This is a genomic window from Mesorhizobium sp. M8A.F.Ca.ET.207.01.1.1 (assembly GCF_004794715.1).
Lineage (GTDB): Bacteria > Pseudomonadota > Alphaproteobacteria > Rhizobiales > Rhizobiaceae > Mesorhizobium.
Window position 1 is genome coordinate 55,082 of record NZ_SRUS01000013.1, and the last position, 57,671, is coordinate 112,752.

The 57,671-nt window shown below is 62.0% G+C and carries 47 protein-coding genes and 2 pseudogenes (2 of these 49 running past the window's edge); 36 read left to right on the forward strand and 13 right to left on the reverse strand.

Annotation, left to right across the window (positions count from 1 at the left end; genetic code table 11):
• From trxC to EN850_RS29220, 4 genes are all read left to right on the forward strand, one after another.
• Positions 1 to 205: the end of a thioredoxin TrxC gene (gene trxC / locus EN850_RS29205; protein ID WP_136092777.1), read on the forward strand. Its footprint begins 245 nt before the window's first position; 205 of the gene's 450 nt are visible here — the last part of the coding sequence; its start codon lies beyond the left edge, outside the window; its stop codon occupies positions 203 to 205.
• 13 nt (positions 206 to 218) lie between these two features.
• Positions 219 to 1,472, forward strand: coding sequence for an MgtC/SapB family protein (locus EN850_RS29210; protein WP_136092760.1), 1,254 nt, complete (start codon positions 219 to 221; stop codon positions 1,470 to 1,472).
• Positions 1,473 to 1,557: 85 nt separating this feature from the next.
• Entirely contained in the window at positions 1,558 to 1,944 is a 387-nt protein-coding gene (locus EN850_RS29215) for a hypothetical protein (protein WP_127871016.1), read from the forward strand.
• A gap of 32 nt (positions 1,945 to 1,976) precedes the next feature.
• The gene (locus tag EN850_RS29220; RefSeq protein ID WP_135861776.1) at positions 1,977 to 2,567 is read left to right on the forward strand and encodes an NAD(P)H-dependent oxidoreductase; all 591 of its coding nucleotides are present in this window, start codon (positions 1,977 to 1,979) and stop codon (positions 2,565 to 2,567) included.
• A gap of 30 nt (positions 2,568 to 2,597) precedes the next feature.
• Here the strand turns inward: EN850_RS29220 and EN850_RS29225 are convergent, their stop codons facing one another.
• Together EN850_RS29225 and EN850_RS29230 are read right to left on the reverse strand one after the other, a co-directional pair.
• Positions 2,598 to 3,581: a zinc-dependent alcohol dehydrogenase family protein gene (locus EN850_RS29225; protein ID WP_136092761.1), complete on the reverse strand. Its 984-nt coding sequence runs from the start codon at positions 3,579 to 3,581 to the stop codon at positions 2,598 to 2,600.
• Positions 3,582 to 3,732: 151 nt separating this feature from the next.
• Entirely contained in the window at positions 3,733 to 4,179 is a 447-nt protein-coding gene (locus EN850_RS29230) for a sulfocyanin-like copper-binding protein (RefSeq protein ID WP_245520798.1), read from the reverse strand.
• Between the two features lie 306 nt (positions 4,180 to 4,485).
• On the opposite strand from EN850_RS29230, the gene EN850_RS29235 reads away from it, so the two are divergent.
• Positions 4,486 to 4,764: a PepSY domain-containing protein gene (locus tag EN850_RS29235; RefSeq protein ID WP_189343527.1), complete on the forward strand. Its 279-nt coding sequence runs from the start codon at positions 4,486 to 4,488 to the stop codon at positions 4,762 to 4,764.
• 43 nt (positions 4,765 to 4,807) lie between these two features.
• Complete coding sequence (locus tag EN850_RS29240) at positions 4,808 to 5,338, forward strand: cytochrome b/b6 domain-containing protein (protein ID WP_127277208.1); 531 nt, start codon at positions 4,808 to 4,810, stop codon at positions 5,336 to 5,338.
• A 123-nt stretch (positions 5,339 to 5,461) separates the two neighbouring features.
• Here the strand turns inward: EN850_RS29240 and EN850_RS29245 are convergent, their stop codons facing one another.
• Positions 5,462 to 5,890, reverse strand: coding sequence for a plastocyanin/azurin family copper-binding protein (locus EN850_RS29245; RefSeq protein ID WP_245464307.1), 429 nt, complete (start codon positions 5,888 to 5,890; stop codon positions 5,462 to 5,464).
• 331 nt (positions 5,891 to 6,221) lie between these two features.
• Here EN850_RS29245 and EN850_RS29250 point away from each other — a divergent pair, with 331 nt between their 5' ends.
• Positions 6,222 to 6,869: a helix-turn-helix domain-containing protein gene (locus EN850_RS29250; protein WP_136092778.1), complete on the forward strand. Its 648-nt coding sequence runs from the start codon at positions 6,222 to 6,224 to the stop codon at positions 6,867 to 6,869.
• 52 nt (positions 6,870 to 6,921) lie between these two features.
• The gene (locus tag EN850_RS29255) at positions 6,922 to 7,437 is read left to right on the forward strand and encodes a GNAT family N-acetyltransferase (RefSeq protein WP_136092762.1); all 516 of its coding nucleotides are present in this window, start codon (positions 6,922 to 6,924) and stop codon (positions 7,435 to 7,437) included.
• A gap of 39 nt (positions 7,438 to 7,476) precedes the next feature.
• Here EN850_RS29255 and EN850_RS29260 read toward each other — a convergent pair whose 3' ends face one another.
• Positions 7,477 to 8,643: an acetate/propionate family kinase gene (locus tag EN850_RS29260; protein ID WP_136092763.1), complete on the reverse strand. Its 1,167-nt coding sequence runs from the start codon at positions 8,641 to 8,643 to the stop codon at positions 7,477 to 7,479.
• A gap of 51 nt (positions 8,644 to 8,694) precedes the next feature.
• Positions 8,695 to 11,118, reverse strand: a complete 2,424-nt coding sequence (locus EN850_RS29265) for a phosphoketolase family protein (protein WP_136092764.1) — start codon at positions 11,116 to 11,118, stop codon at positions 8,695 to 8,697.
• Between the two features lie 427 nt (positions 11,119 to 11,545).
• Between EN850_RS29265 and EN850_RS29270 the strand changes: the two are divergent.
• Positions 11,546 to 11,659, forward strand: a pseudogene (locus EN850_RS29270) (aldehyde dehydrogenase family protein); the annotation flags it as partial.
• Positions 11,660 to 11,848: 189 nt separating this feature from the next.
• Here EN850_RS29270 and EN850_RS29275 read toward each other — a convergent pair.
• The 4 genes and pseudogenes from EN850_RS29275 to EN850_RS29290 all read right to left on the reverse strand — a co-directional run.
• Positions 11,849 to 12,157, reverse strand: a pseudogene (locus EN850_RS29275) (conjugal transfer protein TraG); the annotation flags it as partial.
• A gap of 521 nt (positions 12,158 to 12,678) precedes the next feature.
• The gene (locus EN850_RS29280) at positions 12,679 to 14,163 is read right to left on the reverse strand and encodes an amidohydrolase family protein (RefSeq protein WP_136092765.1); all 1,485 of its coding nucleotides are present in this window, start codon (positions 14,161 to 14,163) and stop codon (positions 12,679 to 12,681) included.
• Between the two features lie 22 nt (positions 14,164 to 14,185).
• The gene (locus EN850_RS29285) at positions 14,186 to 14,842 is read right to left on the reverse strand and encodes a flavin reductase family protein (RefSeq protein ID WP_136092766.1); all 657 of its coding nucleotides are present in this window, start codon (positions 14,840 to 14,842) and stop codon (positions 14,186 to 14,188) included.
• Between the two features lie 99 nt (positions 14,843 to 14,941).
• Complete coding sequence (locus EN850_RS29290; RefSeq protein WP_136092767.1) at positions 14,942 to 15,667, reverse strand: GntR family transcriptional regulator; 726 nt, start codon at positions 15,665 to 15,667, stop codon at positions 14,942 to 14,944.
• A gap of 254 nt (positions 15,668 to 15,921) precedes the next feature.
• Here EN850_RS29290 and EN850_RS29295 point away from each other — a divergent pair, with 254 nt between their 5' ends.
• The 7 genes from EN850_RS29295 (at position 15,922) to EN850_RS29325 (ending at position 23,609) form a co-directional block, all read left to right on the forward strand.
• Positions 15,922 to 17,502 (forward strand): ABC transporter substrate-binding protein, encoded by a 1,581-nt coding sequence (locus EN850_RS29295; protein ID WP_136092768.1) that lies wholly within the window; start codon positions 15,922 to 15,924, stop codon positions 17,500 to 17,502.
• A gap of 96 nt (positions 17,503 to 17,598) precedes the next feature.
• Positions 17,599 to 18,591: an ABC transporter permease gene (locus EN850_RS29300; protein ID WP_136092769.1), complete on the forward strand. Its 993-nt coding sequence runs from the start codon at positions 17,599 to 17,601 to the stop codon at positions 18,589 to 18,591.
• Positions 18,581 to 19,537 (forward strand): ABC transporter permease, encoded by a 957-nt coding sequence (locus EN850_RS29305; protein ID WP_136092770.1) that lies wholly within the window; start codon positions 18,581 to 18,583, stop codon positions 19,535 to 19,537. The genes EN850_RS29300 and EN850_RS29305 overlap by 11 nt, the downstream gene beginning before the upstream one ends.
• Positions 19,538 to 19,551: 14 nt before the next feature.
• Positions 19,552 to 20,745, forward strand: a complete 1,194-nt coding sequence (locus EN850_RS29310; protein ID WP_210237994.1) for an amidohydrolase family protein — start codon at positions 19,552 to 19,554, stop codon at positions 20,743 to 20,745.
• Positions 20,746 to 20,749: 4 nt separating this feature from the next.
• Positions 20,750 to 21,769, forward strand: coding sequence for an ABC transporter ATP-binding protein (locus tag EN850_RS29315; RefSeq protein ID WP_136092772.1), 1,020 nt, complete (start codon positions 20,750 to 20,752; stop codon positions 21,767 to 21,769).
• The gene (locus EN850_RS29320) at positions 21,766 to 22,737 is read left to right on the forward strand and encodes an oligopeptide/dipeptide ABC transporter ATP-binding protein (protein ID WP_136092773.1); all 972 of its coding nucleotides are present in this window, start codon (positions 21,766 to 21,768) and stop codon (positions 22,735 to 22,737) included. Before EN850_RS29315 ends, EN850_RS29320 begins: the two co-directional genes overlap by 4 nt.
• Before the next feature lie 65 nt (positions 22,738 to 22,802).
• Positions 22,803 to 23,609 (forward strand): aspartate/glutamate racemase family protein, encoded by an 807-nt coding sequence (locus tag EN850_RS29325; protein ID WP_136092774.1) that lies wholly within the window; start codon positions 22,803 to 22,805, stop codon positions 23,607 to 23,609.
• Between the two features lie 1,567 nt (positions 23,610 to 25,176).
• On the opposite strand, the gene tssH is transcribed toward EN850_RS29325, so the two are convergent.
• On the reverse strand, positions 25,177 to 27,981 hold the full coding sequence (gene tssH / locus EN850_RS29335) for a type VI secretion system ATPase TssH (RefSeq protein ID WP_135917246.1): 2,805 nt from the start codon (positions 27,979 to 27,981) through the stop codon (positions 25,177 to 25,179).
• Between the two features lie 320 nt (positions 27,982 to 28,301).
• Here tssH and tssA point away from each other — a divergent pair, with 320 nt between their 5' ends.
• The 17 genes from tssA to EN850_RS29420 are packed head-to-tail and all read left to right on the forward strand — an operon-like array spanning position 28,302 to position 48,442.
• Positions 28,302 to 29,474: a type VI secretion system protein TssA gene (tssA, locus tag EN850_RS29340; protein WP_135907066.1), complete on the forward strand. Its 1,173-nt coding sequence runs from the start codon at positions 28,302 to 28,304 to the stop codon at positions 29,472 to 29,474.
• Positions 29,475 to 29,480: 6 nt separating this feature from the next.
• Positions 29,481 to 30,020: a type VI secretion system contractile sheath small subunit gene (tssB, locus tag EN850_RS29345; protein WP_027033816.1), complete on the forward strand. Its 540-nt coding sequence runs from the start codon at positions 29,481 to 29,483 to the stop codon at positions 30,018 to 30,020.
• A gap of 3 nt (positions 30,021 to 30,023) precedes the next feature.
• Positions 30,024 to 31,529, forward strand: coding sequence for a type VI secretion system contractile sheath large subunit (gene tssC / locus EN850_RS29350; protein WP_027033815.1), 1,506 nt, complete (start codon positions 30,024 to 30,026; stop codon positions 31,527 to 31,529).
• 46 nt (positions 31,530 to 31,575) lie between these two features.
• Complete coding sequence (locus tag EN850_RS29355; protein ID WP_032926026.1) at positions 31,576 to 32,037, forward strand: Hcp family type VI secretion system effector; 462 nt, start codon at positions 31,576 to 31,578, stop codon at positions 32,035 to 32,037.
• Positions 32,024 to 32,779 carry a type VI secretion system baseplate subunit TssE gene (gene tssE, locus EN850_RS29360; RefSeq protein ID WP_135881127.1) on the forward strand — a complete coding sequence of 252 codons (756 nt, stop codon included), beginning with the start codon at positions 32,024 to 32,026 and terminating at the stop codon, positions 32,777 to 32,779. Before EN850_RS29355 ends, tssE begins: the two co-directional genes overlap by 14 nt.
• A 1-nt stretch (position 32,780) precedes the next feature.
• Positions 32,781 to 34,655: a type VI secretion system baseplate subunit TssF gene (tssF, locus tag EN850_RS29365; RefSeq protein WP_135917247.1), complete on the forward strand. Its 1,875-nt coding sequence runs from the start codon at positions 32,781 to 32,783 to the stop codon at positions 34,653 to 34,655.
• A complete protein-coding gene (gene tssG, locus EN850_RS29370; RefSeq protein WP_135880683.1) occupies positions 34,619 to 35,686 on the forward strand; it encodes a type VI secretion system baseplate subunit TssG in 1,068 nt (355 codons plus the stop codon). Before tssF ends, tssG begins: the two co-directional genes overlap by 37 nt.
• Positions 35,683 to 37,149 (forward strand): type VI secretion system-associated FHA domain protein TagH, encoded by a 1,467-nt coding sequence (gene tagH / locus EN850_RS29375; RefSeq protein ID WP_135933044.1) that lies wholly within the window; start codon positions 35,683 to 35,685, stop codon positions 37,147 to 37,149. Before tssG ends, tagH (EN850_RS29375) begins: the two co-directional genes overlap by 4 nt.
• Before the next feature lie 3 nt (positions 37,150 to 37,152).
• Positions 37,153 to 37,605 carry a type VI secretion system lipoprotein TssJ gene (tssJ, locus tag EN850_RS29380; protein ID WP_027059521.1) on the forward strand — a complete coding sequence of 151 codons (453 nt, stop codon included), beginning with the start codon at positions 37,153 to 37,155 and terminating at the stop codon, positions 37,603 to 37,605.
• Between the two features lie 39 nt (positions 37,606 to 37,644).
• The gene (gene tssK, locus EN850_RS29385; RefSeq protein ID WP_135880685.1) at positions 37,645 to 38,979 is read left to right on the forward strand and encodes a type VI secretion system baseplate subunit TssK; all 1,335 of its coding nucleotides are present in this window, start codon (positions 37,645 to 37,647) and stop codon (positions 38,977 to 38,979) included.
• Positions 38,980 to 38,983: 4 nt separating this feature from the next.
• Positions 38,984 to 40,306 carry a type IVB secretion system protein IcmH/DotU gene (gene icmH, locus EN850_RS29390; protein WP_135880686.1) on the forward strand — a complete coding sequence of 441 codons (1,323 nt, stop codon included), beginning with the start codon at positions 38,984 to 38,986 and terminating at the stop codon, positions 40,304 to 40,306.
• 1 nt (position 40,307) lies between these two features.
• A complete protein-coding gene (gene tssM, locus EN850_RS29395) occupies positions 40,308 to 43,844 on the forward strand; it encodes a type VI secretion system membrane subunit TssM (protein ID WP_135880687.1) in 3,537 nt (1,178 codons plus the stop codon).
• The gene (gene tagF, locus EN850_RS29400; RefSeq protein WP_135907063.1) at positions 43,841 to 44,368 is read left to right on the forward strand and encodes a type VI secretion system-associated protein TagF; all 528 of its coding nucleotides are present in this window, start codon (positions 43,841 to 43,843) and stop codon (positions 44,366 to 44,368) included. Before tssM (EN850_RS29395) ends, tagF begins: the two co-directional genes overlap by 4 nt.
• A complete protein-coding gene (locus EN850_RS29405; protein ID WP_135917249.1) occupies positions 44,368 to 45,471 on the forward strand; it encodes a DUF2169 domain-containing protein in 1,104 nt (367 codons plus the stop codon). Before tagF ends, EN850_RS29405 begins: the two co-directional genes overlap by 1 nt.
• Positions 45,468 to 46,493, forward strand: coding sequence for a beta-ketoacyl synthase N-terminal-like domain-containing protein (locus tag EN850_RS29410; RefSeq protein ID WP_135880690.1), 1,026 nt, complete (start codon positions 45,468 to 45,470; stop codon positions 46,491 to 46,493). Before EN850_RS29405 ends, EN850_RS29410 begins: the two co-directional genes overlap by 4 nt.
• Positions 46,494 to 47,468 (forward strand): DUF4150 domain-containing protein, encoded by a 975-nt coding sequence (locus EN850_RS29415; RefSeq protein ID WP_135880691.1) that lies wholly within the window; start codon positions 46,494 to 46,496, stop codon positions 47,466 to 47,468.
• 23 nt (positions 47,469 to 47,491) lie between these two features.
• Positions 47,492 to 48,442, forward strand: a complete 951-nt coding sequence (locus tag EN850_RS29420; RefSeq protein WP_135917250.1) for a hypothetical protein — start codon at positions 47,492 to 47,494, stop codon at positions 48,440 to 48,442.
• A gap of 34 nt (positions 48,443 to 48,476) precedes the next feature.
• On the opposite strand, the gene EN850_RS29425 is transcribed toward EN850_RS29420, so the two are convergent.
• From EN850_RS29425 to tssI, 3 genes are read right to left on the reverse strand one after another with little or no spacing between them, the layout of a single operon-like run.
• A complete protein-coding gene (locus tag EN850_RS29425) occupies positions 48,477 to 48,818 on the reverse strand; it encodes a hypothetical protein (RefSeq protein WP_135880693.1) in 342 nt (113 codons plus the stop codon).
• A complete protein-coding gene (locus EN850_RS29430; protein ID WP_135907062.1) occupies positions 48,818 to 49,243 on the reverse strand; it encodes a DUF6484 domain-containing protein in 426 nt (141 codons plus the stop codon). The genes EN850_RS29425 and EN850_RS29430 overlap by 1 nt, the downstream gene beginning before the upstream one ends.
• An 11-nt stretch (positions 49,244 to 49,254) precedes the next feature.
• Positions 49,255 to 51,579, reverse strand: coding sequence for a type VI secretion system tip protein TssI/VgrG (gene tssI / locus EN850_RS29435; RefSeq protein WP_135917251.1), 2,325 nt, complete (start codon positions 51,577 to 51,579; stop codon positions 49,255 to 49,257).
• 249 nt (positions 51,580 to 51,828) lie between these two features.
• Between tssI and tagH (EN850_RS29440) the strand changes: the two genes are divergently transcribed.
• The 3 genes from tagH (EN850_RS29440) to tssM (EN850_RS29450) form a co-directional block, all read left to right on the forward strand.
• Positions 51,829 to 52,881, forward strand: coding sequence for a type VI secretion system-associated FHA domain protein TagH (tagH, locus tag EN850_RS29440; RefSeq protein ID WP_135917252.1), 1,053 nt, complete (start codon positions 51,829 to 51,831; stop codon positions 52,879 to 52,881).
• 299 nt (positions 52,882 to 53,180) lie between these two features.
• Entirely contained in the window at positions 53,181 to 54,668 is a 1,488-nt protein-coding gene (tssL, locus tag EN850_RS29445; protein WP_135880697.1) for a type VI secretion system protein TssL, long form, read from the forward strand.
• Positions 54,669 to 54,690: 22 nt separating this feature from the next.
• Positions 54,691 to 57,671, forward strand: the 5' portion of a protein-coding gene (gene tssM / locus EN850_RS29450; RefSeq protein WP_135917253.1) for a type VI secretion system membrane subunit TssM. Its footprint extends 568 nt past the window's final position; only the first 2,981 of its 3,549 coding nucleotides appear in the window; it begins with the start codon at positions 54,691 to 54,693; its stop codon lies off the right edge, out of view.

A 57,671-nucleotide genomic window follows, 5' to 3' on the forward strand; every position in this document is an offset into this window, starting at 1 on the left:
GGCAAACGAACTGGAGCCACATGTTCGCCTGATCAAACTCAATTCCGAAAATGAGCAATCTGTCGCGGCAAGGCTCGGCATTCGCGGCATCCCGACCATGATTCTGTTCCATGGCGGACGCGAACTCGCGCGCACATCTGGCGCAATGACGGCAGGCCAGATCGTCAGGTGGGTTCGCGACCGCCTGCCGACGGTGACCGCCTGAAGTCGTCGCGCCAATGGATCCGCTCATCGCCCGGCTTGGACTGGCCCTCGCAATAGGTCTCCTTGTCGGCTTGGAGCGTGGTTGGCAAGAGCGGGATGCGCCCGACCGCAGTCGCACAGCTGGCATCCGGACATTCGGCATATCCGGGCTGCTTGGTGGCGTGCTCGCGGCGCTGGCCAGTGCACTAGGCTCCGTATCGGTGCTCGTCGGAGGCTTCATCGCCTTTGCGGCAATCTTTGCCTGGTACAAGGCGCGTGAGGCTGCCCATGACGAGGATTTCAGCGTCACGAGCGTGATCGCAGGCCTGGGCGTTTTCGCCCTTGGCGCGCTTTCCGTAGCCGGCGATTATCGGGCTGCTGCTGCGGGCGGGGCGGCACTGGCGGCAATCCTGGCCAGCCGAGAAGTCCTGCACGGTCTTTTGAAGCGACTGACCTGGGTCGAACTGCGTTCGGCGCTGATCCTGGCAGTGATGACGGCGATCGTCTTACCCCTGTTGCCAAACCGGACGATGGACCCGTGGGGCGGTTTCAATCCTTGGGAAGTTTGGTTCCTGACGGTGCTGATGGCCTCGATATCGTTCGCCGGCTACGTTGCTGTTCGCATTCTGGGAAATACGCGTGGGCTGCTGGTCAGTTCGCTCGTCGGTGCGATCGTCTCTTCCACAGCGGTGACCTTGGCGCTTGCCCGCAATGCCGCGTCGGGCGGCAATCCACTGCCGCTCGCCGGGGCGGCATCCCTGGCTGCAATGGTTTCGGTGCTCCGCGTCTGCGCCGTGATTCTGATCATAGAGCCAGGCGTGTTCGCTTCGGTCGCTATAGCGGCGATGGCAGCCGCGCTCGCCTTCGCTGTCTGCGGCGCATTGCTGATGACTCGCGACAGCGGGAATGAGGAACGCAGCGCTATTGCGCGCAATCCATTCGAGCTGGGTCCGCTGTTGCTGTTCGCGCTGCTCTTCGCGCTTGTCGCGACCGCAAGCGCTGGATTGGCAGCTCAATTCGGCAGCCGCGGCTTGCTGGTTACCTCAGCGCTGGCAGGCACGTTCGATGTCGACGTCTCGGTGCTCAGTGCCTTGCGGCTGGTCAAGTATTCGGTCCCCGTCGAGACTGTCGGTCAGGCTGTGCTGGCGGCACTGGAGGCAAATGCGATCGGCCGCCTGTCACTGGCGGTATTTGCCGGTCCGATCAGGTTCTGGGTGCCGCTGGCCGGCGCAACCCTGACCGCTGCGACCGCCGGCTATGGCGCCATGTTGTTGCCTGGCCCGGGATAGAAGCGCGGTTCTTGAGCCATCTTTGATGCGGATCAAGGGGCAGGCCCAGCTACGGCTCTATGGAACTCCTTAAAAGGAGTTCGCCATGACCAGTTTGAAGGACCTTACCCCGAAATTCCGCCATGTCCGGCTGCTGCTAGCCCGCGAGAAGGATCACCCGGAAGGAGATCGTGAAGAGGGTTACGACGTGCTGGCTCCGCTGAACGGCGAAGGGCGTATCGATGCCGAAGAATGGAAATCGCACAGGGCCTCATGTCGAGTTCGCCGGTTTCGGACTGGCGAGGAGGATCTGATCGGCCGGCTGAGACGCAAGCCCGGCGGGCAGTGGTATTTCGACTACGCCGAAGGCGACCGCGATGACGAAATCGGCTTTCATCTCGGCGACGAACGGTTCGTGACCGGTGAATATGTGTCGATCGAGCGCAACGGCACCATGCACACCTACCAGGTGGCAAGGGTCGAGCGGCCATGACGCGGCAACGCCTGGCTCCCTGGGAGTAGACCATGTCGCGACGCATCCTGATAGTGGTCGGCCATCCAGACCCGTCCCCGGATCGGCTCTGCCGCGGTCTTGCCGACGCCTATGGCGAGGGCGCGGGAAAGGCAGGGCATGGTGTCCGCCGGGTCGATCTGGGGGCAATCGATTTTCCGATGCTTCGGACGATGCAGGAGTTCGAGCATGGTGCGGTTCCCGATGAGTTGAAAGAAGCAGCCGAGGCGATCGTGTGGGCTGAGCATGTCGTCTTTGTCTTTCCGCTGTGGCTTGGAACCATGCCGGCCATACTCAAGGCATTTCTGGAACAGGTCATGCGGCCGGGAACGGCCTTTGCCTATCCGGACAAGGGCGGCGGCTTCACCAAGACATTGCTTCGTGGCCGCTCGGCGCGCGTCGTGGTGACGATGGGCATGCCTTCCGTCGTGTATCGGCTATGGTTCCTCGGACACGGCATCGCCGGCCTGAAGCGAAGCATTCTGCAATTTGTCGGCATCAGTCCGGTACGCGAGACCTTGTTCGGCATGGTCGCTGGAGCCAGCGATGCGACCCGTGCGAAGTGGATCCGGCATATGCGCGAACTGGGTGGACGGGCCAGATAACGCTCCCACATAACGCTCGTTGAATGCCGATCACGGCACCAGGACGGCGGCGCCGCTCAATCTGCCTTGCCTCACATCGTCCAATGCCTGATTGGCCTGTTCCAGCGGGTAGACCTTGGTGTACGTGTGCACCCGAGCGCGCCTGGCAATGGGAAAGAACTCTTCGGCGTCGCGGCGCGTCAGGTTTGCAACCGACACCAGTTCACGCTCTTCCCAGAGCAACTCGTAGGCCATCGCCGGAATGCCGCTCATGTGGATGCCGCCGCAAACCACCCGGCCGCCCTTGCGCACGGCACCAAGTGCGATCGGCACCAGGTCACCCACAGGAGCGAAGATGATCGCGGCATCGAGCTGCCTGGGTGGAAGCTCCTCCGACCCGCCCGCCCACGTCGCGCCGAGCGAGCGGGCGAATTCCTGTGCTTCACTGTCGCCGGGCCGGGTGAAAGCGAAGATGTCACGACCCTGCCAGATTGCGATCTGCGCAACGATATGTGCAGCGGCACCGAAGCCGTAGATCCCAAGCCGCTTGCCGTCACCGGCCTTCTTCAGGCATCGCCAGCCGATCAGGCCAGCGCAAAGCAACGGCGCCTGCGATACGGGGTCGGCATCCGTGTCCAGATCGAAGGCGAATTGCGCATCGGCAATGACATGGCTGGCGAAGCCGCCATCGCGTGTATAACCCGTGAAATCTGGCTGATCGCAGAGATTTTCATTCTCCGCGACACAGTAGGGACAATGCCCGCAAGTGTGCCCAAGCCAAGGCACGCCAACCCTGCGCCCGATCCTGGAACGCGCCACGCCTTTGCCGACGGAATCGATAGTGCCGACGATTTCGTGACCCGGAATGAGCGGCAGTTTTGGATGACGCAGATCGCCATCAATGACATGCAGATCGGTCCGGCAGACAGCGCATGCCTCGATCCTCAACCTGATCTCACCGGGTCTCGCTATGGGATCAGGCCTGTCGACCAGCTTCAATGGCACGCCGATGTTTTCGAGCACCATCGCTCTCATGACGTGCTCCATGTTGCCCCGGAAAAACAAATGCCGTGACTGCCCAGCCTCCGCCGTGGCGCGGCCAAACCGACAAGGCCGGCGATCCCGGCAGGCTTTCGAAAACTGCGGCAGTCACAGGTTCCGGCCAGGCGGCTGCCTGCTTCATTATCTATGGCTCGACGGTGAATTCGGCCCACATGCCGGCTCCATAGTGACCTGGCACGTTGCAGATAAGCAGGTATTTTCCAGCCTTCAGCTCGACGGTCAACGTGCCTGATTTTCCCGGATCAAGCTCCGAAACTTCGCCCTTGTCGCCAGCCTTGTCTTCGTCGACGCGGTTCTCGGCTTCAAGGTAAGGAAGCGGCTTGCCGGGATCGGCAAGGTGCATCACGATCATTTCGTGGACGGTGTCCTTGGAGTCATTCTTCACATTGAATGTGACCTCTCCGGCCTTTGCCACACTTGGCGAAGCCTTGATGCCCATGGTCGCCTTGGCGAGATCGAGGCCCGGCGCTGCATACGCAAGACCCATCGGCATCTCCGTGCTCGCGCCCTTGTCCCAGAGCGAAACCTGGACGAGCGCGTCAGCCTGGGCGGCGCCGGCGTGGCTAGCCATGAGCATTGCAGCAGCAAGCCCAAATGTTGCTTTCCTCAATACGGTTTTCATGGCGATCCTCTTTCCGGGTGGGCAGCAGAAGTGCTCTACATCCGGCCGTCATCCTGCTCACGACGTCACCCGCCGTCCTTGCGCCAGATCAAATTGATCGGCGCGGCCCCGATCGGTACCGATGATACAATTGTCAGCCAGTTGTCAGCTTGAATTGATTATTTCGCTCCAATGGCGGTGAGAATCGCCGTCTGGACGATCGAAGATTCACCTGCGGGCGCAACATCGGCGCCCAACCTTCCGAATGGAGTCATCATGTATCGCACACTCGTTTTCGCCGCTTTGGCAGGCATGATCGCGGGACCGGCGCTCGCCGCCGGCGGCAGCTGCAGCACCGCCCCAAAATCGCAATTCAAGCCCAAGGCAACACTGGAAGCACAATTGACTGGCGAAGGCCTCACCGTGCGGCAGATCAAGGTCGAGAAGGGCTGCTATGAGGTCTACGCGGTCGACAAGGCGGGCAAAAAGGTCAATCTGGCCTACAATGCCGAGACCCTTGAAAAGCTCGACAATGCCGAAGCCGGCGAAAATTGATCAGAACGTTCCGGCAGCAGCAGGCGCGCACCCATCGCCGCCGATGGTGCGCGTCTGGGATCGGGCCGTGCGGAGTTTCCATTGGGCATTGGTGCTCAGCTTCGTCACGGCCTGGCTCACCTCCCATTCCTCGGAGGGTATCCACCACTGGGCCGGATACGCCGCCGCCGCCCTCATCGGCATAAGGCTTCTGTGGGGTGTTCTTGGTACCCGCTATGCGCGGTTCTCCCAATTCGTGCGTGATCCGGCGACTGTCGCGCGTTATCTCTCGGCAATACTGAGCGGCCGCGAGGCCCGATATATCGGCCACAATCCGGCTGGCGGCGCGATGGTGATCGTCTTGATCGCGGCGATGGCTTCAACCGCTCTTACCGGCTGGCTGATGACGACCGACGCCTATTTCGGTGTGCCCTGGGTCGAAGCCGCACATAGCCTGGCGGCGCACGGCCTGTTGCTCCTCGTCTTGCTTCATATTGGCGGTGTCGCCCTGGCAAGCTTTCGCCACCGCGAAAACCTGGTCCGAGCCATGATCACCGGACGAAAACGCAGCGCCGAACCGGCGGACATCGCTTGACGATCGGCCAATCATCAACCCGGCGCCGTATCGGGCGCAAGCGGTAGCGGTCTCGATCGGGGAAGCAATGAACAGCAACCCGCCGCGCCTTTTGGCGGGCGGGTTGCAGCGTTGGATCACCGTCTACTTGACCAGGATCGTTGCCCACATTCCATTCATGAAATGACCGGGGATATTGCAAAAAACGGCATAGCTGCCCGGCTTGAGGTCCAGGGTCAGCGATCCGGTTTTGCCTGGATCGAGTTCGGAAACCTCGCCGAGATGGCCGGCCGCATCCTCGTTGACGCGATTTTCATTTTTCACATACGGCAATGCGGTCTTTTTCGCATCCGCGGCCGGCACGACGATCATTTCGTGAACCGTGTCCTTGGACGTATTGCTGACTTTGAAGGTAACCTCGCCCGCGGGTACGACGGTCTTGTCCAGCTTGATGGCCATCGTCGCCATGCTCATGTTTGCCGGCATGCCCATCCCCATCTTGGCGTCCGGGTTCACGGCACCGTCCTTGTCCCAAAGCTTTACGTTGACGGTCGTGTTGGCGAAGGCTGGCACCGACGCCGTCAAGAGGACCAAGACCAGTCCGGACTTGAAAAACTGCATGTTAGAATTGCTCCTGATCGCGTGCGGCGACCCCGCAGCCGATGGTTTTGAAGAATCATTTCCGGTCGCAGCGCCGGGCTAGCGCGGCCAAGCTGACAACAGGCTGACAATGGAGACAGGGCCGGAAGAGGCGACACCCTCGCGCCAAGCCGGCGCATCGAATCTGCTCTGGACATGAGCGGGCCGGCGCGTGCCTAGGTAGTTACCCGTAGGGACAAAACCGAATTTCGCGACCCGCGGATTCGCGCGATTGCTGTGTCGCGAAACAACCTGGACAACAGCCATGCACGCTTACACCGCCTCCAGAATTTCATTGCCGTCGCATTCTGCTCAGCCAAGCCTGCCAGTGGCCCTCGACTCGGAAACGCAACAGCCGGTCAGCTTCTTTCCCGCCGGTTCGGAGATTTATGCTCAAGGCGAGAAGGCTGGCGCTTTCTACCAGGTCGAATTCGGCGCCGTACGCATCTATCGCCTGCTCGCGGACGGCCGCCGGCAGATTAGCGCCTTCCACCTCGCCGGAGAGACGTTCGGCTTCGAAGGCGACACGACGCATCATTTCTTCGCCGAAGCGATCAATGCCACCGGGGTACGCGCCTTCCGCTTCAGCGCTGGAGCGGACTTGTCCCATCAGTTGCTTCCCCTGGCACTCAAGGGCCTGACGAGGGCGCAGGAGCACCTCCTTGTCCTCGGTCGTCAGAACGCCATCGAACGTGTCGCCGCCTTCCTGGTCGACATGATGGAGCGGCAAGGTGGATTGCGGCAGGTGGAGCTGCCGATGTCGCGCATGGACATCGGCGACTATCTCGGACTCACTATCGAGACCGTGTCGCGGGTTTTCACCCGGCTGAAGGATAAGGGCGTGATCCGCCTGCTCAACCTGCGCAGCGTCGAAATCCTCAAGCAGGATGTGTTGCAGACCATGGGCGTATGAGCCCTCCCAAGCAGACAGCGTAACGTCAGCCTCAGATCAGGACCCTGTTGTCATGCACCATACACTTACCACCCACACCGGATTTCGCTTCGAAGTGCGCCGCGCGTACCCTGAAGATGAGCCAACGCTGGCCGAGTTCTTCACCCATGTGAGCCCGGACGACCTGCGCTTTCGCTTTCTCGGCGCTGTGAAGGAGGTCTCGCATGAACGGCTGGTCGCGATGACGCGTTCAGACGACGCCCACATCCATAATTTTCTAGCCTTCTCCACCGACGGAATGCTGATCGCGGTTGCAACGCTGGCAAGCGATGCCGCCGATCGAAACGGTGAGGTCGCGATCTGCATTCGTGCGGATCGCAAGCATCTGGGCGTTGGTTGGGAGTTGCTCGCTTATATCGCGAACTATGCCGAAGACCTCGGCCTGGAAGCGATCGAGTCGATCGAGAGCCGCGAGAACCGTGCCGCGATCGAGGTCGAGCGCGACATGGGCTTCACCGTCACGACCGATCCCGACGATGCGACGCTGGTCCTGGTTCGACGGGAGTTGGGGGCGCGATCAGCCGCTTAGCTGCCTTGGCCCCTTCCGGGCCGTTGTGGGCGCGGCAGGTCAAAAGACGAGCATCTCCGCGGCCACAGCGCATTCTTCATCCGCAGGAATGACAAGGACATCGACGCGGGAAGTCGCGTTGCTGGCCAGTTCCTCGCCCTCTCGGTTTCGCTTCTCGTCGAGATCGACTCCAAGCCAGGCAGCGGCACCGCAAATCCTCTCCCGGACCAACGGCGCGTTTTCGCCGATGCCAGCCGTGAACACCAGCGTGTCCAGTCCTCCCATGGCAGCGGCCAGCGATCCAATCTCACGTCCGATCCGATAAACGAAGAGCGCGACAGCCTCGGCGGCGGCGGGATCGTCCGAGGCGATCAACGTCCGCATATCACCCGATATTCCAGACACTCCGAGCAGGCCCGATTGCTCGTAGAGAAGCGTGACCATTTCGTCTCCAGACAGTCGCCGTTCCTGCAGCAAGTGAAGGATAATCCCCGGGTCGAGCGCGCCACAGCGCGTGCTCATCACCAGGCCGTCGAGCGTCGAAAACCCCATCGTCGTGGCGATGCTTCGTCCGGCGGCCATCGCGCACAGGCTGGCGCCACTGCCGAGATGGGCAACGATCGCCCGACCGCCGGCGTGCGCGCCGTATCGGTCACGCAGCTTCGCAGCGATGTGACTGTAGGACAGCCCATGAAAGCCGTAGGAAACGATGCCCGCGTCAGTCATCGCGCACGGCAGCCCGTAGATTTTGGCGAGCTCCGGTCTGGTCGAATGAAACGCCGTGTCAAAGCAACCGACCTGGAGGGCCTGCGGCAAGATTTCAGCGGCCAGCGCGACAATCTCGAGATTGATCCGCTGGTGGATGGGCGCCAGCGGCTCCAGCAGGCGCAGTGCTTTGAGCGTGCGTTCGTCGAGCGGCGTCGCTTCGGTGAAGTCACGCCCACCGTGAACGATCCTGTGTCCTACCCTGTCGATGCGGCGCAGGAGATCGTTTTCGGCGAGCACGAATGCAACCGCCGCGAACGCCTTGCCCATACCGATCGGAGCTTCGCCCAAGCTCTTGTCGATCTTTGACCTGCCGGCCGCAGCCTCGACTCGCAGCCGCGGTTGTTGACCGAGAGAGGAGACATTGCCGCGCAGCAGCAGCGGGAGCTCACCGCGTCGCTCGAAAACGGCGAACTTCAGGCTCGAAGAACCGCCGTTCAGGACAAGGATCGCATCGGTCATGAAGCCATCCTATATGTTGCTGTTTCCTTGCGCTTGCGAACGGGCATCCGCTCAATCTGGACGCCTCGGCCCCGCATCGGCATCCTGTTCCCACTTCCACTCAAGGATTTCCGGCATATCCTGCCCTTGGGCGCGAATATAGGCTCGATGTTCAAGCAGCTTGCTGTCCATCGCCTGCTTAACCCCGACCCGCATGCTCTTCAGTCGTGGAACCCAATCTACGACGCTTTGGACGATATGAAAGCGGTCAAGGCCGTTCAGCACCGTCATGTCGAAGGGCGTCGTGGTCGTGCCCTCCTCATTGTAGCCGCGCACATGGATGTTGTCGTGGTTGGTGCGTCGATAGGTCAGGCGATGGATGGTCCAGGGATAGCCGTGATAGGCGAAGATCACCGGCTTGTCGGCGGTGAACAGCGAATCGAACTCGCGGTCCGACAGGCCGTGCGGATGATATTCCTTAGGCTGAAGGGTCATCAGGTCGACAACATTGACCACTCTGATCCTGAGATCAGGAGCCTGTTGCCTAAGGATCTGCACTGCGGCCAGCGTTTCGAGGGTCGGGACGTCGCCAGCGCAAGCCATCACGACGTCGGGCTCAGCCCCATCGTCCGTTGACGCCCAGTCCCAGACGCCGATCCCCGCCCTGCAGTGAACGATTGCCTTGTCCATCGACAGCCACTGCCAAGATGGCGGCTTGCCGGCGACGATGATGTTGATGCGGTTCCAGGTCTGCAGCACATGGTCGGTCACGCACAGCAAAGTGTTGGCGTCCGGTGGCAGGTAGACTCGCACGATGTCCGCCTTCTTGTTGAGGGCGACGTCGATGAATCCGGGATCCTGATGGCTGAAACCGTTGTGTTCCTGATGCCAGACATGGCTCGACAGCAGATAGTTCAGTGATGCGACCGGCCGCCGCCATGGGATATCGCGGCAGGCATCGAGCCATTTCGCATGCTGGTTGAACATGGAATCGACGATGTGGATAAACGCCTCGTAGCAGGAAAACAGGCCATGGCGCCCGGTAAGCAGGTAGCCTTCCAGCCAACCTTGGCAGGTGTGCTCAGAGAGGATTTCGAGAACCCGGCCATCGCGTCCCAGATGAACGTCTTCGCGCAGGATCTTTTCCATCCAGCCACGTTCGGTCACCTCAAACACGTCCTGAAGGCGGTTCGAGGCAGTCTCGTCAGGGCCGACGATCCGGAAGTTCTTCGAAGCCTCGTTCAACTGCATGACATCTCGCAAGAAACTGCCCATGGCCCGCGTCGACTCGGCCTTGATGGCGCCGGGGCGCTCGAGCGCAATGGCGTGGTCATGCAACCCGGGCAGTTCGAGAGACCTGCGCAGCAGGCCGCCATTGGCGTGCGGGTTTGCACTCATTCGTTTCGTTGCCTGGGGTGCCGTGGCACGGATCGCGGCGACAGGAGCGCCGGCAGCGTCGAACAGCTCCTCGGGCCGGTAGCTTTTCAGCCATTCCTCGAGCAGCTTGAGATGCGCGGGGTTTTCCGCAAGGCCTGACAAGGGAACCTGATGCGAGCGCCAGAAGCCCTCGGTCTTCAGGCCGTCGACCTCTTTCGGGCCGGTCCAGCCCTTGGGGCTGCGCAACACGATCATCGGCCATTTTGGTCGTGACGCGGTCGCCGCAGGTCCGTTGCGTGCGGCATGCTGGATAGCCTGGATCTGATCAAACGCATCGTCGAGAACGCTCGCCATCCGCTCATGCATCAGAGCCGGCTCGTCGCCTTCCACGAACAGCGGCTCATAGCCGTAGCCAGCAAACAGCGCGCGCAATTCGTCTTCGGGAATGCGAGCCAGAATGGTTGGATTGGCGATCTTGTAGCCGTTCAGATGCAGGATCGGCAGCACCGCCCCGTCGCGCGCAGGGTTGAGGAATTTGTTGGAATGCCACGCGGCTGCCAGTGGTCCCGTTTCAGCCTCGCCGTCACCGACGATACAGGCGACTACGAGATCCGGATTGTCAAAGGCGGCGCCATAGGCGTGCGACAGCGAATAGCCCAACTCACCACCCTCATGGATCGAGCCGGGCACATCTGGTGCTGCATGGCTCGGGATACCGCCGGGAAACGAAAACTGCCGGAACAGCTTGCGCATCCCCTGCTCGTCCATCGCGATGTCGGGATTGAGCTCGCTGTAGGTGCCCTCCAGATAGGTATTCGCCACCATTGCCGGGCCGCCATGGCCGGGGCCGCAGACATAGATCACATTCGCGTCCCTGAGCCGGATCGCGCGATTGAGGTGCGCATAGATGAAGCTTAAGCCGGGCGACGTTCCCCAGTGGCCGAGGAGACGCGGCTTGACGTGCTCCAGCCGCAACGGCTCGCGCAGCAGCGGATTGTCGAGCAGGTAGATCTGGCCAATCGTCAGATAGTTGGCAGCACGCCAATAGGCATCGATGTCCTGCAATTCATGCTCGGAAGGCTGGCTCGATTGGGCAAGTAGAGAGGTGTATTGGGTCATGTCTGGCTCCATTGCCTCTTGGTGCATCTCGCCGTACCGCGACATGCGCCTGTGCCATCGATCTGCAGTGAATGGACACAAACGCTTCCCGCGCTGTTTGGTTCACAGTCAACCGGCCACCGGCACCTAAGGACTTGCGATAACTGCTGTTCGTGACATCAGTAGTAGCGCTGGATCGCGCACGCTTTGATCCACCGCAAAAAAGGCGAGAGAGCGGGGTCGGCCGGTTCGACGCAACCCACAGCCAAAATCTGCGCTGTCACGACATCTGCCTAAGATTGTCCAGGTGTCTGTTGGCGGCCCAGGATCGAACGACGTCCAGCCCCGCGGCGCGATGCCGCCATCTTCATTCTGCGGCCTGGATCGGCGGCTCTCGGCCGGGTTATGCCAGAACGATTGATCGCGTCGCCCGCTCGGCTGTGGACGAGAGATGTCGCCCTTCGGCGGCATCAAGGATTCGGGCAATGGCTACTAGGAAGGCGTCATCGAAGCGATGAAGAGCTACACCAATGTGAAGACATTTTCGCTGCCCTGGTCCTGACCGAAATCCCCCAGTGCCGGCGGCGGCCGGTGATGCCCACCGCCTTTTTTGTCAGATATCAGGCGGGCCGCTCGTTTCGGAAAATCGGGGCAGGGGCTCAAAACAGACGATTCTTGAATTCCATCATTGAATTCATTTTGCCAAACCATTGATCCTCAATAGCTCGGATTGATATATCAGATTGGACTCGTTCTTCGCCTCCCGTGCCCGCCACACCGACATCCCGATGGCCACAGCGATCGCAATGAAGCTGCCACTCACCGCGATCAGCCCACCCTCCAGGAAAATCTCTGGTGCATAGGCGTCGTAGAAAAACCACCACCAGAAAAATGCGGGAGGCGGATAGACGGATTGGCCCGCAAGCTCGAACCATGGCGAGCCGAGTTGCGGCTGGAAGCCGAGCCGCCATGCCATCCACTGAGTCGCGCACCAAGTGGAAAAAAGGACGATCAGAAGGACGGTAACGACTTGGCCCCACAATATCCTTGTCGCTGGCACCTCTGTCTCCCTGACTGAGCATTTGGGAGCAGATAGAAAATGTTGAATTTCCGAATATGCAAGACTCGATTGGCAGAACGCAGCGTAGCCGGGAGGTGCAGAGACTTGCCTGGTGCGGTGCAGGGCCTTGATTGGCGATCAATGCGTTCGGCGTATAAGCGCGATGTCAATCTCCTGACCCGAAGCCGATGTTTTTCTTCCCCGAAGCGCATGGCGGCTTCGCGCCTAACATCTGCCATTTGGATCGATGGCACCGTCACCCGAAAGCGAACTTGGTTTGACCGAGGCGCGCCTGCATTCTCGAAACTTGGACCAGCCCCGCGCCAAAATTTATGGCCATTCATAGAGATGAGATTAGCCAGCCGACTTGCCGTTTGTCGTCTCGGGCAGACGATAAGCACCTAGTCGACCAGATGCAGCCTTCCCTAAAAAATTTACTCGTCAAAGGCTGCGAGAAAATCACGCTGCAAGAAAGGCGTAGAGCGCGTTGCGCACCCAGGAAGCAATCCTTTGCCGCAGCGTTACGGTGCCCTCGGGATCACCCGGTAGGCTGACGAAAAGATTTCATCGGTCGGGGGATTGCCGAGCGTCCGCTCCGGGTACTTGGCCATTAGCGTGTTGAACTGGCGCTGCGCGCGCGCGGTCTCGGCGGCGTAATCCATGGTTGGAATCTCGCGGTCACGCATCACCATCCGCCCGTCAATGACCACCGTTCGCGCATCGCGTCCGGAGCCCGAAATCATCAGGGTCTGGATGGGGTCGATCACCTGGCCGAGATCGGGGTTGGAGAGGTCCCATACCACCATGTCGGCGCGGCAGCTGGGTGCAAGCCGGCCGAGATCGGCACGCCCGAGCGCATCCGCGCCACCCAATGTGGCGGCATCGAAATAGTCTTCGGCCCGGCAGGCCTGCGCCTCGCCTTCGACGAAGCGGCAGACCATCAGGCCTGTCTGCATGTTGAGGAGCATGTCCGGTGGGGACGTGTCGGTGCCCAGTCCGATGCGAAGGCCGCGCTTGCGGTATGTCTTGAAGCTTTCAAGACCGTCGCCGAAGCGCGCGGCGACCAGCGGGCAATGCACGATGATCGAACCGTTTTCCGCGATGATGTCGAGATCACGGCCGGGCTCCCGCACAAAGCGCGATGGACTAACGAACGTGCCATGCGGCAGCAGTGTTTTCTCGGTCAGGAAATCGAGGCTTTGCAGCCATTCGACCGAAGTCATGCCGTGCAGGCGGCGCACGGTCTCGCGCTCGAAGCCGCCCTGGCAGCAATGCAGCCGGACAGGCACGTCCAGATCGCGGCCGGCGGCGGCGGTGCGCCGCAGAAGTTCGGCGGTGCAGGTCTCGATGCGGTCGGGCGCCAGCATGGTGCGGACAAGGCCTCCGTTCCGGCCCTCGAGCCGCTCGCAGAACGTGACCGCGTCATCCAGCCCCGCAAGGCCACGCGGCTCGTCGAAGAAAAGCTCGACCTTGCCTTCTTCGACGATGAATGGATTGCCGGTGCGGTAGGCGGGGCCGAGATAGACGCGCAGTCCAAGATCCGCCGCCGCGTCGGCCGCGCCCTCGAACTCCTCCACTGTCTCGCCCCATTGGCGGTAGTAGAGCGAAGCGATCGGCAGGGCGGTCGTGACGCCGTTTCGAATAAGCCGCGCAAAGGCGTGGCGCTTCTGGAACACCAACTCCTCAGGCGAGTACATCTCGTAAGGGCCGGCATCCATGTAGGTTTTCGGCCAGACACGGCCTTTGGCCCAGGCCGGGTGGTTGTCGAATGACAGGATCGTCGTATCGAGATCGGACAGCGCGTCGAGATCGATGAACCCCGGCGCGATCAGCGCCTGCCCGCAGTCCACGCGCTCGTCGACCTCACCCGAAAAATCGTGGCCGACAAACAGGATCGTTGCGCCTTGGTAGACAATTTGCCCGCCGGGCAGCAGAGTGTGCCGGCCGTCTTCATGGCCTACGACCCAGTCGGCGGTCATCAGTATGCGTTTGCTGGGCGAAGTCATGGCAGCGCTCTCCTCATCCATCTCATTCGGCGGCCCCTGGCATGCGTTTACGCTGTTCCCATTGCGCGACGCTCATGGTCGGAAGGTCGAAGGTTTCGCGCGATAGGGAATAGCCATGGCCGCCCATGCGGCCGATGGCGTCGAGACCCATCGGATCGATATGCAGGCGCTGGTTGATGATGTCGGAGCGGATGTGGGCCGCGACGACTTCGCCCAGTATGATCTCGCGCGAATTTCCGAGGCCGAGCGTCATATGGCGCCGGCATTCGAACGCAGCCGGCGATTCGGCGATGCGGGGCGCCGCGATTTTCGTTCCGGCAATGGCCGTCAGTCCTGCCTCGGCGAGTTCGTCGACATTTGGGGCAAACGGCACGGCACAGACGTTCATGGCGTCCAGCATGGCGCTCGATACGATGTTGACAGTGAACACGCCGGTCGCCCTGACGTTCCACGCCGTGTCCTTGAAGGACATGTCGTCGTGGTTCTCGACCCCGAGCGCGAGGATCGCCGGCTCCGCGGAAAGGCAATTGAAGAAACTGACGGGCGCGGCATTGACGCGCCCTTCGGTGTCGACGGTGGTTACCAGTGCGATCGGCCGCGGCACCACGGCACCGATGAGGATCTTGTATTTCTCGCGTTCTGTAAGACGCGTGAAATCGAACGTCGTCTCAGCTGTCATCGCGATTCTCACGGCACGGGAGGGAGGTGGCGGCAAGGGCGAAGCCCGGCCGTCCGGCATGCATGCGCAACATGCTGGCAAGCGCGCCTGGCGCTTTGTCTACTTCGCCGCCGCCCTGTAGTCGGAAAGGAGGTCCTTCAGGTCGCGTTCGCGCACCGGCTTGAGGTCGAGCAGACCGCGGGTCGCGACCGCCATCAGGTGTTCGTCCATGATCCTCACGGCCGTCGCTTCGTCGCCGCGTACCAGTGCGTCGATGATCATCTGGTGTTCGTTGACCGCGCACTCCGAGGAATGCGGCCGGCCATAAAGCGCCAGTATCAGCGAGCAGCGCGAGGCCACTTCCGCCACGTAGCGGATGAGGAGTTCGTTTCCCGTCATCTCCGCCAGCAAGGTGTGGAACTCGCCGGCCAAGCGGATCGATTCCGGCCCGTCGCGACCCTGTGCCCGCTCCTCGGCCGCGACATGGGCACGCAATGTCTCCGTCTGCGCCGATGTCAAGCGACCCGCAAGCGTTTCGATCACCGTCCGCTCCAGGCCGCGCCTTACCTGAAAGACCCCGCGCCCCTCGCTGATGCTTGGCGAGGCCACGGTCGCACGCTTGTTCGGCTGTTGCGAAACAAGGCCTTCGACCGTCAGCCGGCCAAGAACGCTGCGCACCACCGTACGGCTGACCCCGAAACTCTCGCCGACCGAATCCTCGGGGAGCTTCGTTCCAGGCGCCAACGCCTGCTCGATGATCGCGCGCCGCAGCGCCTGATAGACGCCGTCGGCGAGATTGCCGGCACGGCTGGGGCGCTTGGTTGGCAGGGATTTCTGAAGGGTCATGGCGGGCCGATTTATCAACTTGGCATGAGCGGGTGTCAATCATGGTTTTCTCGATGTCTGGACAGAAGCGAACCAAAAATGTTTTCTCTTGCATCATTAAACAGTATACACTATCGTAAATCAAGTGAATACAGATTGCATAATTAATAATCATAAGCTGCCTAAAGCGAGTGCAATCGAGGGAAGCGCCAAGCAGATTGGCATCAATGGAATTCGTGAACCGAAAAAGTTCTGGATCAAATGGAGAGGCTCGCATGAAATCGCTTTTGAGGACTTCGGTCGCCGCAGTGGTGGCACTGACGCTGACGACCTTCTCGGCAGCCGCCGAAAACGTGCTGAAATGGGGTGCGCAGCGCGACGTCGTTTCGCTCGATCCCTATTCGTATGGTGACACCTTCACCATTGCTGTGCTGAACCACGTCTATGAAGGGCTGGTGCGCTACGACGAGAAGCTGCAGATCGCGCCGGCGCTCGCTACGTCATGGGAAGTCGTGTCGCCGACGGTCTGGCGCTTTCACCTGCGCGAGGGGGTGAAATTCCACAACGGCGCGCCGTTCACGGCCGACGACGTGATAGCCTCGCTGACCCGTGTCAGCGATCCGGCGTCACCACTGCGCGGCAACCTGCCTGCCTACAAGGGTGCGACCAAGATCGACGACCATACGGTTGAGATCAACACGACGCCGAACTATCCGCTGCTGCTCAACGATCTCACCAATATCGTCATCTTCGACAAGGAATGGCTGGTCGCCAATCACGCCGAAGCGCCGACGGATGTGGGCAAGGGTGTCGAGGGATATGCGACGTCACATGCAAACGGCACCGGTCCCTTCAAGATCGTGTCGCGCAAGCCAGACGCCGAGACCGTGTTCGAGGTCAACAAGGACTGGTGGGACAAGCCCAAGCACAACATCGACAAGATCATCTTCACCCCGATCGCATCTTCGGCGACACGGGTGGCCGCCCTTCTGTCGGGCGAGATCGACTTCACCAACTCCGCGCCGCTGCAGGACATTCCTCGTCTGCAGGCATCGCCTGACATCAAGGTGCTGGCGAGCAATGAACTGCGGACCGTGTTCTTTCTCTTCAACCGCACCGACAAGACGATCGCCTCGGATGTCACGGACAAGAATCCGATGAACGACATCAAGGTCCGGCAGGCCATGTACCAGTCGATCGACATCGATGCCTTGCAAAAGAAGGTGATGCGCGGACTGTCCCGCAACACCGGTTCGCTTATCGCGCCGGCCATTCCAGGTTATGTCGACGCGCTGGACTCGCGCCTGCCCTACGATCCGGATGCCGCTAAGAAACTGCTTGCGGAAGCCGGGTATCCCAATGGCTTCTCCTTCTCCTTCGTCTGCGAGAATGACGGTTACGTCAACGAGGAGGAAATCTGCCAGGCGGTCTCGTCCATGTGGGCCCGCGTCGGCCTGAAGGCGAATCTCGACGTCGCGCCGACCAGCCTGCAGACGGCAAAATTCGAGAGCGGAAAGTTCGATGTCGGCATTCTCGGCTGGGCCAACGAGCCGATGATCGACAGTTTCTCGATCCTCGTGCAGGTCGTCCACTCCAAAGTCGGCACTTCGGGCGTGTTCAACTGGGGTGGATGGAAGTATCCCGACGTCGATGCGTTGATCGACAGCGCCGGCAAGGAATTGGATCGTGAAAAGCGCCTCGGATTCCAGACGCAGGCACTGACGAAGGTCAAGGACGACATCGCCTTCCTGCCGCTGCACCAGCAGCCAATGGCATGGGCGATGGGTCCGAAGATCGCGAGCGTCGTCCAGCTCACCGACAACAAGCCGCGCTTCTGGCTGACCAAGATGAAGTGACCTGAAGCTTTTCGCCGGGAATCCGGCATGGATCCTGCATAGAAAAACTCCGGGCTCTGCCCGGAGTTGCCCAAACCGCGTCAGGAGACGGCAGTCATGCTCGCCATCATCGTCAAGCGCATCGGCAATGCGGCCTTGGTCATGCTCGTGGTCGCTTTCATCGCCTTCATGATCTTCCAGTTCCTGGGTGACCCGGTGCAGCTCATGCTGAACTCCCAGGCGACCCAAGGCGATCGCGATGCATTGCGTATCCGGCTTGGCCTCGACCACCCGGTCATCATGCAGTTCTTCACCTTTGTCGTTCGCGCGCTGCACGGTGATTTCGGCGTCTCCTTCCGCAATCAGCGAGAGGTGATGTCGCTGATCGCCGAGCGCTTCCCGGCAACTTTTGAGCTTGTCATGGTGTCGACCGTGTTGGCGCTGCTTGTCGGCATTCCGCTTGGTGTGTTTGCCGCGATCAACCCGAAGAACCTGGCGGCCCGCATGGCTCGCATGGTCTCCATGATCGGCATCTCGGTGCCGGCGTTTGTCATCGGCATCGTGCTCATCCTTGTGTTTTCGGTCCAGCTTGGCTGGTTGCCCGCCTTCGGCCGAGGCGAAGTCGTGCAATTCGGCACCTGGTCGACCGGACTGCTGACGCCGTCGGGACGGCTCGCGCTGATCATGCCGAGCATTTCGCTGGCGCTGTTCCAGATCTCCTTCATCATGCGGCTCGTCACCGCCGAAATGCTCGAGGTCCTGCGGACCGATTACATCAAATTCGCCCGGGCACGCGGCCTGCCCGACCGCAGCGTGCATTTCCGTCACGCGTTGAAGAACTGCATGATGCCGGTGGTCACCATGACCGGGATGATGATCGGTGACCTGATCGCCTTCGCGCTGGTGACCGAAACCGTCTTTCAGTGGCCGGGCATGGGCCTGCTGTTCGTGCAGGCCGTCATGTTCATCGATATTCCGGTGATGGCGGCCTATCTGATGATCGTCTCCGTCATCTTCATCACACTGAACACGATTGTCGATTTCGTCTATCTCGCCGTCGATCCGCGCTTGCGGCAGGCGGGAGGCGGAGGGGGTGGCCATGTCCGTTGAAACGCAGACTTCGAAAACGCCCGGCACGCGGCGATTTGCACGCCTGAAGGCCTTTCTCGATGGCGACCTTGCTCATGGCTTCTTCCACACCCCGTCAGCGGTCATCGCGGCGCTGGTGCTTCTTGTCATTGCGCTGACGGCGATAGCCGCACCGCTGTTGTCGCCGCAGAACCCCTATGATTTGACACAGCTCTACCTCGACAAAGCCGAACTGCCGCCGATCTGGTCGGCCGGCGGTGAAGCGCCATACCTGCTCGGCACCGACGTGCAAGGGCGCGACATCTTTTCCGCCATCCTATACGGCTCGCGAATCTCGCTGATGATCGGCTTTGCCAGTGTCATCGTCTCGGTGCTCATCGGCATTACCGTGGGACTCACATCCGGCTATATTGGCGGTCGTATCGACAATTTCCTGATGCGCGTCGGCGATCTGGTCCTGTCGATCCCGACGCTGCTCGTCGCCATACTGGTCAGCGCGATCTTTCGCCAATTGCTGCCCATTTCGCTGCGCGATGCCTTCACGCCGGTCATCCTGACCGCCTCGATAGCCATCACATCCTGGGTGCAATACGCTCGCATCGTGCGCGCCTCGACAATGGTGGAGGCACGCAAGGAATACGTGCTTGCGGCCCGTATCCTCCAGTTGCCTTCCAGCAAGATCATGATCTCTCACATCTTGCCAAACGTGATGACGGCGGTGCTGGTGACGGCGACGCTCAATCTCGGCCTTGCCATCCTCGCCGAGGCGACCCTGTCCTTTCTGGGCGTAGGCATGCCAGTCACGCAGCCTTCCCTCGGCACGCTTATCCGCATCGGCAACCAGTACTTCTTCTCGGGAAGCTGGTGGGTGGTACTTTTCCCGGCGCTGCAGCTCAGCCTGATCATTCTTGCCGTCAACCTGCTTGGCGACTGGCTGCGCGACGCCCTCAATCCGAAACTTCGTTGAAAGGCCCGACCATGATCGAAACCACCATCGTGAAGAATGTGCGGCCCTGGGGTGGCGCGGCAATCGACGTGACGATCGCCGCCGGCCGTATCACGGGGCTCGGACCGGCAACGGTCTGGAACGACGCGAAAGTCATCGACGGCGCTGGCGCAATCCTGCTGCCGGGCTTCGTCGAAGCGCACACCCATCTCGACAAGACGCTCTACGGTATGGCGTGGCACCCGAATAATGTCGGCTCGACCCTGGTCGAGAAGATCACCAACGAGCGCGATTCGAAGAGCCGGCTTGGCCTCGACCCGGCGCGTCAATCGGCAAGGCAGGTTGCGCTGTCGGTCGCGCATGGCACGACCCACATCCGCAGCCATGTCGACATCGACACCGAACATGGTCTGAAGGGCGTGCTCGGCGTCATGGAGACACGCGAAAAATACGCCGATGTCATCGACCTCGAGATCGTCGCCTTCCCACAGTCGGGTATGCTGATCCGGCAGGGCACGAAAGAACTGATGGACGAGGCGCTGGCGCTTGGCGCCGAAGTCGTCGGCGGACTCGACCCCTGTTCGATGGACCTCGACCCGAAAAATCATCTCGACGTGGTTTTCGGTCTTGCGGAAAAGCACGGCAAGCCGATCGACATCCATCTGCACGAGCTTGGCGAACTCGGCGCATTCTCGATGCGGCTTATCATCGACCGGACACGCGCTCATGCGATGAGCGGCAAGGTGACCGTGAGCCACGCCTTCTGCCTTGGCCACAATGATTACCTTGCCGTTGGCCGGTTGCTCGAACAACTGGCCGAAGCCGGCATCGCCATCATGACCACCGGGCCGGCCGGCTATCCATGCCCGCCGCTGATCCGCACGCTCGACGCGGGCATAACGGTCTGTTCCGGCTCCGACGGCATCCGTGACTGCTGGAGCCCCTATGGCAATGCCGACATGCTGGAGCGCGCTATTTTCCTTGGCATGCGCAACGACCTCGACCGCGACGCGGATCTTCGTCGCGCCGTCGAAGTGGTCACGACGGGTGGTGCCACCGTGATGGGGATCGAAGGCTACGGGCTCGGCATCGGAGACGTGGCCGACCTTGTCCTGATCGAAGGCGAGACGCTGGCCGAGGCCGTGGTTTCGCGTCGAAACCGGCCGCTGGTCATGAAGCGCGGCAAAGTTGTTGCCCGCGATGACGCGGCACTTTTCGCGACGGAGTAGAGAGATGCGCGCCGCGCCGCTTCCCAACGACGGGCCGGACACCGGGCCGGTGCTCGACATTCGCGATCTTGTCGTGGAGTTCCCGACGCGCCGTGGCGTGCTGACGGCGATCCGTGGCGTGTCCATCACTGTCGGGCGTGGCGAAATCCTGGGCATCGTCGGCGAATCCGGAGCGGGAAAATCGCTCACCGGTGCTGCCGTCATCGGCCTGCTGGAGCCGCCGGGTCGCATCGCCGGCGGTGAAATCCGCGTCGGCGGCCGCCGCATCGACAATCTGCCGAAACGCGAGATGATGGCGCTGCGCGGCAAGACCATCGGTGCGATCTTCCAGGACCCGCTGACTTCGCTCAACCCGCTCCTTACCGTAGGTGACCAGTTGGTCGAGACGATACGCTGCCACCTGCCGTTGTCGCGGGCCGAGGCCATCAGGCGCGTTATCGATCTGCTGAACGAGGTCGGCATCCCTTCGGCGGAATTGCGGCTCCGGCAATATCCGCACCAGTTTTCAGGTGGGATGCGCCAGCGCGTGGTGATCGCGCTGGCGCTCGCCGGCGAACCGGACCTCGTCGTCGCCGATGAGCCGACCACGGCTCTGGATGTCTCGATCCAGGCACAGATCACCGCGCTGCTGAAACGCATCTGCCGCGACAGGGGAACCGCCGTGATGCTGGTTACCCACGACATGGGCGTGATCGCGGAAGCCGCCGACCGCGTGGCGGTAATGTATGCCGGGCGCATCGTCGAAATCGGGCCGGTCGATGACATCATCCGCCGGCCGCAACATCCCTACACGCGCGGATTGATCGGCTCGATCCCGAGCCTGGTGACGCGTCACGAGCGTCTCGTCCAGATTGACGGCGCGATGCCGCGTCTGAATTCCATGCCGCCCGGCTGTGCTTTCCATCCGCGCTGCGTTCTGGCGGATACGCGCTGCCGCAGCGCTCTGCCGCCCTTGCTGGCGAATGGCCCGGGCATGGCAGCCTGCTGGAACCTTGCCGCCGGCGATGCCGTGGAGGCAGCATGACAAACTTGCTCGCCAAACCGGCGCTGCGCGTCGACGATGTCGCCTGTTTCTTCGACGTTTCGCCGTCGTGGTTCGACCGTACGGTGATGCGCAAACCGCAACGCACGCTCAAGGCGGTCGACGGCCTGAGTTTTGTGATCCCGCGCGGCACCACGTTTTCGATCGTCGGCGAATCCGGCTGTGGGAAATCGACATTGGCGCGCCTGGTGGTCGGACTGTATCAGCCGACGCGCGGCACGCTTTCGTTTGCGAACGGCAGCGGTCGCGATGGTTTGGTGCGCACCCAGATGATCTTCCAGGACCCCTTCGCCAGCCTCAATCCGCGTTGGCGCGTCGGCGCCATCATCGCCGAGCCAATCAAACAAATGGGTTTGCGCCCCTCGGGCGCGGAGACGCAGACACGCGTCAGACAATTGCTGGAGACGGTCGGCCTTTCCGGTCAGGATTCCAACCGCTATCCGCACGAATTCTCCGGTGGCCAGCGCCAGCGCATCTCTATCGCCCGGGCATTGGCTGCCGAACCGGAGTTTCTGGTCTGTGACGAGCCGACCTCGGCTCTCGATGTGTCGGTGCAGGCGCAGATCCTCAATCTGCTCAAAGACCTGCAGCGTGAACTCGGCCTCACCTATTTGTTCATCAGCCACAATCTGGCGGCTGTGAGGCACGTGTCGGACCGTGTCGCCGTCATGTATCTCGGCCGGATCGTGGAGGAAGCCGCAACCGATGAAATCTTCGAACGGCCGCAACATCCCTATACGCGCTTCCTGCTCGATACCGTGCCCAATCTAGATCGCCCAAACCGCGATCGCGTGCCGGCGACAGTCGACCTGCCGAGCCCGATCGATCCGCCGCCTGGCTGCGCCTACAATCCGCGCTGTCCGCTGGCCACCGATACCTGCCGGACTGACGCACCCGAATCCCGCCCTGTCGGCGGCACGTTGGTGCGCTGCCATCATGCGACCCTCTAGCGCGATGCGCGTTGAGCAGGATCAAAGCAGTCGGGATCATCGCCGCATGAAAGTGAGGTAACGCCTTGCGTATTCTCATCGTCAATCCCAACACAACCGCCAGCATGACCGCGACGATCGCCAGGGCTGCATCCGCGGTCGCGGCGAGCTCGACTGAGATACTCGCCGCCACATCCGGCATGGGCCCAGCTTCGATCGAAGGTTATTACGACGAGGCACTGGCGGTACCGGGTCTGCTTGATGAAATCGCATGCGCCGAGCGCAATGGGGCTGACGCTGCGGTGATCGCCTGTTTCGACGATACCGGCCTTGATGCTGCACGAGCACTCGCCACCATTCCCGTTATCGGCATCTGCGAAGCCGCCTTGGTGACCGCAGCTTTCATCGCCCAGCGTTTTACCGTGGTGACAACCATGGATCGCTCCCGGGTACCGCTAGAAGCGCTGGTGCAGCGCTACGGGATGCAAAGCAAGGCGAAGGTGCGCGCGGCCGACATTCCGGTACTGTCGCTTGAGGATCCAGCATCGGACGCAAAATCAAAACTCAGGAGCGAGATCGCCCGCGCACTCTCTGAGGATCGCGCTGAGGCGATCGTACTCGGCTGCGCCGGCATGGCCGACCTTATGGATGAGCTGCGCCGCGAATACGGCGTGCCCGTGATCGACGGCGTGGCGGCTGCGGTGAAACAGGCCGAGGCGCTAGTGGCGCAAGGGTTAAGCACGTCAAAACGGGGGGCATATGCCTATCCCTTGGCGAAACCCTATGCTGGCGCGCTTGCATCCTTTGCTCCGGCAGTTTTGGCACCTGCGAACACTGACCACGTCCTCAACAGTGTGACGGGCTTTTACCCCAAGGGAAACGCTTCCGGTTGATTCAGAATCGGTTTGCCGTCGACCAACCGTGCAACCATTCGGTGGCATAAAGCAGGCGATACATTGCCTCCTCGATACTCTTGACCGGCCCTGGACATATCGTGCGATACGGACTGCCAGCGCTCCCATGTTACCTGGCATCATCCCGTCGAATGCGGCCTCGCCGAGCTCAAGCGGTTCCACGGGTGACGACCCGCTTCGAGAAATAGGTCAAGCCGCGTCGATAGACGCGGGATGCCTGAACGTCCGTTTCTGACATTCCGAGCCTCGAAGCCGCAAGTCTGCAGACGTGAAGAGTTTCGGGCGCCGGCAGGCGTACGAAAGTCCCCGAGGAAGGAACCCGCGGGCCACAAGTCGATGGCTATGGGGATTTCGATCTGCGGCTGATGTCGGCGATGGCGCGACCGCCGCTTGGAAGCGCAGGGGTGGATGCGGACAGGCCGCTTCGTTGCGCCTCCGCGCGGTATTGCCGACCCGAGATGCGGTTGGGTGTGGCCCTGTCGACATCGATAGTCACCATGGGCGCGCGCGGGTCCGTTGCCGGAGGCGAAGCGCCTGCGGCTGAAGGCTCGACCATTCCATGCCGGGTCATGGCGTGCTGCTCCCGCTCGACCGGGAACCGTGTCAATTTTTTGAAGTGTCCGTGATAATTTCCAGCTTGAGATCAAGCAAATGAAGGACGGCTCGCCGTTGCCAGTCTGAATGGTCGTTCTCGCTTGGAAGGACCGCGCTGCATTACAGTCACAGACACGAACCAATGAAGGGCGCACGGCGAACGCCCGCTGACTGAAACCGCCAGAAATACGTCAGTCGAAGTAGCCATCCGCGTGATCATTTGCAAGAAGGACGAGCGTGCGAAATCCGGAGGCGGATCGGGCCACATAATGCTGATGGAACAGGATCATGGCCAAGCGTAGAGGGTGACGATTTTGGTCAGCCTAACCAAGTGCCCAGGGACTAAGCTGCCCTTGAACGACGGTCTCTGAGCGCAAAGGAACCCGCCTATTTGCACGCCGTTGCACGCCGCAACTCCCCGACGCGCCGACTGCACTCACAACCGTTCCCAACTTCGTTCAGATCAATCCTGTGTTTTGCCAGGAGATCGAAAGAGGTCTATCTAAACCAAACAGCGAAAGAGGCGATCGCGCCGGAAATGGTTCGGCAAACCACGCTATTGCCGCCTAACCCCTACTCCCACTCGATTGTTCCCAACCCAGCTAGGTCATTGATCTAGCTGGGTTTTTTCTTACCTGCGGCACCGAAAGCCGACGCACAGTCCGTCAAAAAGTTACGCTCTTGATTTTAAAGGGAAAATCGCGACAAAAAATATTCTGAGGTTTCACCAACTATCGGGAACAATCGCTCGATTTTTGCACACAGAAGCGTCTCGACGTGATGACATTGCCCTGCGAAAAGTACCGTCAGTAGGTCAATCACGCCACACAAACTCGCCCTTTGGCCCGAGATGGAACGGCAGGCAGGTACTTCCATGCCTTCAAAAATCGTCGAGCTGACCGGCTCAGCCTGCTTATGCGCGAGACGCCGAAGCAAATCGTCATCAACATTCCTACTCGAAGGAATAGGTGAACCCTTCCTTGGAGGCGCCGACGGTGACTTTAGTCATCTTTTCGCCCTCGAGCGAGCGGTTCAGCACGCCGCGGCTCAGTTCCGGCAGCAGCGTGTTGGTCAGGATGGCATCGATCATCCTGCCGCCGGATTCAATCTCGGTGCAGCGGGCCTTGATCAGATCCATGACACCGTCGCCGATTACCAGTTCCGCATCATTGGTTGCCCGCAGCCGGCGGGCGATTTTGGCGAACTGGTGACGGGTGATTGCTTCGATCATCGAATCCGAGAGCGGATAATAAGGAATGGTCACCACCCGGCCGAGGAAGGCCGCCGGGAAGACTTTCAGCAATGGGCTGCGCAAGGCGGTGTCCAGATCGTCGAGCCCGGCCCGCAGCGTGCCATTTTTGGTGCGGTCCATGATGACCTCCGAGCCGACATTGGAGGTGAGCAGGATCAGCGTGTTCTTGAAGTCGATCCGGCGGCCCTCGCTGTCGTCCATCATCCCCTTGTCGAAAACCTGGAAGAAGATTTCGTGCACGTCGGGATGCGCCTTCTCCACCTCGTCGAGCAGGATCACCGAATAGGGTTTTCTGCGCACCGCTTCGGTCAGGATGCCGCCCTTGCCGTAGCCGACATAGCCCGGCGGCGCGCCTTTGAGCGTCGAGACGGTGTGCGCCTCCTGGAACTCGGACATGTTGATCGAGATCAGGTTCTGCTCGCCACCATAGAGCGTTTCGGCCAGCGCCAATGCCGTTTCGGTCTTGCCGACGCCCGAAGGGCCGCAGAGCAGGAAGACGCCTACCGGCTTTTCGGGCGCGCCGAGCCCGGCGCGGCTGGTCTGCACCCGCCTGGCGATCATCTCCATGGCGTGATCCTGTCCGACCACGCGTTCGGACAGGCTGCCGGCGAGCCGCAGCGCCTTTTCGGTCTGGCTCGATAGCATCCGCCCAGTCGGGATGCCCGTCCAGTCCTGAACGACCGCCGCCACGGCATTGCGATCGACCGACGGCAGGATCAGCGGTGTCTCGCCTTGCGCCTCGGCCAGTTCGGCCATCAGTTCGCGCAGCCGGCCGAGATCGGCGGCAGGATCAGATGGAGGGGCAGCGGCCGGTCCTTCTACATCAGTCTTGGCTGTTTTGGCTTTCGTCGTTTTAGTCTTGGGCACTTCGGCCTTAGGCGCTTCGGTCTTCGGCGGCTGAGCCTCAACTGTGTCGGAGCCCGCCGTTGCGGTATTGCTTTCCGGCGTCTCCACCGGATCGAGCGGAACACCCTCGCCGCGCAGTCTGGCGCGCAGTTCGAGTATTTCGGCGACGAATGCCTTTTCCCGATCCCAGCGTTGCTGAGCCGCGGCCAACGTGATTTCGGTTTCGGCAAGTCCGGTGTCGACCCGGGCCTGCCGGTCAGTCACCTCGATGCCTATCGCAGCCTCGCGACCGATGATGCCGCTTTCGACCTCCAGCGCTTGGCGACGGCGCATGATGTCCTCGACCTCGGCGGGCGTGGCGTGCTGCGATATGGCGACGCGGGCGCAGGCGGTGTCGAGAAGGCTCACTGCCTTGTCCGGCAATTGTCGCGCCGGGATATAGCGATGTGAAAGGCCGACCGCGGCCTCGATCGCCTCGTCCAGTATCTGCACCTTGTGGTGCTGCTCCAGGACACCGGCCACACCGCGCAACATGAGGACGGCCACCGCCTCCGACGGCTCGTCGATTTTGACCACCTGGAAACGGCGGGTCAGCGCCGGGTCCTTCTCGATGTACTGCTTGTATTCGGCCCAGGTCGTCGCGGCGATGGTGCGAAGTTCGCCCCGCGCCAGCGCCGGTTTCAAGAGATTGGCCGCGTCACCGGTTCCGGCCGCGCCACCGGCGCCGATCAAGGTGTGGGCTTCATCGATGAACAGGATGACCGGCGTTTCGGATGATTGAACCTCATCGATAATGGCCTTCAGCCGTTTTTCGAATTCGCCCTTCACGCTGGCGCCCGCCTGCATCAATCCGACGTCGAGCATGCGCACGCTGACATTCTGCAAGGAGGGCGGCACGTCGCCCTCGGCGATACGCAAGGCAAAGCCTTCGACGACCGCCGTCTTGCCGACCCCGGCCTCGCCGGTCAGGATCGGGTTGTTTTGCCGGCGCCGCATCAGGATATCGACGATCTGCCGGATTTCTGGTTCGCGGCCGACGACCGGATCGATCTTGCCGTCGCGGGCGCGCTGGGTCAGGTCGGTGGCATAATTCGCCAGCGCCGAATCCCCGCCCGGAGCCCGCTTCGGCGCCTCCGCGACGGAGAGCGTGGTCGAGGTGCCGGCTTCGAGTGAACCCTCCACGACATCGGCGAACCGCGCGATGACCGCGTCGGCATCGATCTTGTTAAACTCGCCGCTGATCTTCGACAGCAGGCCTTCCAGCACCGGCGTCTTCAGGCAGGCAAGCAGAATATGGGCGCTGCGGACTTCCTCCACGCCGAACTCAAGCGTAGCCAGGTTCCAGGCTTCCTGAATGGCATGAAAGATATGGTCGGAGAACTCCTCGATCGATGTGGCGCCATAGGGGAGCTTGTCGACGGCGCGGGTCATATCGGCGGTGATCCGGCTCGCATCCACGCCCGCATCGGCGATGATCATCTGCACGTCCGAGCGGTCGGAAAGCACCAGCTGCTCGACGAAATGGACGAGTTCGACGTATGGGTTGCCGCGCAGTTTGGCGGTGTCCGCAGCCGCCTTGAAGGCGCGGACACCGACAGGATTGAGCTTGCCGACCAGTTCCTTGCGCTTGAAAGTCTGCGATGACCGGCGCTGTTCCATCGAACGTGCTCCTGCAGTCTGCCAGCCGATAAATTGCCACATAAGCCATCACTTGACAAAGCGCCTGATGTACCGCTGTCGCAATGCCCGGTTTAGCCGGCTCGTTTCCATTTGTGGAAAGTCCCGCACCACTGACTGTAAACGGCCTCCGCGATGCGGTTCGCCTGCAGCTTCGGCCACCACACCAAGGATTCCGGCACTCTGGAGGCGGTGGCGTTTAGCTTCTGTTAATTTTTGAGCCGTCGTTTAATTGTGGTAAAGTGCAACCCTGTGATAACGTTGCGTCACTTACGGTATGAGGTCGGTCGCTGGGGGTTTGAGTGATTGATGCCGCGCTCTGGCTTAGTCCGCTCGACGGTGGAAACCCGTCAGGTGAGGATTTGCGCAACGACCCGGCTTTTCATGAGCTGGAGCGCCTGACGGAGCCCGAGGTCAAGGTCGTCCACGACGGCAACAACAAGCCCACGTCGCAAAGCACCATTCCGGTCGACTGGTCCGCAGTGCTGGCAAAGGCGGTGGACTTGCGCGCGCATGGCCGCGACCTGCGCCTGCTGGTCATCGTCACGCGTGCGCTGGCCAATGAAGACGGACTGGCCGGGCTCGCGCAGGGTCTGACCCTCATCGCGCAGACCTTCGATCAGCATTGGGAAACCATGCATCCGGCCCTGCGGCCCAACGCTACGCCTCGCGATGCTGCCTTGCGCCGTATCAACGCACTGCTCGACCTCCAGAATGGTCAGGACGGGTTGCTGGCGAACCTGCGGCAAATGATTTTCTTTACGCCACGCGCGATCGGACCGATCAGCGGACGCGACCTGGAACAAAGCGCGCTCGACGACCGTATCATGCTCCAGGAAGCCGCCTCGGGATTGAACACGGCGGAAAAGGCCGCACTGGTCAGCGCCCACGGACAATTGTTGAACCGGGTGCGTGCCGGATGTGCGGCACAGATCGATCAGGCCGGCGCAGAGATGGTCGCGCTCGTCGCCGACACCAGGGCAGCGATCGCAGCTCTTGACGCGGTCGAAACCGCCCTAAACGCCCGCCTCGAAGGCGGCGGCGCTCCCGTTCCGGAATTAAAGCGGTTTCTCCAGCGTTTGCTGACGACCCTCGAACGGAACTCGGCAGCCGGCGCCGTGGCGAATGGCTCGGCCAAGACGCCCAACCCGGGAGAACTGGCAACGCCTGCTCGAAACGGTCGTGGAGCCGATACTATGACAAGTGCGGCAAGCTACTCGGACTCGAGCACGGGGCTTCCCGACCGGATCTCCTCGCGCGACGACGTGGTGAAGTGCCTCGACCTGGTCGTCGCCTTCTACGACCGCACCGAACCGTCGAGCCCTATACCGCACCTGGCACGGCGCGTGCGCCGCATGGTGCACATGGATTTCGTTGAACTGATGGAAGATCTCGCCCCGTCTGGGCTGAAGGAATTCCGGCTCCTTGCCGGCGTTCCCGATGTCAAGAAGACGGCCCAGAAGGATGAAAGGTAACAGCACATGCCAGCCGAAAGCAAAGCGAAGGTCATCGAACGAAATCGCGCGCCGCGGGTGCAGATCGCCTACGACGTGGAAACCTACGGTAGCCCGACCACGATCGAATTGCCGTTTGTGATGGCGGTGATGGCCGACCTTTCCGGCGCTTCGCAGACCAAGGAAGCGTCAAAATCGGTGCTGGACCGATCCTTCGTCGAGACCGACGCCAACCGCTTCCCCAAATTCATGGAGGCGCTCGGGCCGCGCGTCAAAGCCCGAGTGAAGAACACGCTGCCACAGGCCGAAGGCCAGGAGCGCGACGAGGAACTGGCGCTCGATCTCACCTTCACCAAGATGGGTGATTTCGCTCCCGACAAAATTGCCGCGCAGGTGCCGCAATTGGCCGAGATCCTCAAGATGCGCCGCCAGCTCGAGGAACTGCTCGGCTTCATGGACGGCCGTGTCGACGCCGAAAAACGCATCGCGCAGTTGCTGAACAACGAGCCGCTGCTTGGCAAGATCGCCGGCCAGGCGCTCGCCGACGACGACAAGGCAGGGGAGTAAACCATGGCCGAACAGCAAAAGACCGCCGCCGTCGCCGCCGAGGCCGAAGCCATAAACCTCGACGAATTCAGCGGCCTCCTCGAGAAGGACTTCAAGGTCAAGAAGGACGACAGCGAGAAGCTGCAGCAACTCGTGCGCAATCTGGCACTCGCGGCGCAGTCGCGTTCCGACACCACGACCATTTCGTCCAATGCGATCAAGTCGATCAAGTCGCTGATCGCGGGCATCGACAAGATGCTGACGGCACAGGTCAACGAGATCCTGCACGCACCGGAAGTGCGCGAGATGGAAGGCACTTGGCGCGGCCTCTGGTATCTCGTCAACAACACCGAGACGGACCAGAAGCTGAAGATCCGGGTGATGAACATCTCCAAGGAACAGCTGGGCGACACGCTCGAAGACTATGAAGGCCAGATGTGGGACCAGAGCCCGATCTTCAAGAAGGTCTATACGGACGAGTATTCGATGCTGGGTGGCGAGCCGATCGGCTGTGTGATCGGTGCCTACGAATTCTCCAACCACCCGCGCGACGTCGGCCTGCTGCGCAATATCTCCGGCATCTGCGCCTCGGCGCACACGCCGTTTATCGCAGCCGCCTCGCCGCGCCTGTTCCGCATGGACAGCTGGCAGGAACTGCCGAACCCGCAAGACCTGCAGCAGATCGTCTCCAACCCGGCCTATGCCTCTTGGCAGTCGCTGCGCGAGAGCGAGGACGCCCGCTACATCGGCCTGACCATGCCCCGCGTTCTGGCCAGGCTGCCCTATGGCACCGATACCGTTCCGGTGAAGGGCTTCACCTTCGAGGAGGAGGTGCAGGGCGACCACAACAAATACGTCTGGATGAACGCCGCCTTCCCGATGGGCGTCAACATCAACCGCAGCCACAAGCTTTTCGGCTGGGGCACGCAAATCCGCGGCGTCGAGAATGGCGGCACCGTGCTCAATCTGCCGGTGCACAGCTTCCCGACCGATGATGGCTCGATCGCGATGAAATGCCCGACCGAAGTCGCCATCGACGACCGGCGCGAGGCCGAGCTGGCCAAGCTCGGCCTGATGCCGATCCTGCACCGTAAGAACACGGATCTGGCGGCCTTCATCGGCGCCCATTCGCTGCAGGACGACGAAACGCGTGCCGGCCGGCTGGTCGATCCCGATGCACAGTCGAACGAGCGGCTGAGCGCCAACCTGCCCTATCTTTTCCCCGTCTCGCGCTTCGCGCACTACCTCAAGGCCATTGCGCGCGACAAGGTCGGCTCGTTCAAGGAGCGCTCCGACATGCAGATCTGGTTGACCGAGTGGATCAACCGCTACGTGCTGGCCAACCCGGCCTTTGCCGACGACAAGGCGCGCGCCAAGCGTCCGCTTGCCGCTGCCGAGGTCCAGGTGGACAGCGTGGAGGGGCGGCCAGGCTACTACAATGCCCGCTTCTATCTGCGCCCGCACTACCAGCTGGAGGGCATCAATGCCTCGCTCCGACTGGTGTCGGAACTGCCGTCCGTGAAGACTTGATTTGCAGCAACAACATCTTGGTTTTTAAAAGCGGTGGAGAGAGAAAATGCCCACGACCATGAAGATTGATGGCTTTCTGAAGGTCCCCGATATCAAGGGCCCCAGCACCCGCGACGGCCACTCGGACGAGATCGAAGTCCATGGCGTCGACTACAAGATGGTCGCACCCTATGATCCGAATTCGCTCTCACGCCGTGGCCGCGTGTCCATGGGCATGATCAAGTTCACCAAACACTATGACAAATCCTCGCCCTACCTGGCAAAGGCGTTGTTCGAGAACAAGGCCCTCAATGAGGTGGTGTTTTCGGCACGTCGGACCATCGATGGCGAAAGCAAGGATTACCTGGTCGTTACGCTGACCGACGCCTCGATCATGGAATACGACATGTCGCAAGCTGACGATGAGGCAGACCTGATCGAGGAAGCGGTCAGCTTCGCCTACAAGAAGATCAAGTTCGTCTATGACGGCAATGATGAAGCCGAAATGGATGTCTATGTCGGCAAGTGAGGTTCGGCGGCCCGGCGCGGGCAAGCAGCAGATCGCGGGCAGCCTGCGGGCGAAAAGCGAGGCCGTCCAGCCGTCGCTGTGGGATCGCCTCGTCAACGACCTGCCGGGCCTGACCTCGGAGATAGACGGGCTGCGCCATGTCCTACTGAACGAGCTTGGCGCGGACCGTCTCGACACCCTGGTTGCCGGCAGTGCGCGGAGCATCGACGCGGATGCGGAGTTGACGCCCGATCAGAAACGGCGTCTGCATCGCCTGGCCTTTCAGACCCAGCACCGCGTCGAGATCGAGAGCCGTGGTGTGGTGGTATCGGCCCGCGTGCTCAGGGAAGCGGTGCGGCGCGACATCGAGGCTCTGTTCAACACCGAGCGCTTCGAGGCCACACCGCTGCTTTCCGACCTGGAGAACGAGCAGATGGCGGACAACCCACCGTCGCTCGCCGATTTTCCGGAGGTCCGCCGAAGCGTGGTCAATTACGGCGTGCCTTCCTTCTCGGGACGTTCGTCCCGCGACTTTGACCGCGACGTGCTGGCGCGCGAAATCCGCTCGGTGCTCGCCACCTTCGAGCCCCGCCTCAAGGAAAGTGCGACGAAGGTTACCGTCACCCTTGGTGATAAGACCGTAGGGCTAAAGATCGAGATCGATGCCGTGCTGATCATGACGCCGACACCGGAACGCATGCGCCTGCGCACCACGATCAATCTCGACAACGGCTTGGCGCGGACCGAAATTAGGGACGCCTGAGATGGATCGGGTTTTCGTCGAATATTACGAGGAGGAACTGACCCATATCCGCGGCCTTGCGGCGGAATTTGCCGACATGCATCCGGCAGTGGCGCGCAACCTGTCCCTCGATACTGTGCCCTGCCCGGATCCCTATGTCGAACGGCTGCTGGACGGCGTCGCCTTCCTCGCCGCACGCACCCGGCTGAAAGTCGACGCCGAGCGCTCGCGATTTTCGCGCAGCGTGCTCGATGTTCTCTATCCCGATCTGGTCACGCCGGCGCCGGCGACAGCGATGGCCGTGCTGAAACCCGGCCAGCAGGTGCAGACCATGCCCGCCGGCCACGTCGTCAAGCGCAACACGCGGCTGGTCTCCAGCCTGCAGCCCGGCCTGTCGACGCGCTGCACCTTCTCCACAGCGCAAGACATGACGCTGTGGCCGATAGCAATCACTTCGGTCAGCTATTTTCAGGATCGCAGTGCGCTGGCGGCGGCCGGCATAGGGCCGATCGGCGACACCGGCGGCGAGGCGGCGCTGCGTCTGGCTCTGACGCGGACCGGAAAAGGCAAACTCGACGAATTGGCGCTCGACCAGCTTGACCTCTACTTTGCCGGACGCACCAAGGCGCCGCTTTTGTTCGATGCGATCTTCGGCGCCTGCGTGGCCATAGGCGCAAGGCCGGAAGGCAAGACCAACCGGCTGTCGCCCTTGCCGGCACCCGAAATGGTCGGCATCAGCGACGACGAGGCCCTGATGCCGCGCACCCGCCCGACATTCGAAGGGTACCGCCTGCTGCGCGAATACTTTGTCATGCCGGAACGCTTTCACTATGTGAGGGTCTCGGCGCTGCAGCCGGTGGTGCGCAAATGCGAGGGCGGACTCGAGATCATCTTCCTGTTCCGCCGCCCGGCGCCCGAACTCGCCGATCTGACGCCGGCGGATTTCGAACTTTTTGCGACGCCGATCATCAATCTGTTCGAGCGCGAGTGCAACGTCGTCGAACTCGACGCGCGCAAGACGCGGCAGGTGCTGCACGCCGACCGCACGCGGGCGCGCGACTTTGAGATCTATCGTGTCCTCCGCGTCGAAGATGCCGACAGTGAAGGCAGCGACGCCGAGATACCTGAGTTGTTCAGCCTCGGGCAGAACCGCGGCAGTGGCTGGGTCTATTCCACGGAACGGCGCCCACGCCGGGCGACTGAGGATGAACGGCGCGATGGGCTGACCCGCACGTCATACACCGGGGACGATGTCTTCCTGGCCGTATCCCGGCCACTTGGAACCGCCGCGAACCGGCCGTTGAAGCGTCTCGACATCATGGCGCTTTGCACCAACCGTGACCTGCCGATCCTCGACGACAATCCGACCTTGACGCTGGAGGCCGGTGATCCGGTCGAATCTGTTCGCCTGCTCGGTGCGTTGCGTCCGCCGCAGCCGGCCATCCCCGCGGCACTGCCCACCGGGGCCGAAGGCGATTCCCGGGCCGACGATCTCGCCTGGCGACTGGTGGCGCAGCTGGCGCTCAACTTTCTCAGCCTCGCCAAGGAAGGCCGCGGCGTCGACCCGCTGCATGCGCTGCTTGATCTTTATGCCGACCGGGGCGATCCGAGCCTTGCCCGCAACGTCCACTCGATCGTGCGCATCGACTCGCGGTCGGTGATCGAACGGCTGCAGATCGACGGGCCGATGTGCTTCGGGCGTGGCACTGAAGTGACGCTGCATGTCGATCAGTCGGTGCTGGCCGGGCAAAGCACCTTGCTGCTTTCGGCCTTGCTGGCGCGGCTGTTTGCCCGTCATGCCGGAATAAACGGCTTCGTGCGAACCCGCACGCGGCTGCTGCAGAAGCAGGAGGATGTGCCATGGCCGATGACGCCCGGCAATCGCTACCTGATCTAGACAGTAGCGGCCCGGACCGGGCCGAAGGTCTGTCTGAGGCGTTCGACTTTTTCGAACTGTTGCGCCGTCTCGAACAGCGGAGCGGTCTGTTCGGCCATTCAGGGCGCCCCGACCGCGAGCCGGCAAGGCTCGGCCAGCATGTGCGCCTCGCCTTTTCCGCGCGGGACCTGGCGCAATTCCGCGAGGCCACCGACAAGGCACCGGCCCGAGTCACCGTTTCAAATCTCGGTCTGTTGGGGCCCGAAGGGCCGATGCCGCTGCATCTGACGCGTTGGGTGCTTGACCGCCTGTCGCAGCGCTGGTTCGCCGGTGCCGACGCACAGCAGACCAGCGACACGACCTTCGTAGACTTCGTCAACATCCTCCAGCACCGTATGATTGCCCTTTATTACCGGGCCTGGGCGGATGCGCATCCGGCGGTCCAGGTCGAGCGCGCGGTCGGCGGCCGCGTTCGCGCCATGCTTGAAGCGATGGCGGGGATCGGACTTCCCGGCGCCAAAAATCCTGATCTCGACATTGTTAAGCTTCGTCAAGCCGCAGCGCTCGCCAGCCAGGTCGACGGTCCGGAACGGCTGACGTTGTTTCTGGCGGAAGCGTTCAGGGTGCCGGTTCAGATCAAGGAGTTCATCGCCGCCTGGATAACCATACCAACCGGGCTGCAGACCCGCCTCGCAAAAGCCTATGCGGGGCTCGGCCGGGGGGCGACGATCGGCCCGCGCGTTTTCAACCGCCAAAGCAGGATCGAGCTGCGCGTCGGCCCTCTCTCCTTTGAGGAGTTCAAGGCCTTCCTACCGGGAGGCGCGCGTCTCAAACTGTTCAAGCACGCCGTTCGCGACATGGTCGGGGAATCACTCGACGTCGACCTGCGCATCGTGCTGGCGCTTGAAGCGGTGCCTCCACCCCGTCTCGGAGCGGTCCAGCTTGGCCGGACCGCCTGGCTTGCGCGGCCCGCCGAAAGGGGCGATGCTGACGATCTGCGGCTGCGGACAATTGTCGGATGGCGGCCGGAAATGGCGGGGGTCGCGGCATGAGCTTGCTGCTGACGCTGGAGCAAGGGCCACGCACCCAGGCGGTACGGCAGACCCGGCTTGACGAAGGTGAGCTGGTGATCGGCCGCAGTGCGGACGCGGGCTGGCAGATCAACGATCCCGACATGTTCGTTTCCCGCGCCCATTGCAAGATCACTGGCGGGCGAGACGGCTATTTCGTCACAGACATGTCGAGCAGTGGACTTTTCATAAACGACTCCGACAGCCCGCTTGGTGCCGGCCAGTCGACGCGCCTTCAAAGCGGCATGCGGCTGAGACTTGGCGACTACGTCGTCCATGTCGACCTACAGACGCCAACTGCCCAGGCACCTGCCGCCAGCCAGCCGGTTGCGGAACGCTTGCCGCCGGCATCGCGGGCGCCGGTGAGCATCGGCCGTGACGACTTCTTTTCCGCCAAGGTCGAGGAGGAGCCGCGACGGCCACGTCCGGCTGATCTGCCGAATCCGTTCGAGCAGCCGGTTGCGGGCGCGTTCGAGCGTGCCGCCTCCAGCCGGCGCAGTTCGCCTGCTTTCGATGACCCGTTCAGCCTCGATCCGGTTTCGACGCCTGTGGCGAAAGACGCCACCCCTTACCTCGAACCGGGCGGCGCGGCGAGCCAAACGGATCCATTCAGCCTCGACCCCGTGCCGTCCCTCGGACGTGAAGCCCAACTCGCTCATGGAAAACCGTCCGATTTCAGCGATGATTTTGGTTTCGGACCCGCCGCCGCGACCGGTTCGGCAAACGGCGTCGGTTCGACTGGCCAGCGCGAGCGCGTCGCCCAGCGACCCGCCAATCCCTGGGATTTTCCCGGGCAGGCGGCTGATAGCCCCGTCCCGGCGCGGACAGGTGCTGCTGCTACGCCCGCCCGCCAGCCGGCAGTGGCCCGGCCGGGCGACAAGGCGCTTCGCTCCGCATTCCTGCACGGCATGGGCGTCGAGGAAGCCGATTTCCCTGGCCGCGACAGCATCGCGGAAATGGAGAAGTTCGGCCGCGAATACCGGCTGATGATGGAAGGCCTGATGCAGCTTCTGCGCAAGCGGGCCGAGGAAAAGGGCAATGCCCGTGTCGCCCAGACCATGGTAGGGGCTTCCGAAGTCAATCCACTGAAGTTCCTGCCGACGGTCGACGACGCCATCGTCACTCTTATTGCCGAACGCAGCCCCGGCTTTCTCGCCGGCGAAGCGGCAATCGCCGACGCGGTTCGCGATCTCGCGCAACATCACGTGCGCGCCTGGCGCGGCGTGCAGGCCGCCTTGCGGCGGATGGTCGACCGTTTTGAGCCGGCAGCGATCGAGCAGGAGCTCAAATCGAATTCCGCGATCGGCACCCTGCTTTCGGGCGGGCGCGGCGCCAAGCTGTGGGAGCTCTACCAGAAACGCCATCGTGAAATCGCCGAGAGTGCGGAAAAAAGCTTTCTTGGCGAAATCGGCGCCGATTTTCGGGATGCATATGAGGAGGAGTGAGACATGATCGACCGACGCGAATTCATCGTTGCCCTGGGCGCAACCGGACTGCTTGCGGCTTGCCAGAGCGGTCCGCCGAAACCTTCGGTAATCACCATCAATGTGACAGGTGGGGCAGGCATGAACCCTGGACCAGGCGGCGGCGACCGGCCGGTGACGGTTCTCGTCATGCGGCTGCGCAGCACCGGCAAATTCAATTCCGCCGACTACTTTGCCCTGCAGGGCGATGCCGGATCGGCGCTGGCAGGCGATCTCATCGGATCCGACCAGATCGCCGTCGGGCCGGGAAAATCCGCGTCCAAGACCATCACCGTCGAGCCGGATGCGACAGCGCTGGGCTTCGTCGCATTGATCCGCGAGCCCACCGGCAGGAACTGGCGCACAACCAAGTCGGTGTCGTCGGGATCAAAATTCACGATCAATGTCACGATTGGGAAGGGCGGTATCTCCGCCTAGCGGCCAGGGCAAGGGAAGCTCAATGCAGAGAGTAACGGCATGAGCGATGCAAACAGGGTGCTGTGGTCCGAGGGTCTTTTCCTGCGGACCCAGCATTTTCAGCAGCAGGATCGTTTCTTCGAGGCGACCGTGCGCGGCGCGTTGCAGGCCGGGCAGTTGCATACGTTCGGCTTTCAGCAGCTGACGTTGGACCAGGCGTTACTCGATGCAGGCCAGATCGCCATCCTGTCCGCTCGCGGCATCTTCCCGGACGGAACACCTTTCGCCATTCCGGAGATGATGGACGCGCCGCGGCCGTTGCCGGTGACGCCAGACACGGCTGCCGGACCGGTGCTGGTGGCCTTGCCGCTCGAACCGCCCGGCGGTGTCGGCTTCGATCCAGCACACGCCGCCACTTCGGGGGCACGCTATCATGGGCGGATCGTCTCGGTACGTGACGCCGTCCAAGGCGGTTCGGACCCTGAAGAAATCGAAATCGCCGTTCCGCAGGCGCTGCTGCTCGCACCAGGCAAGTCCGTCGGTGGCTACACCGCCCTGCCGATCGCCGACCTCAAGGGGGTTCGAGCCGATGGCGGCGTCGCGCTGGACGAGACCTTCCTGCCGCCGACACTGGTAACCGGCGCCGTGGCCTGGTACCGGCAATTGCTGCTGGAAGTCGTCACGGGGCTCGACCAGATCGCCGAGGCGCACGGCAAGATGGTGATGGGCGGGCCGGGGCGCAGCGTCGAAGACCTGCTGATGCTCAACCTCGCCAATGCGGCGCGCCCGCGGCTGGCCCACATGCTGGCGCAGGATGTCTTCCATCCTGCCGAGCTTTACCTGGAACTTGCCGGACTCGCCGGTTCGATGGCGACCTATGGATCGAGCGCGCGGCGGCTGGGCGAGTTGCCCGCCTACGACCACATGGCACCGGGGCCCGCGTACATGGCGCTGGCCGACGCGCTGCGCTCGCTTATCCTCAGCCTGCGCTACATCGAACCGAAATCGCGTGCGCTGCCGGTCATGCGGCATTCGACCAATGTCTGGAAAATCCGCATCGACAACCCGAAGCTGCTGGTGGCCAGCCGCATCGTCATCCGGGTCGGTTCGGAGCTGTCGGAGGACGCGCTACGCAAGATCTTCGTCAATCAGGCGACAGTCGGTTCGGCCGACCAGTTCGAAGGCCTGTGGAAATCGCGTTTGCCCGGCATTCCGCTGAAACCGCTTCATTCCCAGCCGCGCGAGATTCCCTACGATGGCGATCGGCTATGCCTTGAGCTGGACCAGAAAAGCGAGCACTGGGCGTCGCTGCTCGATGCTCCCGGCTTCGTCATCGGCGTTTCGGGCGTGTTGCCAAGCGAGCCGCAGGTGGACTGCTACTCGGTGAACAGGTGAGATCATGAGCCGCGATGATCCTTTCGGACTGTCGGAGGATCGCGAACGCACCCGCATACGGCTGACCGGCGCGCCGACGCCGAGGCCGATGGCGCCGCTGTTGCCGGGCGCGGCGGTAAAGCGGTCGCGCACCCACCCGAATGCGCTCGTCAACGCATTCGCGCCCTTGCTGGAATTCGCGCCGGAGCTTGAAAGCGCACTGGCGCCGGAGAACCCGGAAACGCTGCGCACCCGGCTGCTTGAGGAACTGGTTCGGGCACGCGACACGGCAATGTCGACAGGGTCCTCGATGGAGCGGGCCGATCAGGCAGCCTGGGTCGTGGCGGCGTTGCTTGATGATCTAGCTCTGAACACGCCATGGGGCGGAGCCAGCGCCTGGCCGCGCCAGCCGCTTGTGGTGATGCTGCGGGGCGATGTCGATGCCGGCACGCAGTTCTTCACGCGGCTCGACGAACTGGAGCGCCATCCCAATCGCGATCGCGAATTGCTGGAGCTGCAGTATGATTGCATGGCGCTCGGCTTCCGCGGAAAATATCGAGTGCCCGGCCGGTCAGGCGATCGCTCGCTCAATGCGGTTCGCCTGACCGCGGCACGCTTCCTGCGCGATGCCGATGCCGAAGGTGCGCCGCTGTCGCCAAACTGGAAGGGCGTCATCGCATCCGACGAGCCGCAGCGCTTCATCGTTCCGATCTGGGTCATGGCGCTCGGCGCGGCGGTTGTTGCCACAGCCATCCATATCGGGTTGTCGATGGGGCTGAGCGGCCAGGCAGTCGAGCTTTCCGCCCTTGTGCGCGCTCTGCCGCCGCCCACACGCGGCGATATCAGCCGTACGTCGCCCAAGGTCGATGCCCCGCCCCCTGAAAAAGTGGATTTTGCGCTGTTGCCAGAATTCCAGGCCGGGGCGCCGGCCGAGCTCAAATCCGCCCTCAGCGGCACCGAAAGCGTTTCGTTGGCCAAGCTGATCATCCAGGCCTCCAACCCCGAACTGTTCCAGTCGTCGCGGCCCCAACTGAGCGACGGCTTCGAGCCCCTGATCGGTTCGATCGCCAAGGTAATCCTCGCCAATCAGGAGCTGATCGGAAACATCACCGTGATCGGTCATACGGACGGTGTTCCCCTGCAAAAGACCAATCCGCTGTCGACCAACCAGCGACTGTCGGAGGCGCGCGCCCAGACGATCGCCGACATGCTGGTGCAGAACGGGGTGCCGCAGGACCGCGTTCATTCCGAAGGCCGCGCGGCCACCGACCCGGTGGCCAGCGACAGCACGCGCGAGGGGCGAGCCTTGAACCGCCGTGTCGAGGTGCTCGTCGAAAAGAGGCTGTGAGATGTTCATCCTGCGCTTCCTGTGGGCGGTCCTGACATCGCGCTGGCTGTGGACGCTGATCGGCATCACGCTGCTTTCGCTGGTGATCTGGGTGTTCGGTCCGATCGTCAGGATCGGTCCCTATTCGCCTTTCGATTCCGACAATGTGCGCATTGCCATGATCGCGGGGCTGATCATCCTGTGGTTGGTCTGGCTGATTATCGCGCAGCGCCGCGCCATCCGCGCCAATCGCATGTTCGTCGCCGAGATCGCCCCACCAGTTGCGGAGAAGCCCCTCGGGCCTGGCGAAGAAAACGTCGCGGCCGTGGGTGCCAAATTCGCCGAGGTGATGGCCGAACTGAAGCGCCGCAAGCTCGGCGGGCGCAAGTTCCTGCGCGAGATGCCATGGTATGTGATCGTTGGGCCGCCAGCCACCGGCAAGACCACGGCCCTGCGGCAGTCCGGACTGAACTTCCCGATCGACCTCACCGACGATTTGCAAGGGGTCGGCGGCACGCGCAACTGCGACTGGTTCTTTTCCGAGAACGCGGTTCTGATCGACACCGCCGGCCGTTATGTCCAACAGGAGAGCCAGCCCGATGTCGACGCGGCGGAATGGCTGGGCTTCCTCGACCTTCTGAAGAAGCATCGCGGCCGCCGCGCGCTCAACGGTGTGATCGTCGCGCTGTCGATCGACGTGCTTTCGGAGGGTGACGAAGCCATCAAGGCACATGGCCGCAAAATCCGCCGCCGGCTGGCCGAACTCAACGACCGGCTCGAAATCCGCCTCCCGGTCTATCTGATGCTGACCAAGGCCGATCTGATCAAGGGTTTCGAGGCTTTCTTCGGCAGCCTGTCCACCCCCGCGCGCGAGCAGGTCTGGGGAACGACCTTCGCGCTGGATGCGCGTGTGGACGCCAAGACCATCGAACGCGAAATTTCGACGCTCTCGACGGAACTCGAGCGGCGGCTGGTGCCGCGCCTGGAGGATGAGGACAAACTGGCCGCCCGTGCCGAGATCTTCAGGTTTCCCGCCCAACTGTCCAGCCTGTCCGAACCGATCCAGGTGCTGATCGAGGCGATGTTCGGCGAAAGCCGGTATGAAGAGGCCGCCTGGCTGCGTGGGCTCTATCTGACATCGGCGACGCAGGAAGGAGCGCCCATCGACCGACTGACCGCGGCGCTGTCGTCGTCGTTCGGCCTGCCGCCACGGCGGGCCCTGCCCGCACCGAGGGTCGAGAAACGCAGCTTCTTCCTGAAGAACCTGCTCACCGAGGTCATCTTCAAGGAAGCCGGCCTCGGCACGTTCGATCCGCTGGCGCAGCGCCGCCGCGCCTGGATCTGGCGCGGTGCGGCGGCTGCATGCGCGGGGGCGGCCTTGCTGGCCGGCGGGCTGTTCACCTGGTCCTATTTTGACAACCGCAACGCGATCACGGCACAGGCAGGCCAGTTCGAAGCGCTGCAAGCGCCCCTGACTTCCGCTGCTGCAAATCCGGCATCGGTGCAGCAACCCGCCATCGACGGCGCTCTCGAAGCGATGGACGCGGTCGCGAATGCCAAGACGGCACCGCCGGGCAGCGCCCAAGATCTGCTGGGCCCATCGGCCTCGGCGGAACTGGTGCGGGCCCAGGCCGACACGTACGACCACGCCCTGCGCAACGTGCTTGAACCACGCATGGTCGCATTGCTCGAGGCGACCATGTGGCGGCAGATCCGCGATCCGGATTTCATGCTCGGCGCGTTGAAGACCTATCGCATGATGACGGGCCTGTCGCAGATGGATACCGATTTCGCCCAGAACTGGTGGGTGAACAGCCTGCCGGAATTCGCCGCCGCGGCACCCTTTCCGACCGCCGATGCCGAAGAGCATCAGCTTGCCGCGATCCGCCGTATGGCGGTCGACGAAAGCTATGTCGCGCCCGACCAGGCGCTGGTTGCCGAAGCGTTGAAAACGGTGTGCACGATCTCGTTGCCGGCGCGGGCCTACAAGCAGTTGCTGGCCGATCCGGAGGTGGCCGGGCTCAAGGAGTGGATCCCTGCCAATTTTGCCGGCCCCAATGGTGGCAAGGTGTTTGCGAGGCGTTCCGACAAGACACTTCGCGTCGGCATTTACGGAGCCTTCACCTATGCCGGCTTCCACGACGCCATTCTCGACCGCATCGACGATGTCGCCGCCCAGGCGGCACTCGATCGCGCGGTTTTCGCCGGCGGCTGCTCGGAAAACTCCGAGACCTCGGTCTCGGCGCTGTCCGAGGATATTCTGAAACTCTACTATGACGACTACATCGCACAATGGGACAGCTTCCTGCGAGACATGCGGCTCGCGCCACTAACCGATCTCAATGTCGCCAGCGAAAATCTGAAGGATCTCTCAAGTGCCGATTCCGCGCTGAAACGGCTGCTGACGGCGGTCGTCCAGGAGACCGAACTGACGCGCTCCGATGAGGCCCCCGCCGACGATAAGTCGGCGGCCAAGGGCGCCTCGAAACTGCTCGGCAAGCTCGGCAAGCTCGGCAAGCTGGCGACGAGCGGTGCGAAGCTGCTGCCCCGCGCCGGGTCAGCCAGCGAGGTGGACCTGACCGGCAATCTGGTGGCCGAACATTTCAAACCGCTGAAGAGCACCATTGCCGAGGTCGACGGCCAGCCGCCGGCACTGGATGCCGCCGTTGTCGCGCTGACCGCGCTGTCGAACGTCCTGCAGACGGTCACCGCCAACCCCAATCCGCAGGATGCCATCAAGAAGCAAGGCGGCCTCGCCGAGCTGACCGGTGCCGTCGCGAGGCAAGCACAGATCCTGCCGGACCCCATCAATGTCTGGCTTAGCGGAATTGCCGGTGACACCAGCAATTTGACGCAAAAGGCGGTCACATCGGAGCTCAACGCCATCTGGCGCGCGGACATACTGCCTTTCTGCCAGGCGGCGTTGAACGACCGCTATCCGTTTAGCGCCGACAGCGCGGTGGATGTCAATGTGCATGATTTCGCCCGCCTGTTTGGACCGGCCGGATTGATCGACGGTTTCATCAACGACCACCTGATCAACTATGTCGACACCACCAGCCAGCCATGGAAATGGCGTGCCGATTTCGGCCTCGATCCTTCGGCGCTGGCGGCGTTCGAGCAGGCCAGGCATATCCGCGACGATCTCTTTCCCGGTGGTACTGGGCCAGTGATGAGCTTCACGCTCGAACCGAAGGACCTGTCTCCCAACGTTACGCGCGTCACGCTCAATCTCGATGGTCAGACCCTCGTCTATTTCAACAATGCGACGCGGCCGCAACCGATGACCTGGCCGGGCAAGGACGGCACCGGGGTCATCTCGCTCGCCTTCCAGCCGATCGACGGTTCGCCCGAAATCATGCTCAACGAGACTGGCAGCTGGGCGTGGCTGAGGATGCTGCGCAACGGCCGTTTCGCCGGCACATCGCTCTCCGATGTCTACAGCCTGCGCCTAGGCACGAAGGGAATGTGGGCCGATTTCGAACTCAAGGCCGCCAGCGTCGAGAACCCCTACAATTTGCAGATGTTCAAGAAATTCTCATGTCCGCCACAGATATGACCTTGCCCGGCTTCTACGGCAAAATGCCCGCCACCGGCGATTTCGTGACGCGGCGGCTGTCGGGCGACTTTGTCCGCGGCTGGGACCGCTGGCTGGCGCAGCATCTCGTCCCGCTGTTCGGCTCGGAAATTTGGCCAAGCACAACCGCGCTGCGCTTTCTGGCCGGCCCGGCGTCCTTCGGCGCATCGGCAGGCATCATTGTGCAAAGCGCCGACAGGGTCGGCAGGAAGTTTCCTCTGAGCGTCGTTGCGCAGCTTTCTGAAGCTCCGGTTTTGCTGGCCGACGCCGAGGCGTGGTTTTCCGCGATCGAAGAGGCGGCCATCGCCGCCCAGAACGGTGAGCTGACGCCAGACGAGCTGGATGCCACGCTGGCCGGACTGCCGGTGCCGCCTGTCGAGCCGGATGAAGAAGTCATCGGCGACATGGTGATGTGGACAGCCCGTTCGGACATTTTCGACATCGATCCGCAATCGCCGCAAACGACGCTAGAACAGATTCTCGCCGCCAGTTGGGAGACCAGCTGATGCGGATCTGGAACCAGATGGGTTACCGGCACGAGTTCAGCGTGAGCGCTGACACGACCGGGCGTGAGTGGGTCGTCGTGGTGGTCAAGGGCACGTTCGACTTTCCCGCAACGCCCGGCGGGCTGGTGCACAGATCGGCAGAACAGGTGCCGCTGGTTTTTGCCGACACGCAAACCGGTGAACCCGGCTACTCCGCCACGCTATGGGAAACCGATTTCGCCTTCCGCAAACCGCGCTGCGACGTGATCGCCAATGGCTGCGCCTATGCGCCGGGCGGGCGCCCGGCCGAGCGCGTGCCGGTCGGCATCAAGGTTGGCAATTGGTCAAAACTGTTCGAGGTCGTCGGCCACCGCGAATGGCGCGCCATCGGCCCGGTTTTTGGCGCCACATCGCCGCAACCCTTCCTGAAACTGCCCATCTCCTATGACGTCGCCTGGGGTGGCGTCGACAGGCTGGATCCGGAGGACAAGCTGCCGGCCAGCTACAAATACAACCCAGTCGGAACCGGGTGGTCGCGCATCAGGAACCAGCGCCTCATCCCCGGCCTGCGTCTGCCGAACACGCAAGCTGTCGGCGAAGAGATCCGCTCGCCCTTCGGCGACTACAAGCCGATGAGCTTTGGCCCGATGGGCCGCGGTTGGCCGGGCCGTATCGAATATGGCGGCACCTATGACGACAATTGGGCCAACAACATTTTCCCGTTTCTGCCGCCGGACTTCGACGAACGCTACTTCCAGGTGGCCCCGCCCGACCAGCAAATCGATCCGCCGCGCGGTGGCGAGGAAATGCAGCTGATCAATTTGACGCCAAGGGGGCGCGAACATTTCAGAATGCCAGCCACGGCCATCAAAGTTGCAATGTTCAAGGGCTACACCAAGGCATTCGAGGCCGATATTCATCCGGACACTGTTTTGTTCGACACCGAAAATCGGCGCTTTTCATTGGTCTGGCGTGTGTCGCAACGCCTCCAGCGCACGATCCTCGACTTTACCGAATGCTGGGTCGGGCCGCCGACACCAGGCATGCTCCACGCCAAAGCCGTCAAGAAGCCATATGTCCGGCCGATCGCGGAGCCGATCCAGCCGGAGGCAGAGGACGCATGACGGCTGCGCTCGACATCGTAGCGACCGGGATGGTGACGGCCGTCGGCCTTGATGCGCCGTCGTCTTGTGCGGCGCTCCGCGCCCGCCTGGACGGCTTCAAGGAGACGCAGTACGCCGACGATGAAGGCGAGTGGCTGCTTGGCTCCCCTGTCACCATGCCGCGAAAATGGATCGGCCAGAAGCGTATGACCCATATGCTGGCGGCCGCGATAAGCGAGATATGCACCACGGTGCCACAGGCACGCGAACGGACGCCGATGTTGTTGTGCCTTCCAGAGGCGTCGCGGCCTGGTTCACCCGTCCAGGATGCCTCCGCGCTCGTGCGAAATGTATGCGCGATCCTTGAGATGGCCGTCGACCCACGATCGCGCACCATATCGCATGGCCGGCCATCCGGACTGGTAGCACTTGAGCAGGCGCGCCGGCTGCTGGCCGAAGGGGGAACCTCAGCAGTCATTGTTGCAGGGGTGGACAGCTACCTCACTCCCGAGGCGATAGGGTTCTATCTGGCGAACCGTCGCTTGCTGGCCACCAACAATCCGAACGGCTTCATTCCAGGCGAGGCCGCGGCCGCTGTGCTGTGCACCCATGCTGGTCATGGATCCGGACTAAGGCTGCACGGTCTGGGCCTCGCCCGAGAGAATGCATACATCTACAACGAGGCTGACGAACCGCTGCGCGGGGACGGGTTGACGACCGCCTATCGGCACGCGCTGAAGGAGGCCGGCATCGAGATGAACCAGTTGGGGTTCCGTATTTCGGACCTTATCGGAGAGCAGTACTGGTTCAAGCAAACGGCCCTGGCAAGCCTTCGGCTCGTGCGGGGTGCGCATGACTTTCAAGACCTGTGGTCGCCGGGTGAATCGCTTGGAAATATCGGAGCGGCGGCGGTGCCTGTGATGATCGGCATGGCCTTCGCGGCGGCAAGGAAGGGCTACGCGGCCGGTAATCCGGTCCTGATCGAGGCGTCCGAAGACTCCGGCGCGTGCGGCGCAGCCATCTTTGCTGCGAGGGCTGCATAGATGACAGTCTACGCCAACAGTCTGGAAGTCGCCTGCAAGGCGCAGGGTAACAAGGTCATAGCGGCCTTTCCTGATGTCTGCTTCACGCCGCCGGAGAATCCGGCAACGCCCCCTGGCGTTCCGATTCCCTATCCTTCTTTCGGCTTCGACAGCGACACGGACAAAGGCACCAGCACCGTCAAGATCGGTGGCCAGACGATCACGCAGAAAAACAAATCCTACTACACCAAGACAAGTGGCACTGAAGCGGGCTGCGCGACCAAGAAGGGCATCATCACATCGAAGAATACCGGCAAGGAATACGCCGTCGCCTGGTCGAGCAATGTCAAGGCCGACGGCGAGCCCGTCAACCGGATGACGGACCTGTCCACCAACAATCATGCTTCACCGCAGGGAAATACGCTGACCTTTCCGAAACTGGCCACCGGCGCCGGAGTCATTTACAGCACGGAAAAATGCCTGATTGGCTCCTATGACGCGATCGCCGCGGTCTGCAACGACAATGGCGGCGAGGCACACCATATCGTACCGGACAAGTGTTTCCGAACGGGTAGTCGGGCGAACGCGGACGTTACATCGACGCGCATCGCCAATGCTCCGACGCTCGGAGAGGGGGTATGCATCTGTCTCAGTCCTGATGATCACGAACGGATTCATGAGGCTGACCGTGAGCAGATCGTAACGCTGGGCCGACCCGGCCTGGCCAAACTCAAGGGCAAAAAACTAGCGGATGCGAAAGCCAAGTTGAAAGCGCAGGGCAAACTCGGCGTTGCGCCGATGAGCAAGATTACCGAAGCAACCATTTCATGTCTCGACGACCTTCAGGATCTCAATGCGAATTGCATCAAGAAGGCAAAGGAAGCGGTGGAGGAGCAGCAAAGCGCATTCGGGGCCAGCCAGAAGGGTAGAACCTCCAACCCATTGCCCGGCAAGGAGGCCAAGAAGACGATGAAGCCGCCAAAGCCCAGAAAATAGACCGACACACCAGGAGTACGCAGATGAAGATACGAGCGTCGGGCTACATTGCTCCAGATCTTATCGCCGCGGTCCCAACCGAACTCGACGACGAGGATCCGTATTCGCGCTTCCTCATGTTTCAGGACACGACGGAGCAACAGGTCGCGGATGTCGACATCCCTCGAACAGTCGTTTCCGTTTGCGCCTACCCATTCGAGAGCGACAACGAGAATGTGTTCGTCGCTCTAACCAACGAGGGCGACCTCTACTTTCTGACCGAGGACGTGGACTACGAAAAGATCCCCGGTGCCGGCGTCCTCAGCGAGGATGCCGAGGATCTTGGTTCGACGCTTGGCATCACCCAGAAGGCGGGCATCCTCTATGTTTGCGGCGACGGTTCCCAAGTCTATTTCAGACCCAGGAAGGATGAATGGGTCCGGATTTGCGAGCGTGACGTCGATGGAATGGCAAACAATTTCCTGGAGGGCATCGCCGCGATCAGCCCGAACAAACTGGCGGTCTGCGGATACACCCACAGCCGCCCCAAGCATGCCGCACGAGGTTGCCTCTACTTCTACAACGATGGGGAATGGGGCCAGGCAGAACTCCCAAACAATCAGTCCTTGTATGATCTTGTCTTTGTGGACGCATCGCGTCTCGTTGCCGTGGGCGGCGGCGGTACCATTGTTACGGGAACAGGACCTGGCACGATGGAGGACGCCTCCGTCGAAGGTTTGCGCGAGAAGTTCCTCCGTATCCGCCTCGACAGCTCGAAACTCTATGTGTTGGGTAAGACAGCAATCTTCATATTCGACACCAAGCTGACCCTGTTGGACACCCTACCCCTGCCCGCCGAGTATCGCAGCCCGAAGAACATCGAGGTCAAGCAAGGCATCATCTGGTATTTCGATCGTGAAGGCTTGGCTCGTCACGACGGCATGGGCTGGACTCTCATGCCTGTGCCTCCCGAACTTCTCGAAAGATCGGAATAGTCTGCCTCGGAACGTTACCCTGTCGAGGGTCACCTCAGGCCTTTCCCAAATTGACTTCTATAAAGCGCTGCACCTTGGCAAGATCAAGGTCGATGATGCGGATCGGCTTTTGGGCGGAGAGCATCTGAACCACGAACAGTTCTCCCGCTTCCGGGAACTCTTCGAAGCGCTGTTGCGCAATCTTTCGGCCGGCCTCACCCGCGACCCTGGCTCCATCGAGAAAAGCTTCAAGGCGCTCTATCAACCTCGCAAGGCGCTCATCATCCATGTCCGGGTTTTCATCAGGATGCAGCAAATGGTAATGGTATACCGTCCACAGGAAGGCTGCCTGTTCCACATGCTGGCGCACGATTTCGTAGAGGATTGGCACCGGCATCAGTTCAGGTTCACGGAGCCGCCGCGGATTCGATTGGCCGCACTGGCGTGGCTGGTGACATAGGTTCCCCGGATGGTGATGTGGCCATCCTTCTCCATGATGATTACGGACTTGCCGCAACGCAGTTCGATGCGCTCATTGCCGACAATGTGGACCAATTCACCGTCACGCACGATCTGCTGCGCGTGAGCCCGACGCGAAGGCTCCACGAGTTTACCCACGATCAGCGGCTGCAAGGGATCACCCTCCCGAAAGAGCAGCGCAACTTCAGCGCCGATCATGCTGGCATCGAGTTTGATCAGGCTTCGCGCGGCGATCGCTGTCTCGACAGGGTTTCCAGGAAAGACGACCAGCGGCGATGTGTCGTCAAATCCCAGGAAAATGCCGATTACGACACCATCGATGCGATCACGAACTTCAGCCATGCTTCGTCCCTCTAATTCTGGTGGATCTTGCTGCCCTTGAATTGGATATCGCCGGATGCCTTGCCGCTGATCTTTCCGGAAGCATCAATGGAAATATCCTTGCCTTTGATGTTGATCGTCCCATCCTTCTTCATGATGATCTCCGCACTTCCGCACTTCAGCGTGATCGAGTCCTTCGCCTCGAGCGTATAATTCTTGCCTACGTTGAAGGCCGAGTCGTCGGCGATCTGGACCAGGCTCTTTTTTCCGACCTTCAGCTCATGTGCGCCCGCTACCTGTGTGCTGTCGTCGACGCCTATCTCTGTCTTGCGGGTTTTGGTGATCTCGGCCATCTGGGCGCCGCCAATTTTTATGCCCTGGTCCGCGCCGATCTCGATGCTCTGGCTGGCGGATATGTTCCAGCTGTCGCTGGCCCCGATCGTATGGCTCTGCGCCGCGCCGACCGTGACCGACCGTGTCGAACCGATTGTATTCTCTTGCGGCCCGCCAACGCTTCGTGTCTCAGACGCCCCGACCGTGTCGATGCGAGCAGCGCCAACAGTGACCGTCTGGACAATCCCCACCGTCTGCGAGTGGTTGGAGCCGATCGTCTCCGAAGAGTTCGAACCGATGCCTATCGTCTCGTTTGCACCCACTGTCAGCGAGCGGTTCTTGCCCACCGTCTCGGTGTCGTTCGAGCCGATATTCGTGGTCTGGTCGACGCCGACCTTGACCGTCTTGTTGTTGCCGACATCCTCGTCGAGGTTGTGGCCGACAGAATGCTTGGCGTCGTGGTCGATGCGGTCCGACTGGTCGTGCTGGACCAGCTTGGTGCGGTCATGCTTGATCAGAAGGTTGTGGTCTTTCTGCGCCTGGAAATTGACCAGTTCGGAGCCGGCCTTGTCCTCGAACATCAGCTCGTTGTAACCACCGCCGCCTTTCGAGGAGTTGGATTTCCACCCCGACTGCGTTGCATTGCCCGGCAAGCCGTAGGGCGGCATCTGCGAGGCATTGTAGACCCTGCCGGTGATGATCGGCAGGTCAGGGTCGCCTTCGAGGAAGTCGACGATCACCTCCTGGCCGATGCGCGGTATCTGGATGAAGCCCCAGCCGCTGCCGGCCCAGGTCTGCGAGACACGCACGAAGCAGGAACTGTTTTCGTTCTTCTTGCCCAGGCGGTCCCAGTGGAACTGCACCTTCACCCGGGCATATTTGTCGGTGAATATCTCCTCGCCTGAAGGGCCGACCACCGTCGCCGTCTGCGGTCCGCGCATGATCGGCCGCGCCGTGATCCGCGGCGCGCGATACGGCAAGGCAGTCGGCGCGACACCCAGCACGATCTTGTAATTCTCACTGTGGGCTTCGTTCTGGGTCCTGTAGCCCGGATCGAACAACCTGTATTCGGCGCTGACAACCAGATACTCCTGGTTCTGGTCATCGCGCGGAAAGCTTTCCAGCTTGAACGTACAGCCGGAATGGAGGCCGCGCACGGTTCCGACCGCGGTGATGCGCTGGTGCACGGCCTGGAGTTCCTCGCGCCGGATGCCGGCCAGGGTGTCGCCGCGCCCGACATCGAGATGCGCCCCAGGCTGGCGATAGTTCTCGCCGGAGGCTTCCTTGTGGCTGAACGGCTGGGCGGACTTCGCCATCAGATCGGCGCCAGGCTTCTGGAAATCATAGTCGGTATGGGCATAAGCCCCCGGCCGCACCGAACTGCCCGGAATCCATTCGGTGATGTATTCGACGTCGCGCCGCGAGCCCTGTCCCTCAAAGTTATAAGGTATCTTCTCGTAGCCCGGCGCCGGCTTCAGCTTGCTCATCGCATCGCACAGTACGAGCGTGTGCTTGCCCTCGTCATGCTCGAAGAAATAGAAGATGCCTTCGTGTTCGAGCAGGCGCTGCACGAAATCCAGGTCGCTCTCGTCGTACTGCACGCAGTATTCGCGCGAGGGGTACGACGCTTGCAGCCGCTTCTCGAATTTCGCCGTGCCGTATTTCGAGAAGATCTTTTCAACGATCTCGACAGCGGTCATGTTCTGAAAGATCCGGCAATCGGTGACGTTGCCGAGGAACCAGAGCCACGGCCTGACGACCGCTTCATAGTAGGCCAGCCGGTCCTCGATGCGAGTCAGGCGAAACTCGGACACCAGGCCGCAGAACCAGCGTTCCGGATCGGATTCCCCTTCGACCGAAACCATGCCTCCCAGCATCTTCAGCGGATCGATCTCGGAGCTGGGACTGACGAAGCCAACCGTATAGGCAAAGCAACGGCTAATCTCGTCGCGGCCGACAAGATGCGTGAAGGTCAGTTCGGCGCCGACCGGCGTCTGCACAACCGTGGCACGTTCGTTCGGCATGGGTCGAGCCCCTCCTGGACGCGGCCGCCGGCGCGGTGGATTTGAAGCTCCCGTCATCTGCCCAGGAACTTTTGAGAGCCCGCCGCACCAGGCCGTGTTGAGCCTACCACATGTTGTCCTGCCGACCAAAGAGGACGCACGGCGGAAAACCTTAACCTGTCGATGCATCGCCTCGAAACGCTGCTGTCCTGTTGTATGTGCAAACTGCTAGAATGTGGAGTATCGGTCAGTGTTCGGCGGCGATCCTGGATGTACATCAGTCTGCAAATCAACAATGTCGACGCCTTGCCTGCGGGCATCTCGGCCGGCTACGCGGCGCGGGATCGCAGCTTCGAGATCGGACGCGATGCTTGCGACTGGACCTTGTCGGACCCCGACAAGTTCATCTCCGGCCGGCATTGCGAGGTCCGCTACGAGGGAGGCGCGTTCTGGCTGCACGACGTCTCGCGCAACGGAACCTACATCAACGGATCAAACCAGCGCATGACCAGCCCGCAGCGGCTGGCCAATGGCGACCGGATGCTCATCGGCCGCTATGTCGTCTTTGTGTCGATCGATGAGGAGCGCGCTGCGACCGGTCACCCCAGCCACGGTTCGACGCAGCGCGAAATGCCGGTCGCTGCAGGCCGCTCGCTGGAATTCGGAGATGGGCCGTTTTTCGATCCCTCGGAGCAACAGTCCGGGCAGCGCGTTGCGGCGTCGACGTTCCCGTCGCAACCGCCCCTGCCCTCGACCAGGGATGAAGTGCTGAGGGAAATCGCCATCGGAGCCGGCATTTCGCCGGAATTGCTGCAATCGCGCGACCCGCATGAAGTTGCCGCCGAAATCGGTGCGGTGCTGCGAACGGTGGTCGAGGAACTGACATTGCTGCTGAAGGCACGCGCGGCGGCGAAGATGCTGGCCAAGAGCACACAGCGAACGATGATCAGTGCCGCCGACAACAACCCCCTGAAGTTCGTTCCGGGAACCGACGACATCCTCGAAATCATGTTCGCACGGCGCCGGGCCGGCTATCTCGATGCCAGGCGCAGCATCGAAGATGCATTCCGCGATCTCAAGACCCACGAATTCGCCACCTATGCCGCCATGCAGGCCGCGCTGTCGCGGCTGCTTGACGACCTGTCTCCGGAAGCGATCGGACGAAAGCTTCCGCCGACATCGTTCTCGTCGAAGAAGAGCCAGGCATGGGACGCTTTTGTCACGACCTGGCGAACCATGGAGGAAGCACACGAGAACGGCATGCTGGACATATTCCTGGCCTATTTCAGCGAAGCCTATGCAAAAGCCGACAAGCAGAAATAGGCGTTTCAGGGGAGCCGTGGCGCTGCAGCCAACGAAGACAACTCTTCGGTGCGTGGCATCCGGTTCCAATCGAGAGTTTCCGAGATTACGATCGCTTACGACAATTCGCCAAACGGGTAAGGCTGGTCGACCTGGGTGTCTGCGACAATGTCATCTTACGGCGGGATAGCAAAATATAGCCAACTTTCCTTAAGACAGAGCCCTGCCCTGCAGGGCCTGCCTTTGCTTTGCCTGACCGCGAGAAGCTTTGCGCCTGGCCGGCAAGAGCGCGGGCGTCAGGCGCGGACGGACGATTGGCCATGAGCTCGAAAGACGATCCTTTCGGCCCGGCCGGCAAGACCGTCATTCGCGCCACGCCACGACGCGAGCGAAAGCCGGCGCCGGTCCCCCAGGAGCCTGTCGCGGATGGCGGCCAACCCTCGCAGATCAGGGACTCGACAGTGTTCGATCCCGGCGTCGGCCGGCAGACACCGCCGGGCTGGACATCCGGGACCGTGATGTATCAGGGAACTCCTCTTGCGGCGGCGCCGGCGCCGGCCCTGCGGCAGGAGACCCTACTCAATATCACCGAAAGTGTCAGATATTCCGCGGCAAACCCGATCCTTGCCGCGGCCGCACCGTTGCTGATGCTGTTGGGCCAGCTCAGGCTTGTCCCGGTCGAGAGACAAGCGGAGCCATTGGCGGAGCATGTCGCCGAAGCGATAGACAAGTTCGACCGAACGATGGAGAAATCCGGGGTCGCGGAAGAGGATGCGCGGATCGCGAAATTTGTCCTGTGCGAAACAGCCGACGACCTCATCGGCAACCTGCCTTGGCCACGAAAAGACGCCTGGGTGCAGCACAGTATGCTGACGCAGTTCTTCCACGTCGAGCCCAACGGCACGGGCTTCTTCGAAGCGCTGAACAAAGTCCTAGCCAGCCCGGAGGCACATTACGATCTGCTCGAACTGATGCATGTCTGCCTGTCGCTGGGGTTTGAGGGCCAGTATCGCGGTCTGACACGCGAGGACACCAATCTCGAACGTGTTCGGCGCGACGTCTTCGAAACGCTTCGCTATTTCAAGCCCCGCGCGGACGAAGACATCTCGCCCCATTGGCGGGGCCTGTCGGCGACGGTGACGCAGTCGTCGACGCGCCTGCCGCTCTGGGTCGTTGCGGCAGCGGCATCAGCGCTGCTGACTGCCGCATTCTTCGCGTTGCGGGTCTTCATCACCAATGAAGGCGACGCCGCCGCGGATGAATTGCTGGCGCTCAACCCATCGACGCCGATCGCCATCGAACGGGCCAGCGTGGCGCCGTTAGCCGAGCCGGCGAAAGTCACCCCGCCTCCTGCCACAACCACGCAGATCGATCGCATCCGCTCGGCGCTGGCCAAGGAAGTCGGAGCCGGCGGGCTGACCGTGGACACCAAGGGCGACTTCATCGTGGTGGAAATTAACAATCTCCTGTTGTTCCAGTCCGGCAAGGCCGATGCGAAACCAGAGTTCCAGCCCATAGCCGCTGATATCGCTGCCGCCCTGGAACCCGAGCGCGGACCGATCAGGATCGTCGGCCACACCGACAATGTGAAGCCGCGAAAATCGAGCCCGTTCAAGTCCAACTTCGACCTTTCCGTGGCTCGGGCGAAGGCTGTCGAAACGATGATGGCGCCGAAGTTCAGCGATCCCTCGCGACTGACCGTCGACGGCAAGGGCGAGGACGAGCCGATCGCCGACAATGCAACGCCGGAAGGCCGCGCCGCTAACCGCCGTGTCGATGTGATGATCGCCAAGGAGGAAACATTGTGAGCACGGCCGTTTGGAAGCGCCGATGAAGCGTTGGCTGCTGTGGATATTCAGCATGATCGCGCTGGCCGGATTTGCGGCGGCGGTGTGGTTTGCGGGACCTTTGATCCGCTTCGCCGATAGCCGCCCCCTCGGACCTGTCTGGTTGCGCGCGGCAATCATCGGTGTGATCGTGGCGGCCGTGGCGCTCTTCTATGGATTGCGTTTCTGGCGGATGCGCAAGGCGCAAAAGGCGCTGGAGATCGCCGTTGCCCGCAACGACGGCAGGGATGACGACTCGCAAGTACTCGAGGCGCGCATGAACGAGGCGATCGCCGCGCTTAAACGGTCGAGCGGCAAGCGCAATTTCCTCTATGAGGTCCCCTGGTACATCATCATCGGCCCGCCCGGCGCAGGCAAGACAACGGCATTGGTCAATTCCGGCCTGAATTTCCCGCTGGCCGTTTCGGGTGATGCCCAGCCGGTCGCCGGCGTTGGCGGCACGCGCGCCTGCGACTGGTGGTTCACCGACCAGGCCGTGCTGATCGACACCGCCGGACGCTACACGACGCAGGAGTCCAATGCCCAGAGCGACAGCAAGAGCTGGCTCGCCTTCCTGTCGCTGCTCAAGAAATGCCGCACACGGCAACCGATAAACGGCGTCATCCTGGCGATCAGCCTTGCCGATCTCATCGGCCTCGACGACCGGCAGCTTGACGCTCACGTCGTCGAGATACGCAGCCGTCTGCGCGAAATCCACGAGACGCTGAAAATCCAGTTTCCGGTGTATCTGGTTTTCACCAAGGCCGATCTTGTTGTCGGGTTCATGGACTATTTCGGCGGTTTCGACGAGACGCGCCGGCGCAAGGTCTGGGGCGCGACATTCCAGACCAGCGATCGCACGAAGAACATGGCCGCGGAGGCCCCGGCCGAATTCGATGCGCTGGCGAGACGCCTGGTCGAGGAGATGCCCGACCGACTTCAAGAAGAGGCTGACCCGGTCGCGCGCATATCCGTCTTTGGCTTTCCGGCACAGTTCGGTGCGCTGAAGGGCCGAATTGCGAGTTTTATCGCCGGCCTGCTCGATCCGGGCCGCAGCCAGGTGAATGCCAGCCTGCGGGGACTCTATTTTTCGTCAGGCACGCAGGAGGGAACGCCCATCGATCAGGTGCTGGGCGCGATCAGCCGCAACTTCGGCAACAATTCCAGCGCCCATCTTTCCGGAAGCGGCAAGAGCTTCTTTTTGCATGATCTGCTGACAGGCGTCATTTTTGCCGAATCCGGATGGGTCTCGTACGACAAATCGGCGGCAAGGCGGGCGGCGATCGCCAGATTTGCCGGGCTTGGCGCTATCGCGTTGATCGCCGCGGTGGCCCTCGGCATCCTGGCCCTAAGCTTCATCGCCAACGGGTCGCTGATCGCCTCCACCAAGCAGGCCATGGGCCAGTATCGCACAACGGCGGACGCGCTGCTCAAGAGCACCGAGGTCAACGATGTCGACCTCGAAAACGTCATTGGCCCACTCGACCAGTTGCGCGATCTGCCGGCCGGGTTCGAAACCGGCGACGTGCCGACACCGATCGAGGAAACGTTCGGCCTCAGCCAACGGGAAAGACTGCTTTCGGCATCCAGGACGGCTTACCGGCAAGCGCTGGAACGAATGTTCCGATCGCGTCTGCTGATCCAGGCGGAGCGGACGATCCAGGCCAAGATGGCCGATCCCGCCGCGCTCTACGAGCCGTTGAAAATCTATCTGATGCTGGGCGGCAAGGCGCCGAAGGTCGACGACGCGTTGATCGTCTCCTGGATGAAGCAGGATTGGGAGCAGAACCGGTATCCAGGCGAAAACAACCGCGCAGGACGCGAGCAACTTGAAAAGCACTTGCGCGCCATGCTTGCGCTGGACGACGCCTATGATCCGGTTTTCCAACTCAACCAACCACTCGTCGAGGCGGCTCAACGCTCGCTTGGGCGGATGAGCCTTGCCGACCGTGCCTCCGCGCTGATCAGGTCTGCCGTATACGCGGCGGCGCTGGATGATTTCTCCGTTTCAGCGAAGGGCGGACCGGAAACGCCGCTGGTATTCGAGCGTGTCGATGGCGGCGACCTGTCAGGCCTTCGTGTTCCCGGCCTCTATACCTATGCCGGCTTCAACCGTTTTTATCTCGGACAGCTCTCGCGCATTGCGCAGATGCTCGTCGACGACCAGTGGGTGCTTGGCGGCGGCGGCGAACAGGGCGGCATCGATCAGGAGTTGCTGAAGCTCGGCCCCCAGCTCCTCGATCGCTATGGCAAGGAGTTCGCAACCGCGTGGAACAGCGTTCTCGATGGGTTGAAATTCAAAGCGATGCTGAAGGACAAGCCGCACTATATCGCGCTTTCCGCCGTCGCATCGCCAACCTCGCCGATCGAACAGCTGTTTACAGCGATCGCCGCCGAAACTGCCCTTACGCGGGGCGCTGCTTCTGGCAAGGAGCCAGCCACCGGGGTTGAAGCCGGCACGGTTCAAGGCCCGTCGATGGCCAGGGGTCTGGCTCGGATCGGCATACAAATAGCTACCGGAAAATCGCAAAGCCGTGCCGGCACGGGATCTGCGGCGGCGCAAAACCAGAGCCCCGGGGGCAACATTGAAGCGCAGTTCCAATCGTTCCAGGCCTTGGTGAGCGGTCCTGCCGGGCGCCGACCGATCGATGCCTTGACCCAGAACTTCCGCGACATCTACAAGAGCCTGCAACTGGCGACCGACGTGCCGTCGCAGACGGATCGCGTCAACGCCAATCTGCAGCTGCAGATAGCCACCCTTCGTGCCAATTCCTCGCGCCTGCCCAAGCCACTCGCCAGAATGGTCAATGCGACGGCGGACGAATTCGAAGGCAACGTCGCCGAGACTTCGGTGGCGAATTTGAACCAGCTGCTCGACCGGGCGGTCACGGCTCCTTGCGAGGCGGCTGTCAACGGCCGTTATCCTTTCGCCGGCGATGGCACCGAGGATGTGGCGATGGCGGATTTCGCGAAACTGTTCGCACC

Bases quoted from the DNA above. Each gene is read 5' to 3' on its own strand.
- EN850_RS29210 (WP_136092760.1), top strand. From the start codon at position 219: ATGGATCCGCTCATCGCCCGGCTTGGACTGGCCCTCGCAATAGGTCTC.
- EN850_RS29215 (WP_127871016.1), top strand. From the start codon at position 1,558: ATGACCAGTTTGAAGGACCTTACCCCGAAATTCCGCCATGTCCGGCTG.
- EN850_RS29220 (WP_135861776.1), top strand. From the start codon at position 1,977: ATGTCGCGACGCATCCTGATAGTGGTCGGCCATCCAGACCCGTCCCCG.
- EN850_RS29225 (WP_136092761.1), bottom strand. From the start codon at position 3,581: ATGAGAGCGATGGTGCTCGAAAACATCGGCGTGCCATTGAAGCTGGTC.
- EN850_RS29230 (WP_245520798.1), bottom strand. From the start codon at position 4,179: ATGGCTAGCCACGCCGGCGCCGCCCAGGCTGACGCGCTCGTCCAGGTT.
- EN850_RS29235 (WP_189343527.1), top strand. From the start codon at position 4,486: ATGTATCGCACACTCGTTTTCGCCGCTTTGGCAGGCATGATCGCGGGA.
- EN850_RS29240 (WP_127277208.1), top strand. From the start codon at position 4,808: ATGGTGCGCGTCTGGGATCGGGCCGTGCGGAGTTTCCATTGGGCATTG.
- EN850_RS29250 (WP_136092778.1), top strand. From the start codon at position 6,222: ATGCACGCTTACACCGCCTCCAGAATTTCATTGCCGTCGCATTCTGCT.
- EN850_RS29255 (WP_136092762.1), top strand. From the start codon at position 6,922: ATGCACCATACACTTACCACCCACACCGGATTTCGCTTCGAAGTGCGC.
- EN850_RS29260 (WP_136092763.1), bottom strand. From the start codon at position 8,643: ATGACCGATGCGATCCTTGTCCTGAACGGCGGTTCTTCGAGCCTGAAG.
- EN850_RS29265 (WP_136092764.1), bottom strand. From the start codon at position 11,118: ATGACCCAATACACCTCTCTACTTGCCCAATCGAGCCAGCCTTCCGAG.
- EN850_RS29280 (WP_136092765.1), bottom strand. From the start codon at position 14,163: ATGACTTCGCCCAGCAAACGCATACTGATGACCGCCGACTGGGTCGTA.
- EN850_RS29285 (WP_136092766.1), bottom strand. From the start codon at position 14,842: ATGACAGCTGAGACGACGTTCGATTTCACGCGTCTTACAGAACGCGAG.
- EN850_RS29290 (WP_136092767.1), bottom strand. From the start codon at position 15,667: ATGACCCTTCAGAAATCCCTGCCAACCAAGCGCCCCAGCCGTGCCGGC.
- EN850_RS29295 (WP_136092768.1), top strand. From the start codon at position 15,922: ATGAAATCGCTTTTGAGGACTTCGGTCGCCGCAGTGGTGGCACTGACG.
- EN850_RS29300 (WP_136092769.1), top strand. From the start codon at position 17,599: ATGCTCGCCATCATCGTCAAGCGCATCGGCAATGCGGCCTTGGTCATG.
- EN850_RS29305 (WP_136092770.1), top strand. From the start codon at position 18,581: ATGTCCGTTGAAACGCAGACTTCGAAAACGCCCGGCACGCGGCGATTT.
- EN850_RS29315 (WP_136092772.1), top strand. From the start codon at position 20,750: ATGCGCGCCGCGCCGCTTCCCAACGACGGGCCGGACACCGGGCCGGTG.
- EN850_RS29320 (WP_136092773.1), top strand. From the start codon at position 21,766: ATGACAAACTTGCTCGCCAAACCGGCGCTGCGCGTCGACGATGTCGCC.
- tssH (WP_135917246.1), bottom strand. From the start codon at position 27,981: ATGGAACAGCGCCGGTCATCGCAGACTTTCAAGCGCAAGGAACTGGTC.
- tssB (WP_027033816.1), top strand. From the start codon at position 29,481: ATGCCAGCCGAAAGCAAAGCGAAGGTCATCGAACGAAATCGCGCGCCG.
- tssC (WP_027033815.1), top strand. From the start codon at position 30,024: ATGGCCGAACAGCAAAAGACCGCCGCCGTCGCCGCCGAGGCCGAAGCC.
- EN850_RS29355 (WP_032926026.1), top strand. From the start codon at position 31,576: ATGCCCACGACCATGAAGATTGATGGCTTTCTGAAGGTCCCCGATATC.
- tssE (WP_135881127.1), top strand. From the start codon at position 32,024: ATGTCGGCAAGTGAGGTTCGGCGGCCCGGCGCGGGCAAGCAGCAGATC.
- tssF (WP_135917247.1), top strand. From the start codon at position 32,781: ATGGATCGGGTTTTCGTCGAATATTACGAGGAGGAACTGACCCATATC.
- tssG (WP_135880683.1), top strand. From the start codon at position 34,619: ATGGCCGATGACGCCCGGCAATCGCTACCTGATCTAGACAGTAGCGGC.
- tagH (WP_135933044.1), top strand. From the start codon at position 35,683: ATGAGCTTGCTGCTGACGCTGGAGCAAGGGCCACGCACCCAGGCGGTA.
- tssJ (WP_027059521.1), top strand. From the start codon at position 37,153: ATGATCGACCGACGCGAATTCATCGTTGCCCTGGGCGCAACCGGACTG.
- tssK (WP_135880685.1), top strand. From the start codon at position 37,645: ATGAGCGATGCAAACAGGGTGCTGTGGTCCGAGGGTCTTTTCCTGCGG.
- icmH (WP_135880686.1), top strand. From the start codon at position 38,984: ATGAGCCGCGATGATCCTTTCGGACTGTCGGAGGATCGCGAACGCACC.
- tssM (WP_135880687.1), top strand. From the start codon at position 40,308: ATGTTCATCCTGCGCTTCCTGTGGGCGGTCCTGACATCGCGCTGGCTG.
- tagF (WP_135907063.1), top strand. From the start codon at position 43,841: ATGACCTTGCCCGGCTTCTACGGCAAAATGCCCGCCACCGGCGATTTC.
- EN850_RS29405 (WP_135917249.1), top strand. From the start codon at position 44,368: ATGCGGATCTGGAACCAGATGGGTTACCGGCACGAGTTCAGCGTGAGC.
- EN850_RS29410 (WP_135880690.1), top strand. From the start codon at position 45,468: ATGACGGCTGCGCTCGACATCGTAGCGACCGGGATGGTGACGGCCGTC.
- EN850_RS29415 (WP_135880691.1), top strand. From the start codon at position 46,494: ATGACAGTCTACGCCAACAGTCTGGAAGTCGCCTGCAAGGCGCAGGGT.
- EN850_RS29420 (WP_135917250.1), top strand. From the start codon at position 47,492: ATGAAGATACGAGCGTCGGGCTACATTGCTCCAGATCTTATCGCCGCG.
- EN850_RS29425 (WP_135880693.1), bottom strand. From the start codon at position 48,818: ATGCCGGTGCCAATCCTCTACGAAATCGTGCGCCAGCATGTGGAACAG.
- EN850_RS29430 (WP_135907062.1), bottom strand. From the start codon at position 49,243: ATGGCTGAAGTTCGTGATCGCATCGATGGTGTCGTAATCGGCATTTTC.
- tssI (WP_135917251.1), bottom strand. From the start codon at position 51,579: ATGCCGAACGAACGTGCCACGGTTGTGCAGACGCCGGTCGGCGCCGAA.
- tagH (WP_135917252.1), top strand. From the start codon at position 51,829: ATGTACATCAGTCTGCAAATCAACAATGTCGACGCCTTGCCTGCGGGC.
- tssL (WP_135880697.1), top strand. From the start codon at position 53,181: ATGAGCTCGAAAGACGATCCTTTCGGCCCGGCCGGCAAGACCGTCATT.